Source organism: Paenibacillus sp. EKM10P (assembly GCF_011800655.1).
Classification (GTDB): domain Bacteria; phylum Bacillota; class Bacilli; order Paenibacillales; family Paenibacillaceae; genus Paenibacillus; species Paenibacillus polymyxa.
The window spans coordinates 857991-915661 of sequence record NZ_JAALET010000002.1 but is presented as its reverse complement, the minus strand read 5'-3'; the positions used below and the strand labels follow the sequence as shown (position 1 = coordinate 915661).

Annotated in this window: 24 protein-coding genes and 1 pseudogene (2 of these 25 cut by a window edge); 19 read left to right on the top strand and 6 right to left on the bottom strand. The window is 45.9% G+C overall.

The genetic code is table 11. The features are described from left to right. From HFE01_RS09515 to HFE01_RS09465, 11 genes are all read left to right on the top strand, one after another. On the top strand, positions 1-8620 hold part of the coding region annotated (locus tag HFE01_RS09515) for an SDR family NAD(P)-dependent oxidoreductase (protein WP_167442858.1) (this coding region is incomplete at its 5' end). The annotated region extends 5262 nt beyond the left edge of the window; 8620 of 13882 annotated nt are visible. A gap of 50 nt (positions 8621-8670) precedes the next feature. Further along, positions 8671-22074 carry an SDR family NAD(P)-dependent oxidoreductase gene (locus HFE01_RS09510; protein WP_167437951.1) on the top strand — a complete coding sequence of 4468 codons (13404 nt, stop codon included), beginning with the start codon at positions 8671-8673 and terminating at the stop codon, positions 22072-22074. Between the two features lie 31 nt (positions 22075-22105). Then, positions 22106-31036, top strand: a complete 8931-nt coding sequence (locus tag HFE01_RS09505) for a hybrid non-ribosomal peptide synthetase/type I polyketide synthase (RefSeq protein WP_107733334.1) — start codon at positions 22106-22108, stop codon at positions 31034-31036. Between the two features lie 59 nt (positions 31037-31095). Then, entirely contained in the window at positions 31096-31971 is an 876-nt protein-coding gene (locus HFE01_RS09500; RefSeq protein WP_016822429.1) for an SDR family NAD(P)-dependent oxidoreductase, read from the top strand. 62 nt (positions 31972-32033) lie between these two features. After that, positions 32034-32987: an acyltransferase domain-containing protein gene (locus HFE01_RS09495; protein WP_102999183.1), complete on the top strand. Its 954-nt coding sequence runs from the start codon at positions 32034-32036 to the stop codon at positions 32985-32987. A 31-nt stretch (positions 32988-33018) separates the two neighbouring features. Then, positions 33019-35373 carry an ACP S-malonyltransferase gene (gene fabD / locus HFE01_RS09490; RefSeq protein ID WP_167438154.1) on the top strand — a complete coding sequence of 785 codons (2355 nt, stop codon included), beginning with the start codon at positions 33019-33021 and terminating at the stop codon, positions 35371-35373. 165 nt (positions 35374-35538) lie between these two features. Further along, a complete protein-coding gene (gene aspS, locus HFE01_RS09485) occupies positions 35539-37308 on the top strand; it encodes an aspartate--tRNA ligase (RefSeq protein ID WP_107733336.1) in 1770 nt (589 codons plus the stop codon). A 225-nt stretch (positions 37309-37533) separates the two neighbouring features. After that, positions 37534-38196, top strand: coding sequence for an S-layer homology domain-containing protein (locus HFE01_RS09480; protein ID WP_102999180.1), 663 nt, complete (start codon positions 37534-37536; stop codon positions 38194-38196). 259 nt (positions 38197-38455) lie between these two features. Then, a complete protein-coding gene (locus HFE01_RS09475) occupies positions 38456-39124 on the top strand; it encodes a uracil-DNA glycosylase (protein WP_102999179.1) in 669 nt (222 codons plus the stop codon). A 16-nt stretch (positions 39125-39140) separates the two neighbouring features. Beyond that, positions 39141-39563, top strand: coding sequence for a YolD-like family protein (locus HFE01_RS09470; protein WP_102999178.1), 423 nt, complete (start codon positions 39141-39143; stop codon positions 39561-39563). Positions 39564-39683: 120 nt separating this feature from the next. After that, a complete protein-coding gene (locus HFE01_RS09465) occupies positions 39684-41570 on the top strand; it encodes an Ig-like domain-containing protein (RefSeq protein ID WP_102999177.1) in 1887 nt (628 codons plus the stop codon). A 77-nt stretch (positions 41571-41647) separates the two neighbouring features. On the opposite strand, the gene HFE01_RS09460 is transcribed toward HFE01_RS09465, so the two are convergent. Then, positions 41648-41950, bottom strand: a complete 303-nt coding sequence (locus tag HFE01_RS09460; protein WP_013371923.1) for a hypothetical protein — start codon at positions 41948-41950, stop codon at positions 41648-41650. Positions 41951-42335: 385 nt separating this feature from the next. Next, positions 42336-42530 carry a hypothetical protein gene (locus HFE01_RS09455; RefSeq protein WP_016822421.1) on the bottom strand — a complete coding sequence of 65 codons (195 nt, stop codon included), beginning with the start codon at positions 42528-42530 and terminating at the stop codon, positions 42336-42338. A gap of 141 nt (positions 42531-42671) precedes the next feature. Here HFE01_RS09455 and HFE01_RS09450 point away from each other — a divergent pair, with 141 nt between their 5' ends. Further along, entirely contained in the window at positions 42672-43109 is a 438-nt protein-coding gene (locus tag HFE01_RS09450; protein WP_102999176.1) for a NucA/NucB deoxyribonuclease domain-containing protein, read from the top strand. Here the strand turns inward: HFE01_RS09450 and HFE01_RS09445 are convergent. Further along, the gene (locus HFE01_RS09445; protein WP_016822419.1) at positions 43102-43278 is read right to left on the bottom strand and encodes a hypothetical protein; all 177 of its coding nucleotides are present in this window, start codon (positions 43276-43278) and stop codon (positions 43102-43104) included. The genes HFE01_RS09450 and HFE01_RS09445 overlap by 8 nt on opposite strands. A 114-nt stretch (positions 43279-43392) precedes the next feature. Here HFE01_RS09445 and HFE01_RS09440 point away from each other — a divergent pair. The 7 genes and pseudogenes from HFE01_RS09440 (at position 43393) to HFE01_RS09410 (ending at position 53870) form a co-directional block, all read left to right on the top strand. Further along, positions 43393-45214, top strand: a pseudogene (locus HFE01_RS09440) (sensor histidine kinase). Further along, positions 45189-46814, top strand: coding sequence for a response regulator transcription factor (locus HFE01_RS09435; protein WP_167437952.1), 1626 nt, complete (start codon positions 45189-45191; stop codon positions 46812-46814). Before HFE01_RS09440 ends, HFE01_RS09435 begins: the two are co-directional and overlap by 26 nt. A gap of 120 nt (positions 46815-46934) precedes the next feature. Then, the gene (locus HFE01_RS09430) at positions 46935-48617 is read left to right on the top strand and encodes a type 2 periplasmic-binding domain-containing protein (RefSeq protein ID WP_107733338.1); all 1683 of its coding nucleotides are present in this window, start codon (positions 46935-46937) and stop codon (positions 48615-48617) included. Between the two features lie 189 nt (positions 48618-48806). Beyond that, positions 48807-49697 (top strand): ABC transporter permease, encoded by an 891-nt coding sequence (locus HFE01_RS09425; RefSeq protein WP_040103380.1) that lies wholly within the window; start codon positions 48807-48809, stop codon positions 49695-49697. 27 nt (positions 49698-49724) lie between these two features. Further along, a complete protein-coding gene (locus HFE01_RS09420) occupies positions 49725-50603 on the top strand; it encodes a carbohydrate ABC transporter permease (protein ID WP_016822415.1) in 879 nt (292 codons plus the stop codon). Between the two features lie 28 nt (positions 50604-50631). After that, on the top strand, positions 50632-52719 hold the full coding sequence (locus tag HFE01_RS09415; RefSeq protein ID WP_107733339.1) for a beta-galactosidase: 2088 nt from the start codon (positions 50632-50634) through the stop codon (positions 52717-52719). Positions 52720-52817: 98 nt separating this feature from the next. Continuing rightward, positions 52818-53870 (top strand): glycoside hydrolase family 53 protein, encoded by a 1053-nt coding sequence (locus HFE01_RS09410; RefSeq protein ID WP_107733340.1) that lies wholly within the window; start codon positions 52818-52820, stop codon positions 53868-53870. Positions 53871-53963: 93 nt separating this feature from the next. Here HFE01_RS09410 and HFE01_RS09405 read toward each other — a convergent pair whose 3' ends face one another. The 3 genes from HFE01_RS09405 to HFE01_RS09395 form a co-directional block, all read right to left on the bottom strand. Next, on the bottom strand, positions 53964-55727 hold the full coding sequence (locus HFE01_RS09405) for a methyl-accepting chemotaxis protein (protein WP_090889973.1): 1764 nt from the start codon (positions 55725-55727) through the stop codon (positions 53964-53966). Positions 55728-56051: 324 nt separating this feature from the next. Continuing rightward, positions 56052-57011 (bottom strand): AEC family transporter, encoded by a 960-nt coding sequence (locus HFE01_RS09400; RefSeq protein ID WP_016822411.1) that lies wholly within the window; start codon positions 57009-57011, stop codon positions 56052-56054. Positions 57012-57111: 100 nt separating this feature from the next. Beyond that, a protein-coding gene (locus HFE01_RS09395; protein WP_025365228.1) for an NAD-dependent malic enzyme crosses the window boundary here: on the bottom strand, positions 57112-57671 show its end. Its footprint extends 1159 nt past the window's final position; 560 of the gene's 1719 nt are visible here — the last part of the coding sequence; its start codon lies beyond the right edge, outside the window — the gene reads right to left on this strand; it ends in the stop codon at positions 57112-57114.

Here is a 57671-nt window from a genome sequence, read left to right as displayed (position 1 = left end):
GCTAATACAAAGAATTTTTAGAGAAAAAAATCATGGCAAGGTGTTAATCCAGATTGTTACTAACGACCAGGAGGAACAGCAGCTTGTATCAGGGCTCTCAGGTCTTTTAAAAACCTCCAGAATAGAACATCCAAAACTGGTGGGGCAGTTGATAGAACTTGAACAGGATGAGGCCCCGAGTACAATCATAGATATTTTAAAAGAAAACAGCTGGAGTCCTGGAGACATCCAGATCCGGTATGGGAAAGGTAAACGGTGGATTTTCAGCTGGAACGAGATTCCATTTTCTCCGGAAACGGCGGACATTCCGTGGAAGGAGAACGGAGTATATCTCATTACCGGTGGTGCCGGTGGCTTGGGACTTATTTTTGCCAAAGAGATAGCGAATAAAGTCCATAATGTCGTGTTAATTTTAACGGGGCGTTCAGCACTGGATGAGGGCAAGCGGGCAGAGATAAAGAAATTGGAGTCATTAGGAGCACGAATAGCATATAAGCAGGCCGATGTGACCCGGGAGCAGGTTGTGGCTGATTTAATTCGGGGAATTGAGGCAGAATTCGGGAGCCTGAATGGCATTATTCACAGTGCAGGAGTAATTCGTGACAACCGCATACTCCAAAAAAATAGCGGGGAAATGCTGGAGGTTCTCGCTCCCAAAGTTTTAGGAGTAGTGAACTTGGATCAGGCGAGCAAGCACTTGCCTCTTGACTTCTTCATTCTGTTTTCGTCGGTTGCCGGAGGGCTGGGCAATCAGGGACAGGCAGACTATTCTACCGCTAATGCGTTTATGGATGCTTATGCCAGATACCGGAGCACATTGACAGGATCACAGCAACGCCAGGGGCAAACGCTATCCATCAATTGGCCACTATGGAAAGAAGGCGGGATGCATATTGATGAGGAGACAGAGAAGCTGGTAAAGCAGCACACAGGCATGGGCAGTATTTCAACTTCTTCTGGTATTCAGGCTTTGTACTGCGCCATGCTTACGGGTGCTGATCAGGTTATGGTGCTGGAAGGCAATCTCGAGAAAATGAAAAGAGCAATAGGCTTAGATATTCCGGAAACCGGACAGTTTGAAAAGGCGACGGGTGCTTCAGCAATTATTTCAGCCATTTCCACGACTGACGGAAATGCCGCGCCGGACCTGCAGGACAAGGTGCAAATCGCCATGATGCAGGCGGTATCGAAATTGCTGAAAGTCAAGCTTGAAGATATTGATGCCTATGTAGAACTGAGTGAGTATGGCTTCGATTCGATCTTGCTCACGCAATTTGCCAACAACATCAATCACTTGTATCGGCTTGAGCTGACTCCTGCCGTATTCTTTGAATACACTACACTTCATGACTTCTGCAGGTATTTAGTGGACGAATATGCCACCTTGCTTGGTGAGCAGTTTGTCGTCCAGACCCGGACTGAGCCTGCCGTGCAGAATGAAGAGGATGATAGGGAAGACAGCATCCGCAGTAGACGCCAGCGTTCCCGATTTGCAAACGAGAATGTGCTAGCTATGCCGCAACAGACCCAGGCTGGTTCTGAACCTATTGCAATCGTAGGCATAAGCGGTGTCTTTCCCATGGCCCGGGATGTAGATGAGTTTTGGAAAAATCTTGAGGAAGGCAGGGATTGTATCACTGAAATACCTGAAGATCGCTGGGATTGGAAGGCGTATTACGGTGACCCTGCGGAAGAGACCAATAAAACAAACATCAAGTGGGGCGGGTTTATTGACGGGATCTATGAGTTTGACCCTTTATTTTTTGGAATTTCACCGAGGGAAGCTGCACTCATGGACCCGCAGCAGCGTCTGTTAATGACCTATATTTGGAAGGCGATTGAAGATGCAGGCATTCAGGCAGCGAGACTGTCGGGAAGTCGTACAGGTATCTTTGCAGGAACTGCGAACAGCGGCTACAGCGGAATGATCTATCAGGGAGATGTGGGTGTGGAGGCGTATTCCTCTAGCGGAATGGCGCCATCGGTGGGACCGAATCGTATGAGCTATTTCCTTAATATTCATGGTCCGAGCGAGCCTGTCGAAACTGCCTGCTCCAGTTCGCTGGTGGCCATTCACCGGGCCGTAAAGGCTATAGAAGATGGAAGCTGCGAAATGGCCATTGCAGGTGGTGTCAATGCAATTATCACACCTGAGCTTCATATCAGCTTCAATAAAGCAGGGATGCTGTGTGAGGATGGCCGGTGCAAAACCTTCTCTGATCAAGCCAACGGTTATGTGCGTGGTGAAGGGGCAGGCATGGTTTTCCTGAAAAAGCTGAAGGACGCAGAAAAGGCTGGAGACCATATTTACGGCGTAATCCGAGGCACAGCTGTCAATCATGGTGGCCGGGCTAATTCCCTGACAGCACCTAATCCGAGGGCACAGGCGGATTTACTGGTAAATGCATATACAAAGGCTGGTATCGACCCAAGAACAGTCTCTTACATTGAGGCCCATGGGACAGGCACCGAGTTGGGTGATCCTATTGAAATCAACGGACTGAAAGCAGCCTTTAAAGAGCTATATGAGAGTACAAAGGGACCCGGGATCAAAGAGCCCCATTGTGGCCTAGGTTCGGTGAAGACCAATGTTGGACATCTGGAGCTGGCTGCCGGAATCGCTGGTGTCATCAAAGTTCTGCTTCAGTTGAAGCATAAAAAGCTTGTTAAAAGCCTTCATTGCGATGCCATTAATCCCTATATCAAACTTGAAGACAGTCCTTTCTATATCGTCCAGGAGACGAGTGAATGGAAGCAGCAGCAAGATGCTTCTGGGCACAATATTCCTCGGAGAGCAGGTGTCAGCTCTTTTGGATTCGGCGGCGTCAATGCTCATTTGATCATCGAGGAATATGTTCCGGAAAATCAGGAGAAAGATCCGGTAACCTTCGCAACCGAAAAGCCGGCTATTGTCGTACTGTCAGCCAAGACTGAAGGACAGCTGCAAGACCAGGCACGGCAATTGCTGGCTGCAATCCGGGAGCGCCAGTTCACAGACGGCAGTCTGGGAGATATAGCATATACCCTGCAGATGGGGCGCGAAGCGATGGAAGAACGTTTGGCCTTCACTGCGGTGTCTCTCTCTGAGTTAGAGGAGAAGCTAAAGGGATTTGTGGAAGGGCGAGAAGGCATCCCTAGCTTATATGTAGGGCAGGCAAAACGCTATAGAGAACAGGAAACAAGAGCGGGCGCGGCCGAGACGATTGAGTCGCTGGCTAGTGAAAGCGACTACGCCCAAATCGCACATCTTTGGGTAAAAGGCGCGGTTTTTGACTGGGACGTGCTGTACGAAAAGCATAAGCCAAACCGTATCAGCCTGCCGACCTATCCTTTTGCCAAAGAACGATATTGCGTAACCGATACCAATAACCTGAGGGGTGCCAACGATGTTGTGCTGAAGCAGGAGACGTCAGCTATCATTCATCCTTTACTTCAGCGAAATACGTCCGATATTTATGGACTTCAGTTCAGCTCCACATTTACGGGAAGAGAATTTTTCCTCGCTGACCATGTGATCAAGGGACAGAAGCTTTTGCCTGGAGTGGCCTTCCTTGAAATGGCGCGAGCGGCAGTAGAGCAAGTCGCTACATCTTCGGAAGAAAGTCGGATTTGTGTTCGTTTAAAAGATGTATTATGGCTCCGGCCTGTGGTAGCTGGGGAGCGGCCGATTGCTATAAATATCGGGCTTTATCCGCAAGATGGCGGAGAAATTGCCTATGAAATCTACAGCAAGTCTGAAACAGTGGATACAGAGTTAGTTGTGCATAGCGAAGGCAGCGCAGCAATTGCTCCGTTGGCTGAGATTCCTGCCATAGATATTGAGGGTCTGCTGGAGCAGTGCAATCTGGGAACCTATTCATCCCAGCAGTGTTATGAGGCGTTTGCAGCCATGCAGGTTTCCTATGGGCTAGGGCATCAAGGAATTGAAAAGATCTACACTGGCGTGGATCAGGTACTTGCCAAATTGTCCTTGCCTTCTTCTATTTACCAGACCATGGGACAGTTTGTGATGCATCCTAGCTTGATGGATTCCGCTTTGCAGGCGTCCATAGGCCTGATGATGGACACATACAGCGCTGCCATGTCTGACGGAAAAGTTTCAATAAAGCCGGCTTTACCGTTCGCATTGGAAGAGCTTGAGGTGTTTAGTGGCTGCACATCAGAGATGTGGGCTTGGGTCCGTAATCGTGAAGGCAGCAGACAGGATGGTCCAGTGCAAAAGCTGGATATTGATTTGTGCGATATGCAGGGGAATGTTTGTATAAGCATGAAGGGCTTGACATCGCGAATTGCAGAAGGAGGAACAGGGGGCTCAGATGAATTGACGATATCTGAGACTTTGATGCTTGAGCCTGTATGGGAGGAACAAGCCCTTGTCTCGGGAGGAACAGCACCTGAATATCGGCAGCATTTGGTCATTTTATGTGAACCAGCACATATTTCCGGGGAAATGATTGAATCACAGATGAACGGGGTGCATTGTCTTATCCTGCAATCCGAAGAGGAAAGCATGGATGCACGCTTTAGAACTTATGCAGCACAGGTGTTTGAGCAAATTCAACAGGTGCTCAAAACCCAATCCAAACACAAAACATTGGTTCAGCTTGTCATTCCGGTACAGGATTACAGACAGGTATTCTCCGGACTTTACGGACTCTTGCAAACAGCGCAGCTTGAGAATCCCGTACTGGTGGGCCAACTGATCGAAGTGGATGTGGAGGAAAATGCAGCAGATATTATAAATATCCTGCAAGAAAATAGCCGCAACTTCATGAGTACACATATCCGCTACCAGTGGGGCAGACGATATGCTGCCGCATGGACGGAAATCAAATCCTCGCAGGAAGTGGACCGTATTCCTTGGAAGGACAAAGGGGTTTATTTGATTACTGGCGGAACCGGCAGCCTCGGTTTGATTCTGGCTGAAGAAATGGCACGACAGGCTAAAGATGTCGCGTTAATTCTCGTCGGACGATCTATACTCCGTGGTCACACCAAAGCAAGGATTGAGGAAATAGAGGCTCTAGGAGCAAGAGTCGTATTTCGGCAGGCCGATGTCGACGATAACAGAGCGGTTGAGGATTTGGTTCGGGATATTCGGGAAGAGTTTGGGAAACTGGACGGAATTATTCACGCTGCAGGAGTAACCAGCGATAATTTTATGATTAAAAAAACAGAAGAGGAATTGCAGAAAGTATTGGCGCCAAAGGTTACAGGGTTAACGAATCTGGATCAGGCCTGCAAGGATATTCCGCTGGACTTTTTCATTCTGTTTTCATCTGTTGCAGGCAGTCTTGGGAATATAGGACAGGCTGACTATGCTGCTGCCAATGCCTTTATGGATGCCTATGCCAGATATCGCAATACACTTGTAGAACAGAAGCAACGCTATGGGCAGACGCTTTCAATCAACTGGCCGCTCTGGAAGGAAGGCGGAATGCGTATTGATAGTGAAATGGAACAAATCATGGAGGAAATGGGGATGTTCGCTATGGGGACCGACACAGGAATGCGGGCTTTATACCAGAGTCTGGCTTCTGGAAAAGATCAAGTCATGGTATTGGAAGGGCATGCCAGCCAGCTTAGAGAAACGCTCCTGCAGCAGCCATCCCTGAATCAGGTTGAAGATGCCTCCTCTATGATCATGGAGAGCAGAAAGGAGCCTGAAATCGGTCAAGACCTGCTTGCCGACAAAGCGGCAAATTATTTAAAGCAATTGCTTGCTACATCCATCAGACTGCCGGCAAGGCAGATTGAAGCCGATGCCCCTATGGAGAAGTATGGAATTGACTCTATTATGATCAGACAGCTGACACGTGAATTGGAGAAAACATTCGGCACATTACCCAAAACGTTGTTTTTTGAATACCAGAGTATCCGGGAGCTGACCCAATATTTTCTTGAAGTTCACCAGAAGCAGCTGATTCAACTGCTTGGAATGGAGGAAGAGGTCAACGCCGTCCAAGCGTTTACGTCTTCCACTGTGAAAGAGAACCCGGAAAGGCCGCTTTCCAGCAGCCGAAGACAAGCTCGTGAAATGCCGGCTCAGGCAAAATTGCTGGATCAGAAAAAACTCCAACCGCAGCCGAAAGCAGCAGGTGGTACGGGGGATATTGCCATTATCGGCTTGTCGGGCATGTATCCTGAGGCCGAGAATGTTGAGGAATTCTGGAACAATCTGCGTAATGGAAAGGACTGCATTACGGAAATTCCCAAAGAGCGCTGGGATCACAGCATATACTTTGACGAGGAAGGGAGCAAGTCTGGAAAAGCTTACAGCAAGTGGGGAGGCTTTATCAAAGGCGTGGATCAATTTGATCCGAAGTTTTTCAATATCTCTCCTAGAGAAGCAGAGATTATTGATCCACAGGAGCGCTTGTTTCTGAAATGCGTCTATGAAACGATCGAGGATGCAGGTTATACACGGGAAGGGCTTGGACTGGAAAGGAATGTAGGCGTTTTTGTCGGCGTTATGTACGAAGAATATCAGCTTTACGGGGCGCAGGAGCAGGCTAGAGGCAAAATGATTGCCGTTCCGGGGAATCCGGCCTCCATTGCAAACCGTGTTTCTTATTTCTGTAATTTCCACGGACCAAGCATGGCTGTGGATACGATGTGCTCATCCTCATTGACGACCATACATCTTGCCTGCCAGAGCTTACAGCAAGACGAGTGTGAGCTTGCCGTTGCTGGCGGTGTCAATGTCTCCATTCATCCGAACAAATACCTGATGCTTGGGCAGGGAAGATTCGTATCAAGCAAGGGACGATGCGAAAGCTTCGGAGAAGGCGGAGATGGGTATGTGCCGGGTGAAGGCGTAGGGGCCGTGTTGCTCAAACCGCTGACCAAAGCAATAGCAGACGGCGATCACATATACGGGGTCATCAAGGGAACCGCTGTGAATCACGGCGGGAAGACCAATGGCTTTTCAGTTCCAAATCCTAAGGCGCAGGCTAGTGTAATTGGAAGGGTCTTTAAGAAAGCTGGTATAAACCCCAGAACAATCAGTTACATTGAAGCACACGGCACCGGGACATCTTTAGGTGATCCCATTGAAATCGCTGGATTGCAAAAGGTTTTCCAGGAATACACGGAAGACACCCAGTTCTGCGCCATTGGTTCGGCAAAATCCAATATAGGGCATTGCGAGAGTGCAGCAGGGATTGCAGGAGTGACTAAGGTGCTCCTGCAGCTCAAATACGGACAGATCGCACCTTCGCTGCATTCAAGCACACTCAACCCGAATATCGACTTTAGCAATAGTCCTTTTTTAGTTCAGCAGGAGCTTGAAGAGTGGAAAAGACCGGTCGTCACGATAAATGGGAAGACCGTTGAATACCCGAGAATGGCAGGTATTTCCTCTTTCGGCGCCGGAGGCTCCAACGCCCATGTGCTTATTGAGGAATACATCCCTGAGGTACAGGAGACTAGACAAGCTCCTATGATATTGCAAAACCCGGCCATAGTCGTGCTGTCAGCCAAAAATCAGGAGCGATTGTACGAGCAGGTGCAAAGATTGCTTTCTGCACTCAGAACACCGGAATACGCGGAGGCCAGTTTGGAGGATATAGCATTTACCCTTCAGGTGGGACGGGAAGCTATGGAGGAACGGTTAGCAGTCATAGCTAAGTCTACGACGGAGCTTGAAGGAAAGCTGGAGTGCTTCCTAGCGGGGAATGAGGAAATCGACGGACTCTATTCGGGTCAGGCAAAGAAAAATAAAGATATTCTGACGGTTCTTGAAGCAGACGAGGACATGGAACAATTGGTGGATATCTGGATAAGCAAGGGCAAGTATTCAAAGCTGGCAGAGCTGTGGGTTCAGGGACTACTATTCGATTGGAACAGGCTTTACGGAAAGGTTAGACCTCATCGGATGAGTCTGCCAACCTATCCATTTGCCAAGGAAAGCTATTGGATCTCTACGTTTGGAAGCCAGTCCAAGGAAGTCAAGACGGAGCTCCCTGTAGTTGATATTCCAGCACAAAAGCAAGAGCCCGTTGTTTTCAGCCCTCCTACTGCCAACGCTAATGTGCAGGTACAGACATTGGCAAAGGTACCTGAAAAGCCGCAGGGTATTTTGCTGAGCTCAGTCTCTGATATCGAGAAGGTAGCCGACGCACCCAAAAAGGCAGCTAAGCCTGCAGAATTGAAGCCTGCTCCCCCGCAGCCTAAACCTATCAATTCTACACTGCAGCCCGCTGTCAGGGATGAGGCCAAGCGACCTGCTAACGGACCTACGGCTGTACGGGTGGATGCATTGGAGAAGGAACTAATTAAAAGTCTCGCTAAATCCTTGAGTATGGATGAAAAGGATATTGGCCGGGACGATAAATTTATCGATATGGGACTGGATTCTATTATAGGCGTAGAGTGGGTACAGGACGTGAATAAACGGTTTGGAACGGCTATTTCAGCAACCAGAGTATATGACTATCCTAACATCAAAGAATTTTCCAAATATTTAGCAAAGGAATTAAGCAAATCGGCGGGAGCCTCAAACCAAGTACCTGTAGAGTCAACTTCTACGCAGCCCATGCAAGCGTTGATCCAGAAGGTGCTGCAAGGTGAATTAAATGTTGAGCAGGCCGATCAGTTGTTCAAGCAATTACACTCGTAAATTGCCGACACGATATTCGTCCTATTTCATACGGCTAGGAGGGCATTTTTATGGATCCAAAAGATATTTTTCGTGCGGTACAAACAGGAGAAATAAATTCTGAAGATGCCGAAGCACGATTGCGCCAATTGATGGGCGGGCTTTCGGATGAATCTTTGGATGAATCATTGGAAGTCCGATCACAGGAATCAACTATAGAGGAATTGTCTCTTTCGCTACAGCCATTGGACAGCTTTCACGGACCGGAGAAGGAGAGCAACGGCGAAACGGAAGTGCCGCCTGTGGTTCAATTGCAGGAATTTGAGCATGGCATTGTCCTGTTAACAATGAAGGATACCGTGCACAAAAATACATTTTCCGATGAACTGATTGTGGGCCTGAACCAGGCGTTCGCTACGGTGCAGGCTAACGAGAATTATAAAGTTGTGATTCTGACGGGATATGACACCTATTTTGCCACAGGGGGTACGCAGGAGGGATTGCTGGCCATTCATGAGGGAAAGGCGAAATATAGCGATACCAATGTTTACAAGATTGCACTGGATTGCAAGCTGCCAGTCATTGCTGCTATGCAGGGACATGGAATTGGCGCAGGCTGGTGCATGGGGATGTTTTGCGATTTTATCGTGATGAGTAGAGAAAGCATCTACACCACTAATTTTATGAAATACGGCTTTACTCCCGGTGCGGGCTCAACCCTCATTTTTCCTGAAAAATTCGGAGTTAGCATGGCGCAGGAAATTTTATTCACTGGTACTAGATATAGCGGTTCAGAGCTGGAGTCCAAAGGGACTCCTTTTCCTGTTCTGCCGAGAAATGAAGTGGTGCCGTACGCAATGCAGCTGGCAAGGAAACTGTCCGAGTCGCCAAGAGAGTCATTGATTGAGCTGAAAAACCATATGGCTCAGCCGATTAGAGAAAAGCTGGCGGCTACGATTGAGAAAGAAATAAAAATGCAGGACAAAACGTTTGTGAATCAGCAAGAGGTCAAGGAACGGATTCAGACGGCCTACGGACAACTTCCGAATAGCGATGGTACGCACAAACTGCTCAAGCAGGCGGATATGAAAAAATCTGTGCCCAGTATGCCGCATGGTCAGGAGAAGGATTCTATCGCAATTATTGGCATGGCGGGTCAGTTCCCCAAATCCAAGACATTGACTGAGTTCTGGGATAACCTGGCTCAGGGCAGGGATTGTATATCGGAAATTCCTTCAACACGCTGGTCCATTGATGAATATTATGATACTGATCCCAAGGCTGAGGGGAAAACCTATAGCAAGTGGATGGGTGTGCTAGAGGATATAGATCGATTTGACCCGTTGTTCTTTAATATTTCTCCTGCGGAAGCAGAGATGATGGACCCTCAACAGCGTTTATTTCTGGAAAGTAGCTGGAAATGCATTGAAGATGCTGGATTGAATCCAGCCTCACTGTCGGGGAGCCGTTGCGGTGTTTTTGTAGGTTGTGCAGCTAGTGATTATGGAAGGTCCATGAGCGGACAGGGATTGAATGCGCAGGTTCTTATGGGAGGATCACCTTCAATTTTATCGGCCCGGATTTCGTATTTGCTGAATTTGAAGGGCCCTTCTCTGGCGATTGATACCGCATGCTCTTCCTCTCTGGTAGCTATAGCTGAAGCTTGCAACAGCCTTGTTTTAGAAACAAGCGATCTTGCTTTGGCGGGCGGAGTAATGATCATGGCAGGGCCAGGGATGCATGTCATGACCAGCAAAGCAGGAATGCTGTCCAAGGATGGACGATGCTTTACTTTTGACGCCCGTGCAAACGGGTTTGTCCCTGGAGAAGGGGTTGGCGTTATTTTATTAAAACGGCTCTCTGATGCAATCAGGGACAAGGACTCCATCTATGGGGTTATCCGGGGATGGGGAATGAACCAGGATGGGAAAACCAACGGCATTACTGCTCCAAGTGTAAATTCACAGATTTCGCTTGAAAGTGAGGTTTACCAGCGGTTCAATATTAATCCTGAAACGATCTCTATGGTAGAGGCCCATGGGACAGGTACCAAACTGGGCGATCCGATCGAAGTGGAAGGGCTTACCGAAGCTTTCCGATCCTATACGAACAAAAAGGGCTATTGCGCGCTGGGATCGCTGAAAAGCAATATGGGACATATGCTAACAGCGGCCGGAGTAGCTGGCATAATGAAAGTGCTTCTCGCCATGAAACATCGGCAATTGCCGCCAACCATCAATTTTGAATCCCTAAATGAACATATTTCTTTGGAGGAAAGCCCGTTTTACATTAACACTGGGCTACAAAAGTGGGAGTCCAAACCGGGGATACCTCGACGTGCAAGCGTCAGTGCTTTCGGGTTTAGCGGTACTAATGCGCATATGGTTATTGAAGAATATGTGCCTGTAACCTCTGAGGTGCAGCTGAACCCAGTCGATCAAGACAACCCAGTGCTATTTGTACTTTCTGCCAAAAGCGAACAAGCCCTGAAATCCTATGCCGCCGACATGATGGAATTTGTTAAATTGCACGAAAGCACTAAACTGTCAGACCTGACTTATACCCTGCAAGTGGGCAGAGAGGCTATGAACTGGCGCCTCGCGTTTTTGACAGATTCAAGAGAAAATCTGATCCATGAGCTGGAACATTTTGTGAATGGCAACTCGTCGGACAAGGTGTTAACTGGACAAGTGGACGATGCTAGAGACGATATTGAACTTTTTGATTCTGACGAAGATACTGGAACCCTCGTTCGGACCTGGCTTCAGAATAAAAGAATTGATAAAGTAGCCAAATTATGGACTAATGGCGCAACTATTGAATGGGATGCACTTTATGGGGCAATCAAGCCCCAGCGAATCAGTCTGCCGACCTATCCTTTCGAGAGGGAACACTATTGGTTGTCTGAGACAGACATGGGCCAGGAGAATATAAACCCGGCTATGACCGCCCAAATTCACCCTTTGCTGCATCAAAATACTTCCGATCTCTCCGGGCAGCGCTACGACTCCACCTTTACAGGCCGGGAATTTTTCCTAGCAGATCACCGAGTCATGGGCCAACCGACATTACCTGGGGTGGCTTACCTTGAAATGGTGCGAGCGGCCGTCGAAGAAGCAGCAGGGGATGTCATGGAGGGTGAGACCCGTATTCAACTGAGAAATGTAGTATGGGCTCAGCCCATCGTTGTAGCTAACAAACCGATCAGGGTACACACCAGCCTATATCCTCAGGACGATGGAGCGATTGCGTTTGAAATATACAGCGGCGTGGAAGAAAACGCCGAAGATATTATACACAGCCAGGGGATAGCTGTGTTGGAGAGAAGCGGTGAGCCGCAGTACCTGGACCTGAATGTTTTACAGGCCGAATGTATTCACAGTTCACTATCTTCAAGCCAATGCTATGAAGCTTTCAGAGCTATGGGAATAGACTATGGCCCGGGACACCAGGGGATCGAGACCATCTTACGGGGAAAGGATTTCGTGCTGGCAAAGCTGTCCCTTCCATCCAATGTACCTCATACCCAAAGTGAATTTGTATTGCATCCGGCTTTGATGGATTCAGCCTTGCAGGCCACAATCGGCTTGGTGATGGATCGGGAGGAACATGTGTCTGAAGGCAACCTCTCGGTACCCTTTGCCTTGCAGGAACTGAAAATATTCGAAAAATGCACTTCTGTGATGTGGGCACGGATTTCCAGACAAGCGAGTGAGGAGACACTAAATGGATTGAGCATAGTACATATCGATCTCTGCGACGAGAGCGGAAAGATTTGTGTGCAGCTCAAAGGGCTCTCATCCAGAGAACTGGAAAAAGGAGCAGGGCAAGCAGATTTCGTCGAGAATGTGGGCACACTCATGCTGGAGCCGGTCTGGGAGGAGGCAGTCCTTGCAGGAGAGAACGCGTTCAACGATATACGGCATATTGTGATTCTGTGCGAATTTGAAGGTATTTCCAGAAAGGATATTGCAGCTCGTATGGATGGTACTCGCTGCATTGTTTTACAGTCATCGAGTAATGACTTGGATGCGCGGTTTGAAGACTACACTATTCAGATATTTGAAGAATTGCAAAATATAATGCTGGATATACACAAACCAAAAACTTTGCTGCAAATTGCAGTCCCTGCCCGAAATGACCAACAGGTTTATTCCGGGTTCTTTGCCATGCTGCAAACCGCCCAAAAAGAAAACCCGAATGTCATGGGTCAACTGCTAGAGCTTGATGCCAAGGATGGCCCTGAGGGGATTATTGCAAAATTACAAGAGAACCGTTACGGCCAGTACGGCGAACGAATACGATATCATGGCGACAAGCGACAGGCTTTAAAGTGGCAAGAAATTGAAACCTTGCATGAAGATGCAGCCCAGCCATGGAAAGATGGAGGGACCTATCTCATCACTGGCGGTCTAGGCGGCCTGGGACTGATTTTTGCCAGAGACATCCTGTGCAATGTGAAAAACTCCACCGTCGTACTGGTAGGACGATCACCTCTGTCAGCGGATAAACAGACCTTGTTAAGCGAATTGGAAGCGCTGGAAGGTCATATAGAGTACAGACAGGTGGACGTGGGTCAAAAGGAAGCGGTCACCGAGTTAATTCATGGCATCGTCGAGCAATATGGCGGTCTTAACGGTATTTTACACACAGCAGGAGTGATACGGGACAACTTCATCATCAAAAAGACGATAGAAGAAGTTAGAGAAGTGCTGACTCCCAAAGTCTCAGGGTTGATCCATCTGGATCAGGCCAGCAGCTCCCTGCCTCTGGATTTCTTTATCCTGTTTTCTTCCGGCGCCGGAAGTGTTGGCAATGTAGGTCAGGTTGACTACTCTGCTGCCAATGGCTTTATGGATGCTTATGCTTCTTATCGAAATGCTTTGGCGGCACGCAAGCAGCGCCAGGGGCACACGCTGTCGATCAACTGGCCGTTGTGGAAGGACGGTGGGATGCATGTCGATGGGGAAACGGAAAAGGCAATGCAAGGTCTGGGCATGATTGCCATGGAAACAGAGAGTGGAATAAAGGCTTTGTATCAAAGCTTATCTTCCGGTAAAAGCCAGGTCATGGTTATCGAAGGGTATCCTCAAACGATTAAGACGGCCATTCTGGGACAGCCTTCAGGAACAGAGATTTCAGGCCGTTCCAGAATGGAAGATGGGGAAGCCTCGATTATCGGCGAAGAATGGCTAAGAGAAAAAGCTGAAGACTATTTGAAAACATTGCTTTCGGCTGTAATCAAGCTGCCAGCTGAAAGTATAAATGTAAATGCGCCTATGGACAGGTATGGGATTGATTCCATATTGGTCATGCAGCTCACAAATGAATTGGAAAAAACGTTTGGCTCACTGCCGAAGACATTATTTTTTGAATATCATAATCTTCGCTCATTAACTGGATATTTTCTTGAATCGCACCACGGCCGGCTGGTAGACGTTTTAAAAGCGCAGGAGAAGAATGCGGCTCCTCATAAAGTGGCGAACGAACCTGCAAAAGCAGCAATAGAGCCTTTGACTTCGATCGCTGCGAGTCGCAGACGTACATGGCCTTTCCCGACAGGTACGCAGCCCCATCAGGAAGAGAAGGGCTTGGACATTGCCATTATAGGGATATCGGGAAGATATCCGGGGGCAGCAGGTATCCAGGAGTTCTGGAAAAATCTAAGGGATGGGAAGGACTCCATCACTGAGATTCCCAAGGAGCGTTGGGACCACAGCCTGTACTTTAATGAAACTAAAGGGAAGCCCGGGAAAACCTACAGCAAGTGGGGAGGATTCATCGATGGGGTGGACTGGTTTGACCCGTTGTTTTTCAACATTTCGCCAAGAGAAGCGGAAACGATGGACCCTCAAGAGCGCCTTTTCCTGGAATGTGTGTATGAAACCATAGAGGATGCGGGCTATACGCGCGAAACTCTTGGTGCAGACCGGGGACTTGGCGGCATGGAAGGCAATGTTGGCGTTTATGTCGGAGTAATGTATCACGAATATCAGCTTTATGGAGCCCAGGAACAAGCCAAAGGGAATATGCTCGGGCTTCTCGGGAATGCTTCGGCGGTTGCCAACCGTGTATCGTATTTTTGTAATTTTCATGGACCAAGTATCGCTGTGGATACGATGTGCTCTTCGTCACTGACAGCAATCCATATGGCCTGTCACGGACTGCAGCATGGAGAATGTGAACTGGCGGTTGCAGGGGGAGTCAACGTTTCCGTCCATCCTAACAAATATCTATTACTAGGACAGGGAAGCTTTGCATCAAGCAATGGGCGGTGTGAAAGCTTCGGACAGGGTGACGGATATGTGCCAGGAGAAGGAGTCGGGGCTTTGCTGCTCAAGCCGCTGGCCAAAGCTATAGCAGATGGAGACCGGATATATGGCGTCATAAAAGGTACTGCAGTGAATCACGGAGGAAAAACCAATGGATATACCGTACCCAACCCTAACGCACAGGCTAGCGTGATTGGGCAGGCTATTCAGGAGGCGGGAATCAACCCTAGAACCATTAGCTATATAGAGGCGCATGGGACAGGAACTCCTCTGGGTGATCCGATTGAAATTGCAGGCTTACAAAAGGTGTTCCGGGAATATACCAGAGACAAGCAGTTCTGTTCAATTGGGTCTGCCAAGTCTAATATCGGACATTGTGAGAGCGCAGCCGGTATTGCTGCGGTGACAAAGGTGCTGTTGCAGTTGAAATATAAACAATTGGTGCCTTCACTGCATTCAAGCAAGTTAAATACCAACATCGATTTTAGTGATAGTCCTTTTAAAGTACAGCAGACATTAGAGGAATGGAAAAGACCTGTCGTATCCATGGATGGTGAAATCAAGGAATATCCAAGGTTGGCAGGAGTCTCGGCCTTCGGGGCAGGTGGGTCTAACGCGCATGTGGTAATTGAAGAGTACATTCCAGCAGAGACTGGTCAGCTGCAAGCTGCTCCTGCGTCTCTTCATCCTGCCATGATTGTGCTATCGGCCAAGAACAGGGAAAGGCTGAACGAGCAGGCGCAAAGATTGCTATCTGCCATTAGAGAGCTGAATGACCCGCGTATAGGTCTCGCAGATATCGCCTACACGCTGCAGATCGGACGAGAAGCGATGGAAGAACGGCTTGCGATCATCGCCACATCCATCCAAGAGCTGGATTGGAAATTGGAAAGCTTCCTGCTGGAAAAGGAAGGTATAGAAGAACTGTATAGAGGACAGGTAAAGCGCAACAAAGGAGTATTGGTCACTCAGGAAATCGATGAGGATATGGCTAAAATGGTGGGTGCATGGGTGAGCAAAGGTAAATATGGAAAGCTCGCCGAGCTTTGGGTGACAGGACTGCTGTTGGACTGGAATAGGCTTTATGGGGAAAAGAAGCCTCGCAGGATTAGTTTGCCAACCTATCCTTTTGCCAGAGAAAGCTATTGGGTGCCCGTAAACCAGGTAAAGAACGATGGTATGACAGCCGCTCTGAGTCAGTCTACATTTTTGTCGCCTTTACTGCACCACAACACTTCAAACTTCTTGAAGCAGCGGTTCAGCTCAACGTTTACAGGCGAGGAATTTTTCCTCAGGGATCATACGGTAAAAGGCCAACGGATTCTACCAGGCGTCGCTTATCTTGAGATGGTGCGGGCGGCTGTGGAACGCTCTATAGGAGATGAGGACAACTGCACAACAGGAATCCGGTTGAAAAATGTAAACTGGATTCGGCCAATTGTGGTCGAAGATCAGCCATTCCCAGTACACACAGGCCTATTTTTGGAAGACGCGGGAAAAATCAGCTTTGAGGTATATAGTAAGCAAGCAGGAAGCGATATCGGACATACCGTGCACAGCCAGGGCAATGCGGTGCAGTTTAACGTGGAACAAAAGCCAGTGCTTAACCTAGAGGCATTACAGGCAGAATTTGATCTACACGGATTTGAGGGGGAGCGTTGCTACGATATCTTCCAAAAAATTGGCATGGATTACGGCCCAGCCTTCAGGTGCGTGGAGAAAGTGTATACACGTCCGGGAAAGATGCTGGCCAAGCTGGCATTGCCCTCCGTGCTCTCCGATTCGGCTGACAGCTTTGTTCTTCACCCTAGCCTAATGGATGCGGCCTTGCATGCATCCATTGGATTAATCATGGGTCAAGATGGAGAGCTGCCGGACAGCACAGGACCCAATACGCCTTCTATGCCATTCGCCCTTCAAGAGATCGAAATCCATGGGGCATGCACCCAGAATATGTGGTCGTTGATTCAATACAGCGAGGGCAGCAAGAGAGAGGACAAGGTACAGAAGCTCAATATCGACTTATGTGATGAGGAAGGGAACGTTTGTGTCAGAATAACGGGATTATCCACCCGAGCGCTGGACGGAGATATCCGCACTGAGCATGCACAAGGCGTAGTTGCAGGAGATCATGCCTCCGATCCGCTTGTAGGAGCCGTTATGCTCATCCCCAAATGGGACCCGGTTACGCTTAAAAAGGATACAGTTTACCCATCGTCGATAGACCGAATGGTCATTGCAGGTGGTACGGACAAAGATAGACAGGCCATCCGGGAATATTATCCGAAGGCGCATTTTTTGGAGCTGCAGGCGCAGGATTCCATAGAAACGGTTGCCTCAAAGGTTGAAGAATATGGAGCCGTTGACCATATACTGTGGATTGCACCTACGATTTCTGTCGAATCGGTCACTGCTGAATCCTTGATTGAGGAACAGGAGCCCGGAGTCTTGCTCTTCTTTAGAATGGTCAAGGCGCTGCTCCTGCTGGGGTATGGGACGAAAAAGCTAGGCTGGACCACCATAACCACCCAGGCTCAGTCGATCGATCAGGACGATACAGTCCACCCGGCCCACGCAAGTTTGCATGGGTTGGTAGGCACGATGGCCAAAGAATATCCGAACTGGAAGGTTCGTATCATAGACCTGCAATCCGACTATGACTGGCCGTTATCCGAACTATTTACGTTGCCTTCAGACCGTCAGGGTCGGATGTGGGTTTTCAGAGGCGGGCAGTGGTATCGCCAGCAGTTGATTCCGTTTAAACAGACTCCAGGCTCAAAAGGACAAACGCTGTACAAAACCGGAGGCGTCTATGTGGTTATCGGTGGTGCAGGCAACATCGGAGTGGCGTGGAGCAAGTATATGGCTTCGACCTATCAGGCCCAGATGGTGTGGATAGGCAGAAGGCCAAAGGACGCGTCCATCCAGGCTAAATTGGACGAATTTAAAGGCCACGGACCTGTTCCATACTATATTACGGCAGATGCAGCAGATGAAAGGTCGCTGCAGGGGGCATATGAGGAGATAAAGCAGCGGTACTCCAAGATCAACGGCGTAGTCCACTCTGCCATTGCCTTTTTGGAGAAGGGGTTGGAAGATTTGACGGAGGAAGGGCTCCGGTCCGGGCTTTCAGCAAAGGTCAATGTCAGTGTGCGTATGGCTCAGGTTTTTCAAAATGAACCGCTGGATTTCGTGTTGTTTTTCTCTTCTATTATTGCCTATGTAAAAAATCCGGGACAAAGCAGCTATGCTGCCGGATGTACCTTTAAGGATGCGTTTGCGCAGCGGCTTTCACAGGAATGGCATTGCCCGGTGAAAGTCATGAACTGGGGATACTGGGGGAACGACGCAAACAATACCTCCCAAGACAGGCAGCAAGAAGTCGATAATTACTCAAAACTAGCGCAGATCGGCGTCGGACTTATTGAGCCTCACGAGGGGATGGAGGCACTTGAGACGTTGCTTGCCTCACCGCTGGGTCAAATGGGACTGATGAAAACAACAAAACATTTGGAGTTGGAAGGGACTAATCCGGCAGAAGCCATCAATCTATACCCGCACAACACGGATCCCGATCTTCGGGATATACAAGAAAGTATGGCTGCAGTGATCAAATCAAAAGCCCAGTTTGCCGAGGAATATGCGGCAGAGGATGCTGGCAGCCTGCAGGAAAGGGAATTGGAGCATCTCCTAGGCAAGCTGTTGCAGGAGCAGCTTTGGTCCATGGGGTTGTCAGGGACAGATCGTCAGTCTGTTGACGAGTTCAAACATAAGCATGGACTGTCAGAGTTATACGGCAAATGGCTAGGTGAGAGTGTAAAGATTTTGGCACGGCTGAATGATGAACTTACAGATGGAAATGCTTCCAGCCCGGCTTACCGAGAGGATGTCTGGCAGGAATGGGGAGAGCACAAGCATACATGGCAAAAATATCCGCAGATGCGGGCGAGGGTACATTTGGCTGAGACAACGCTGCGGGCCTTGCCTGAAATTATTACCGGCCAATGTCCTGCAACGGAAATCATGTTCCCCAATTCCTCGATGGAATTAGTGGAAGGGATTTATAAAGACAGTCTGGTAGCTGACTATTTTAATGAAGTTCTTTCCGATACGATCGCCGCCTATGTTCAGCAGAGAATTATGAGCAACTCTGCTGCAGAAATCAGAATTCTCGAAATCGGAGCAGGCACCGGAGGAACCAGCAACACCGTATTCCTCAAATTACGGCCATACCGCAAACACATTCAGGAATATTGTTATACCGATATTTCGAAGGCCTTTTTGATGCATGCGGAGAAAGAGTACGGGCCAGACAATCCGTATCTTAGTTATCGAATATTTAATGTGGAAGAACCTATTGCTGGACAAGGTATTGATGCAGGTAAATATGATATTGTCATTGCTGCCAATGTACTTCATACGGCCAAAGATATTCGCCAGGCATTGCGTAATGCGAAAGCGGTTTTGAAAAGCAACGGCCTGCTTCTATTAAATGAACTCATGGGCAGCAGCGTGTTTACCCACCTTACCTTCGGATTGCTGGATGGCTGGTGGGCTTATGAGGATTCGGAATTGCGTATTCCCGGCTGCCCTGGACTTTATCCTCACGTATGGAAAAGCGTATTGGCCAAAGAAGGCTTTCACACAGCGTTTTTCCCGGCGCAGGAGGCGCATGATTGGGGCCAGCAGATCGTTGCAGCCCAAAGCGATGGCTTGGTTCGGCAAAAGCGACAGCCAAAGCAGAAATCCCTATCGGTAGAGAATAGAACCGTTGAAGCAGGATCAATAAAACAATCAGCTCAGCCCAAAAGAGAGGCAGTACAGGCGGAATCAGCGGAATCAGATAATGTACTGCGCAGCAAAAGTACGGCCTACTTTAAAAATTTACTTGGCGAAACTCTAAAAATGGAACCGGGAAGCATCGACTCTACGGTTGCCCTGGAAGAGTACGGGATCGACTCGATATTGGTTGTGCAAATCACCAATGTTTTGCGTGAAGTGATCGAGGATTTTGCCAGCACCCTGTTTTTTGAGTACAACACCATAGATGATCTGGTAGCGTACCTGCTTCAAACGCAAAAGGATTCGTTGAAGAAGCTGGTAGGTATGAAGGAGACAGAGATGAGCGAAGAAACTTCCAGAGTGGAAGAAGTCCCTGCTCCACAGGTAGTCGATATTGCCCCGATGAGGTTTGCACAGGAAGGACGCTTTCTTAAGCCGTCTGCCAGTAAAGGTGAGAAGCCGCAGGAGCACTCCTCTAATATCAGAGATATTGCGATTGTGGGCTTGTCCGGGCGCTATCCAGGAGCTCGTAATGTAGAGGAATATTGGAACAACCTAAAAGAGGGTAAAAACTGCATCACTGAAATTCCGAAAGATCGTTGGGATTGGAAGACTTACTTTGACGAAGAAAAAGGAAAACGGGGTACCATCTATACGAAATCAGGCGGCTTTATCGAGGGAATCGATTTATTTGATCCACTATTTTTCAAGATTTCTCCTGCAGAAGCCGAAACTATGGACCCGCAGGAACGGCTCTTTCTGGAAGCTGCATACGCAAGTATAGAGGATGCCGGATATACCCCTGCCAATCTTTGTGAGAGTCGTAAAGTGGGCGTATTCGCAGGCGTGATGAATGGAAATTACGGTTTGGGACCTCAATACAATTCCATTTCCAATCGGATATCCTATCATTTGGATTTCCAAGGTCCAAGTATGACCATCGATACCGCTTGTTCCTCTTCATTGACGGCTATCCATCTAGCTTTGGAAAGTCTGTATAGCGGTATCAGCGAGTGCGCTATTGTCGGAGGGGTCAATTTGATCGTAGACCCAATCCACTATATCAAGCTGTCAGCGATGACGATGCTTTCGAAAACTGGCGAATGTAAGTCGTTTGGAGACCAAGCGGATGGATTCGTTGATGGGGAAGGCGTCGGCGCTATCGTGTTAAAGCCGCTGGAGAAGGCTATTGCAGACGGTGACCATATTTATGGTGTCATCAAAGGGAGCATGCTCAATGCTTCAGGTAAAACCAGTGGTTATACCGTGCCTAGCCCTCAAGCTCAATCTCAACTGATTGAGGATGCGCTACGGCGTTCGAATGTTGATGCAAGAACCATCAGTTATATTGAAGCCCATGGAACCGGCACGGCTTTGGGAGACCCTATTGAAATTGCCGGATTGACCAGGGCTTTTGAGAAATTCACACAAGACAAGCAGTTCTGCGCCATAGGTTCGGTCAAATCCAATATTGGTCACACCGAGAGCGCAGCAGGCATTGCAGGAGTAACTAAAATATTGCTGCAACTTAAGCATCGCCAGTTAGTACCGTCCTTACATTCTAGGAATTTGAATCCTGAAATTCATTTCAGCAATACTCCTTTTGTCGTCCAGCAGAATCTAGAAGAATGGAAGAGACCGGTAATTACAACCGATGGAATCACTCAGGAGTGTCCGAGACGGGCTGGAATATCGTCTTTCGGTGCAGGTGGGGCCAACGCTCATATCGTGATTGAAGAGTATATTCCCGAGGTTCAGGAGCCATCAGGAATAGAACCTGCTTCTAAGGGACCTGCGATGATCGTGCTATCAGCCAAGAGTGAGAAGCAGCTTAAGGAAAAAGGACGACAGCTGCTGGAGGCTCTTCAGGGTCAGCTATCCTCGGCCAGCATATTGGATATTGCCTATACGCTCCAGGTGGGACGCGAACCGATGGAGGAGCGTCTAGCCATGCTCGTGGATTCGATCACAGATCTTGAGGAGAAATTAAAGGAATTTGTGGACGGACGCCACAGCATGCTCAACCTGTATAGAGGTCAAGTAAAACGCAACAAAGAAGCGTTGTCCATTTTTACGGGGGACGAAGACCTGCAACAACTGATTGAACATTGGATTTCCAAAAGGAAATATACAAAGCTTCTGGAGCTGTGGGCCAAAGGGATAAATTTGGATTGGAAAAAAATTTATACGGGGAAGGTACCTCACCGTATCAGCCTGCCAACCTACCCATTTGCAAAAGAGCATTATTGGACTTCGGATAGCAAGGATCAATTAAAAGCCCACGCATTACTGTCGCAAAATGAAAGCAATGTAGATTTTGATGATCAATTGTGCGGCAGACTCTTGGATGAAATGATGAACGACGCCATGTCTGTTGATGAGGCCGCCAATGAAATCTTCAATATATTCATACGTAAATGAGAAGTTTCTACATGCTGGGAGGCAATCGAAGATGAAGGACTTTTTTCAAACTATTCTGGGCGAGGTAAAAAGCGGACGGATGCAGAAAGAGGAGGCTCTCCTCAGAATACGCCAAATTCAAGCTCAAATGGCTTCAGATGGAACTCTGCACAGCAGAGCAGGGAACACGGAGGGGGCTCTAGCGGATACAGGAGTCCTTATGCTTGAGCCTTCATGGAAAGAGCAAGCTGCGCTCCAAAAAGCGGCTCTCCCTGAATTTAGCCAGCATCTGGTGGTGCTTTGCGAACCGGATCAGATCTCAGAGCGAAGTATTGAAGCGCTCATGAAAGGAACCCGATGCATCAAGCTCCATGCCGGTCAAACCGGCATGGATGAACGCTTTCAAGGCTATGCCCTTCAACTGCTTGCGGAAGTACAAATGCTCCTCAAAGAGAACTTGAGGGGCAGCGTGCTGGTACAGATTGCTGCTTCCTCACAAAGCGGGCAGCAGCTCTCTGCTGGGCTTTTGGGATTGCTGCAAACAGCCGAAAAAGAAAATCCAAAAATCGTAGGGCAATTTGTTGAATTGGAAGCTACAGGGTTGGAAGAGATTGTTGAGAAATTGAAAGAGAACAGCCAACACCCCAAGGACAAAAGGATAAGGTACGAGAACGGTAAACGTCTGGTTCTCAGCTGGAATGAAATGAAAACCCCTGAAACTCCGGGAAGAGTACCCTGGAAGGATCAGGGGATTTATTTGATTACGGGCGGTGCAGGAGGTTTAGGGCTTGTTTTGGCGAGAGATATCGCCCGGCGAGTTCGAGAAGCTACGCTAGTCCTTGTAGGACGCTCCATGCTTGACGAAAGCAAGCAGGCCATAGTGGAGGAGTTGAAGGCGCTGGGAGCCCGCGTAGAGTACAAACGAGCGGACGTATCCCGAAAGGAAGAGGTCTCGCAACTGGTCCTAAAGATCCGAGAGGAGTATGGGGGGCTTGATGGTATCCTCCATAGTGCAGGAGTGATACAGGATCGTTTTATGATTCATAAGACGCAGGAAGAGTTCGAGGAAGTGATGGCGCCCAAAGTAGCCGGGGTGGTCAACCTGGATCAGGCGACGAAGGAGCTAGATCTTGATTTCTTCATTTTCTTCTCTTCCATCGCAGGGATTATGGGCAATCCTGGTCAGGCCGACTATGCCGCAGCAAATGCGTTTATGGATGCCTATGCCTTTTATCGAAACAGCCTCGTCTCTTGCAAGGAGCGCAAAGGGCAGACGCTGTCTGTCAATTGGCCTCTCTGGAAGGATGGAGGCATGCATGCAGATGCTGAAACGGAGAGGGTTTGGCAAAGTATTGGCATGGTGGCCATGCAAACTTCAAACGGTGTTAAGGCTTTATATGATAGCCTGGCCTCTGGCCAGAAGCAGGTGCTGGTGATAGAGGGGGATTTGTCCAGATTGCGGAAGCATCTATTGGAGCCTCAGCCACAGGAGAACGTGTACGTTGAAGAGACAGCTTCTTCACCGATAAATCCTGAGCTGCTTCTGGAAAAAACCTTGCACCAGCTTAAAGTGTTGTTTGGAGAAGTGACTAAGCTGAGCGTTGAAAAGATTGATGTCAGTGAGCCTTTGGAGAGCTACGGTATAGACTCCATCATGATTACAAGGCTCAATCAAAAGCTTCAGGGAGTTTTTGGTGAAATCTCGATGACCCTGTTTTTTGAATATCAGACGTTGGAAGCGGTAGCGAAATATTTTATTGCTGACTACTATGAGGAATGCGTACGGTGGACAGGACTTGGCAGACGGCTGGAGCCGGAAGAAAACTTCGTCCCTGCATCCTTGCATGTTAATAGCGAATTATCATTGCCGACTCTGCCAAAGGAAGAAAACCAACGTATCAGCAGCGCAGCTATAGACACAGGCAGTGCGAAACACGAGCAAATAGCCATTATTGGCATGAGCGGACGATTTCCACAAGCAAAAAATATGGAAGAATACTGGAGCAATTTACAACAGGGCAAAGATTGTATTACAGAGGTCCCTGCGGATCGCTGGAAGAGAGAAGGATTTTACTCTCCTGACATCAAGGAAGCTGTGGAGAAGGGCAAAAGCTATAGCAAATCTGGAGGATTTGTGGAGGATTTTGCAGATTTTGATCCTCTTTTCTTCAATATATCGCCCCGGGAAGCGATGAGTATGGACCCTCAGGAACGGATATTCCTGGAAGAATGCTGGAAGGCCTTCGAGGATGCTGGATATAGCAGAGATCAGCTTGCAGTGCAATACAATGGGCGAATCGGCGTCTTTGCAGGCATTACCGCAACAGGCTTCAATTTATACGGCCCCAAGCTGTGGGAGCAAGGCAAACCGATCTTTCCTCGCACATCCTTCAGTTCGGTAGCCAATCGAATATCGTATCTCTTAAATTTGAAGGGGCCGAGCTTTTCGGTCGATACCATGTGCTCTTCGTCATTAACTGCAATCCATGAGGCTTGTGAGCATATTCATAACGGAGAATGCGAGATTGCCATTGCAGGTGGAGTCAACTTATATCTTCATCCTTCCAACTATGTTTTTCTAAGCACAATGCGAATGCTATCGCCAGAGGGACGTTGCAAGAGTTTTGGCGAAGGGGGGGATGGATTTGTCCCTGGTGAAGGTGCGGGCGTTGTGCTGCTCAAACCTTTATCTCGGGCCATTGCTGACAAGGATCACATTTATGCGGTTATTCGGGCTACTAGTATCAATCATGGTGGAAAAACGAACGGATATACCGTTCCTAATCCGGTAGCACAAGGAGAATTGATCCGAGAGGCTTTGGATAAAGCAGGCGTCAATGCTCGAACAGTCAGTTATATTGAAGCCCACGGAACAGGGACAGAGCTTGGTGATCCTATTGAAATTACCGGACTTACCCAGGCTTTCAAGAAGGATACACAGGATACAGGGTTCTGTGCGATTGGCTCGGTAAAATCAAATATAGGCCATTTGGAGGCGGCCGCAGGGATTGCGGGTGTCGCTAAAATTATACTGCAAATGAAAAACCAGAAAATTGCCCCAAGTCTGCATGCCAAAGTATTGAATCCCAATATAAATTTTGCCAAGACGCCATTTGCAGTTCAGCAGGGACTTGCTGAATGGAAACGTCCGATTCTGGAGGAAAACGGCGAGCAACGGGAATACCCGAGAATTGCAGGAATATCTTCCTTCGGAGCCGGAGGATCTAATGCCCATATCGTTCTTGAAGAATACATTCCAGCAGAACAGGCTGCCTCTACTCCGCAAAGGCCAGTTGTCATCGTATTGTCGGCCAAAAGTAATGAAGCATTGAAAGAGCAGGCTGTTCAATTGACTGCTGCAATGGATAAAAATGACTTCTCGGATAATGACCTGATAAATGTGGCTTACACCTTGCAGATAGGGCGTGAGGCGATGGAAGAGCGCCTTGCTGTGGTCGTTCAGTCAGTGGAGGAACTTAGAAACAAGCTGCAGGAATTTATTGGGGGAAGGCAGAATATTGTACAGCTTTATCGGGGACAGGCTAAACGAGATAAGGAGAGTTTAGATGTCGTTAAGCAGGAAGAAGCGCTGGATGAATCCTCTGATGCCTGGAATCTAGCAGAGAAATACGGCAGGCTTTCGGAATTGTGGGTCAAGGGTGTGCACATTGACTGGAACAGACTTTACAGTGATGTCCAGCCTTTCCGCATCAGTTTGCCCACGTATCCCTTTGCTAGGGAACGCTACTGGATATCAGTAGATGAAGAAAAGCCCGCTGGCGTCACTCCGGCATATCTGCACCCCTTACTGCATCACAATACTTCCGTTCTTTCTGAGCAAAGATTCAGCTCAATCTTCAACGGTCAGGAGTTTTATCTGAATAACTCCGTCGTTGATGGAAGACTTGTCCTGTCGGATGGAGCATGTCTTGAAATGGCGCGGGCAGCGGTTGAACAATCGTTAACAGTTCAGGAGAAGGGTCAGGCAGGCATCACACTCACAGACATGGTATGGACACATGCTCCTGTCATAGGAGATCAGCCGGAAATACATATAGGACTCTTTCCGGGAGATCAAGGTGGAGTTGGCTTCAAAATTTACAGCACACGAACCGAAGCAGGAGATCCTGTCTTACACAGCGAGGGAAGTGCCGAGCTGGAGGCTTTAAATAGAACGGAAACATTAGATATTCAGGCTTTGCAGATGGAGTGCATTGATCATATTTTACCTAGGGGAGACGATGAAGCACTGCGCACGACTGGAGCCAACTACGATTCGGAATTCCAGTCCGCTGAGCAAGTTTATATAGGTCAGGGTTTGGTGTTGGCCAAGCTATCACTGCCTTCCGGTATTGCGAATACTGGGGGCCTATTTGTTATGCATCCCTTCATGACAAGTGCTGCCCTGCAATTGCCGTTATACCTGCTTTCGAATAATGAAAATGTTATGCAGTTCAATGGCATTGATTCTCGGAAAAAAATACTGCCGACTGCGATAGATAAGCTTCAAATATTTCAGGAATGTCCGAGCAAAATGTGGGCGTTAGTACGGCATGGAAGAGGAAATCAGATTAATCATAAGATGCACAAGTATGATATTGATTTGTGCGACGAGGCAGGCAGAATCTGTGTGCGCATAAAAGGGGTCTCCTATAAGGAAGCGGAAACTTGTGAGCAACCGCTCGGTGCAATGATGCTACAGCCATTCTGGAAAGAACAGGCGGCTAATGAGGAAACCATAGCAACCGACTACGAACGGCATGTGGTCATACTTTGTGAGACAGATGCCATAGCTGCGGTACATGTCGAGGCCTCCTTGACAGGCGTGGAATGCATCACCCTACAGGCCCGCATGGAAGAGGTCGACCGACGCTTTGAAACATATGCCGTTCAGGTTTTTGAGAAAATACAAGGCATCCTAATTGACAAGCCTAAAGGCAAAGTGCTGGTACAAATGGTAACGATGTCTGGAAATGAGAAGCTACTTTTCTCCGGGCTGTGCGGCATACTCAAAACGGCTCATAAGGAAAATCCAAAGTTCTATGGGCAACTGATTGAAGTAGGGGAAACGGAAAAAAATGAAGGACTCATTGAAATATTAAGGTCGAGCAGTCAGCGTCCAGAGGACAGCCGCATCCGTTTTGTAGAAGGTAAACGTTGGATTCCTGCCTGGAACAAGGTTGAAATGCCAGCGACACCACAAATTCCATGGAAAGATCATGGGGTTTACCTGCTTACTGGAGGTGCCAAGGGCCTGGGTCTAATTTTTGCCAAAGAAATTGCGCGCCAGACCAGGGAAGCAACCTTGATTCTGACTGGGCGGTCCCTGCTGACCGAGGACAAGCTGGCCCAATTGGAAGAATTGAAGGCTTTTGGCGCCAAGGTGGAATACAGACAGGTGGATGTCACGCAGAAGGCAGCGGTGGTTGGCCTGATTGAGGACATCCAAATGGCATACGGCGGAATTAACGGCATTCTGCACAGTGCTGGAATCAACAAAGATAACTATATTATCAAAAAGACGAGCGCAGAATTCAGGGAAGTTCTGGCACCGAAGGTGGTCGGACTAGCCAATTTGGATCAGGCCAGTAAGGACATGCCCCTAGATTTCTTTATTCTTTTCTCATCAGCTGCCGGAGTGGGCGGAAATGCGGGTCAGTCTGACTATGCCACCGCGAATGCGTTCATGGATGCCTATGCTTGGTATCGTAATACTTTGGTATCCTCCTGGGAGCGTATGGGCAAAACGCTGTCGATCAATTGGCCGTTATGGAAAGACGGCGGAATGCGACCTGACCAGGAGACGGAAAAAGCTTTGCAGAATGTAGGCATGTATGCGATGAGGACAGAGACTGGTATTCGTGCGTTGTATCAAAGTATAGCCTGCATATCGAATCAAGCGATGGTGGTAGAAGGAGACATTGAACTGATCAGCAGAATGATGATTATGGAAGGACAGCTTGAAGACAGCGGAGAAGCAGCCCGAGATCAGAGACTCGGATCAGAAGACAACATCGCTCCTTTCTCAGAAAATAAGACAGTGTCCGTCCAAGATGAACATCTGCTGCGTGAAAAGACGGCCCATTACTTGAAGACTTTGTTGTCTTCGTCAATCGAACTGCCTGCATATCGAATTGAAGAGGATGCGCCGTTGGAAAATTACGGGGTGGATTCTATCAAGTCCATGGAACTGACTGACCAGTTGGAGAAAACGTTCGATCAGGTGTCGAAGACGATATTTTTTGAATATCCGAATATCCGGAGCTTAACCGAGTATTTTCTGGAATCTCATCGAGACGAATTAATCGCTCTGTTTGGTCTGGAGCAGGCAGTAACTGTAGGTGTAAAAGCCACCACCGCTACGACAGCAATGGATACAGAACTTCGACCAGGAGAAGAACAGTTGCGTGATCAGGTGACAAGTTATCTAAAAGGCTTGCTTTCTTCGTCTACCGGACTGCCGGAACAGCGCATTGAAGAGGATAAAAACCTGGAGAACTATGGAGTTGACTCCATAAAGTCTATGGAAATAACCGATCAGCTGGAAGAAACGTTTGGATCGCTGTCCAGAACCTTACTGTTTGAATATCCGAATATCCGAAGCTTAACCGAATATTTTCTAGAATCTCACCGAGACGAATTAAGCACTTTGTTTGGTCTGGATCAGGTAGCGACTGTAAGTGCAATAGCTGACACGGCTTCCGTAGCCAATGAGACAAAATCCCTGGTTGGAGAAGAGCGGTTGCGTGATCAGATAACAGGTTATCTAAAGGGCTTACTTTCCTCATCCACTGGACTGCCGGAACAGCGCATTGAAGAGGATAAAAACTTAGAAAACTATGGGGTTGACTCCATAAAGTCTATGGAAATAACCGATCAGTTGGAAGAAACGTTTGGATCACTGTCCAGAACCTTACTGTTTGAATATCCGAATATCCAGAGTTTAACGGATTACTTCTTGGAATCTCATCGGGACGAATTGAACGCTTTGTTTGGTGCTGAGCAAGAGCTAGTCGCGGCAGCTAGCACGAAATCCATCGGCATCGTAGAACATGCAAAAGCGCCCTCTCCTTTATTTCGGCACTCACCTATTTCGTCAGTGCGAGTAGAGCCTAAGGAGGAGGCAAAAGAAACGGAAACAAAAATAGAAACAAAAATAGAAACAAAAACAGAAACAGGAGCGATGGACATTGCTGTCATCGGGATGTCTGGAAAATATCCTGGAGCGGAAAATATTCAAGAATTCTGGAGAAATCTCCAAGAGGGCAAGGACTGCATTACCGAAGTTCCCAAAGATCGCTGGGATCACGATCTTTACTTTGATAAAGAAAGAAATAAACCGGGAAAAACCTACTGCAAGTGGGGGGGCTTCCTAAACAGAATAAATCCGTTGGATTCTTCTTTCTTTCACCTCACTCCTTATGAGGTGAGTTTGATGGACCCTATGGAACAGCTTTTCCTGGAAATGATATGGAGCCTGCTGGAAAGTGCGGGATATACGCGAGAGATGCTACAGAAAAAACACCAATCCAAGGTTGGGGTCTACGTTGGTGCTACGTATCATAAATACTGCACCTGTGATACAAATACGGATGCCCCTCGGATCACATCCTTTGGTTCTGTTGCCGTCGCCAACCCCATGTCGCATTATTTCAATTTCCAGGGACCGAGCATATCCATTGATACGATGAGCTCTTCCTCTGCTGTGGCTGTCCATATGGCATGTGAAAGCCTGATCAGAGGTGAGTGTCAAATCGCAGTAGCTGGCGGTGGGAATCTGTTGACAAGCCCCAAAAAGTATATTGAATCCAGCCAGAACCAATTGATCGGAAGCCATGAAGAAAGTCGAAGCTTTGCGGATGGAGACGGATATCTTCCTGCTGAAGGTGTTGGGGCAGTTCTCTTAAAGCCGCTTCATAAGGCAGAGGAGGATGGAGACTGCATTTTAGCAGTCATCAAATCTACGGCCACTAATCATGGAGGACACAGCAATGGGTACACGGTCCCCAATCCCAATGCACAGGCACAACTTGTTGAAGAGAACTTTTTGAAAGCTGGCATTCATCCTCGGACAGTCAGCTATGTAGAGGCAGCAGCCAATGGATCTACATTGGGAGACCCAATTGAGCTAGTCGCCTTGAAAAAATCTTTCCAGAAATTTACGGATGAGCAGCACTTTTGTGCCATGGGTTCGGTTAAATCCAATATAGGCCATGCAGAAGCGGCCTCAGGGATATCGCAGCTTACCAAGACCATATTGCAATTGTGGCATCGAAAGCTGGTTCCCACCATTAAAGCGGAAAAGCTGAATCCTAATCTTACGTTCAGCAATACTCCATTTTATTTGCAGCGGGAGCTTCAGGAATGGAAGCGGCCTGTAATAGAGCTGGAGGGAGAAGAGCGGGAATTTCCGCTACGGGCAACAGTAAGCTCCTTCGGTGCTGGGGGATCGAATGTTCATTTTATTCTGGAAGAATACATCCCTTCGCCAAAAGAAGCTGTCCAGTTGCAAGGGGCAGATCAGACAGAAGTAGTGATTCTCTCAGACATAAACTGGGAGCGACTAAATGCGCTTGCGAGTCAATTACTTGAATATGTAGAGCAGCAGCACGAGCTTTCCTTACATGATATTGCTTTCACCCTTCAGACAGGCCGTGAAGCGATGAAGTGCCGGGCGGCAATCGTAGCGAGCTCACGGGAGGAATTGCGAACTGGTCTTAGAGAGCTTATCGAGTCAGTCGGCCAGGGCAACGAGCCGGAGAGAGCATCTATTCCAGTATTTATCGGAGAAGGCGGAGAAGATTCAAATACAAGTGCACTTCTGTCAGGAAAAGTAGGCGAGAAAGTTTCTCAAATACTTCTAGAGGAGAGAAATCTGGAAAATATTGCGATGTATTGGACCCAGGGAGGCAGGATTACGTGGGAGGCGCTCCATGAGGGACACACTGTTCGTAGAATTCCCTTACCGACTTCTCCTTTCTGAGCACACATTGGGGAACAAAACCCTGTCTAACGAAAAATACGAATATTCCGGAGGTAAACATGAGGGAGTTTAAAGATAAGGTAGCTGTGATTACGGGAGCTGCCAGCGGAATTGGCCGAGCTATTGCAGACCGATGTGTCAATGAAGGGATGAAGGTTGTTCTGGCGGATATTGAGGAGGGGGCTCTTCTAAGGACTGAACGAGAATTGCAAGAAATGGGCGCAGCTACACTATCTGTTGTGACCGATATTTCCAAAGAAGCTGATATTCGTTTATTAGCGCAAAAAACAGTTCAGACCTTTGGTGCTGTGCATCTTTTGTTCAATAATGCAGGTGTGGATGCCGGCACAGGCCGCTTATTATGGGAGAATACTGTGGCAGATTGGCAGTGGGTAATTAACGTAAACATTTGGGGAATTCTGTTTGCTACCGAAATTTTTGTTCCTATTATGGTGAAACAAAAAACTCCATGCCATATTGTAAATACAGCATCGATTGCTGGTCTGCTGTCCGGTCCTGGAAATGGAATATACAGCGCGTCAAAGCATGCCGTTTTAAGCCTGTCTGAAACGCTATACCAAGAGCTAAGATTGATCGGTTCTAATGTGGGAGTGTCGGTTGTGTGTCCGGGATTCGTCCGTACTCAAATTATGGACGCAGAGCGAAACCGCCCGACAGAGCTGCGTAAGCCAGATGGGAGTGGAAATCTTCCGCCCGAAAGACAAGTCATTACCGAATTGGCTCGCAAGGCTGTCCAAAATGGCATACTTCCAGAGGATGTGGCCCATCAAATTTTTGAGGGCATCCGAAAGGGGCAGCTATATATCATCACAGAACCGAAATTCAAACCTGCAATCAGGCAGCATATGGAGAATGTCCTTAATGAAAGTAATCCTACGGCATCCCAAATGCAATTAGTGCGCAATTTGTTATGAACTGTGAATGATAGAGGAACTGCTTAGGCGAGTCTGATCAATACGTTGTGGGGGTTACTCGGATGGACAGATCAGTGGTTTTTATGTTTTCAGGTCAAGGTTCGCAATACTACGGTATGGGAAAGGAATTATATATGTCCAACCCGGTTTTCCGAACATGGATGACCAGGTTGGATGAGATTCATATGGATGTTACAGGCAGGTCTGTATTAAAAACGCTGTACGATGACACGCGTCGCAGGGGAGAAGAGTTTGACAACCTGCTATATACTCATCCTGCCATTTTTATGGTTGAATATGCGCTCACACAGGTGTTATTGGTAAAGGGAATTTACCCTGATTATGTTTTAGGCTCTAGCCTGGGTGAGTCTGTTTCTGTTGCTGTGGCTGACTGTATGAGCTATGAGGACACACTTCAATGCATTATCAAGCAAGCACAGCTGGTGGAGACGTACTGTCCGAAAGGGGGCATGATGGCCGTCATTGGCGATCCCGGTCTGTATGATGAAGTACCCATATTGAATACCAACTCAGAGCTGGCATCCATCAACTTTGACTCGCATTTTGTTATTTCAGGCAGCTGCGAGGGTCTGTCAGAGATTGAACACTATTTGAAGGCAAATGAGATGATCTGTCAAAGACTGCCAGTACACTATGCTTTTCATGCTTCCTTAATGGACCCAATCGCATTGGAATATACGGAATTTTTAAAGCTCATGACCATAAGAAGCCCTAAAATAAATATGGTTTCATCTATGTACGGCGGGAAGACGACATGGCTTGACAACCGTTTTCTTTGGGATGTTACTAGAAAGCCTATGCAATTTCAGAGCGCTCTAAAGTGTCTGGGAGACAGGGACGGGGTTGTCTATATTGATCTCGGTCCCTCGGGCACGCTTGCTAATTTTGTACAGTATAATTTTGGCCCCAAGAAAAAGGCAAGCGTCTGTTCTATTCTCTCCCCTTTTCAACAGGACATAAAAAATTTGGATCGTCTGTTCGAAATATTTGCCTAATATGCATCCATTACTAACAAGGAGGAAATCAATGATCGCATATCTGTTCCCTGGACAAGGAGCTCAAGTAAAAGGTATGGGCGAAGGACTGTTTGATGAATTTCCAGAATTGGTTGCCAAAGCGGATGCAGTTCTTGGTTATTCTATTCAGAAGCTGTGCCTTGAAGACCCTGCCAACCAGCTTGGGCAAACGGATTTTACCCAGCCAGCCCTATTCGTCGTAAACGCTTTAAGCTATCTGAAAAAAATAAGAGAGACCGGAAGAAAACCCGATTATGTTGCAGGACATAGCTTGGGTGAATATAATGCTTTATTTGCCGCGGAAGCGTTTGATTTTGAAACCGGCTTGAAGCTGGTCCAAAAAAGAGGAGAGCTGATGGCTCGGGCTACTGGTGGCGGAATGGCGGCAGTTTTAGGCTTGAAAGAAGAAGTGTTTCGGGAAGTAATGGAGAAAAATAAATTAATAGAGCTCGATGTTGCCAACTATAATTCGCCCAGCCAGATTGTCATTTCAGGGCCAAAGGAACTGATTGAGCAGGCGAAACCGATTTTTGAAGATGCAGGAGCCAGAAATTATGTGGTTTTGAATGTAAGTGGAGCATTTCACTCCAGGTATATGGAAAATGCCAAACAGAAATTTGAGGCCTATGCGGCGCCATTTGAATTCTCGAACATCAAAATACCCGTTATTTCCAATGTCCATGCCAGACCCTACAAGCAGCAGGACTTAAGAAGCACGCTGATCAACCAGATTGTAAGCCCGGTCAAGTGGTCGGAGAGTATACGGTATCTGATGGGTAAAAGTGTAACCCAGTTTATCCAAATCGGGCCTGGAAATGTTGTGGCAGGATTGGTTAATGCCATACAACGAGAAGCCGAGCCATTGATCGTGACAGAGGTTGAAGACCGAAACGAACAGATACAGAAGAGGATGTCGAAGGAGACGTTGAGAAATGATGAATCGATATTCGAAAAGCGACAGGCTCCCAGAACAAAATCCGGTCATGACGTACTGGAATCCAGCAAACGATTTACGGCAGAGTCTCTTGGGCATAGCGAATTTAAACAAGATTACGGAATTAAGTATGCGTATCTTATAGGCTCTATGTACAAGGGAATCTCCTCAAAAGAGATGGTCGTAACAGCAGGAAAGGCAGGAATGATGGCATTTTTTGGAGCTGGGGGAGTGAAGATGGATGCTCTGGAGGAAACCATAAAGTATATTCAGAAGCAATTAAACCATGGCGAAGCCTATGGAATGAATCTGATTCATGTGCCGGACCACCCAGACATAGAAAATAACATCGTTGATTTGTACATAAAATACGGTGTTAGAAATATTGAAGCCTCTGCGTTTATGAGTATCACACCTTCTTTGGTTAGGTACAGGCTGAAGGGGCTGAGACGGAATGCACAGGGAAATGTTACGCCACAGAACAGAATTATTGCGAAAGTATCCAGGCCAGAGGTTGTTGAAGCCTTCCTGAGTCCTGCGCCTCAGAATATTATCAATAAGCTGCTGGCGGAAAATAGGATCAGCCGGGAAGAAGCGATGATGGGGATGGAAATTCCCATGGTAGATGATTTGTGCGTCGAGGCTGACTCAGGTGGGCATACTGACCATGCAGTTGCTTATGTATTGGTCCCGCTGATGCTTCAGATGAGGGATGAAGCGATTCGAAAGTATAAATACAATAAAAGTATAAGGGTAGGGGCGGCCGGGGGAATAGGGACCCCACAAGCTGCAGCGGCGGCGTTTATACTGGGTGCTGATTTTATCATGACGGGTTCAATCAATCAGTGCACAGTTGAAGCAGGGACGAGTGATGAAGTAAAAGATTTGCTTCAGCAGTTAAACATTCAGGATACGGACTACGCTCCAGCAGGGGATATGTTTGAAATGGGCGCAAAAGTTCAGGTTATGAAAAAAGGAGTGTTTTTCCCAGCCAGGGCGAATAAATTATATGATCTTTACCGTAATTATAATTCCATAGATGAAATTGATAGAGAAACAAAACAATATATTGAAGAAAAATATTTTAAGAAGAGTATTGAACAAGTCTACGAAGATATTAAAGCTTATTACCCGCCTGAAATCATTGAAAAAGCTGAAAGAATCCCGAAACGGAAGATGGCCTTGATATTTAGATGGTACTTTACTTATTCTACTCGACTTGCCATTAATGGCGACAAAAACAATAGGGTCGATTATCAAGTACACTGCGGGCCAGCCCTCGGCGCTTTTAATCAATGGGTTAAGGGGACAGATCTTGAGAATTGGAAGAATAGACATGTTGACGATATAGGACAAAAAATAATGGTTGAGACTGCAGAGCACCTGAATGAAAGATTTACAGCATTAACTGCTAGTCTCCTTACAGTCTAGTTGAAATCAAGTAATGGCGGGAAGCTAATAATAAAGTTAGCATGTTCTAACCGAATAAGCCCATGGCGGGATTCATACAAAATTGAATGACAATACCTGCAACAGACCATGGGTTACATCATTGAAACCATTTAGATATTAGGGTAAAAGAAAGAGGGTGTTTTCGTGCATAGATATAGAACTCATAACTGTGGAGAGCTGAATCAGACGCATGTCGGGGAAATCGTGAGAATTGCAGGCTGGGTTAAAAATATTCGTAACCTCGGTGGGATTGTTTTTATTGACCTTAGGGATCATTATGGGGTTACGCAAATCGTTGTCTCTGATCCTAATGAATTAAAGGATTTCGTATCCAAGATCAGCAGGGAATCAACCATTTCTGTCGTAGGAACTGTATGTCACAGGTCCGCAAGCACGATCAGTCCCCAAATGAAAACCGGATATATTGAAGTCGTTGCCAAGGAGATAGAAGTGTTAGGGAAGGTCATGAACCCATTGCCTTTTGAAGTATCTTCAGCACATGAAGCCCGGGAAGATTTAAGATTAAAGTATCGTTTCCTGGATCTGCGCAATGAAAATCTACATGATAATATTGTACTTCGCTCTAAAGTCATTCAAAGTATCCGAAAAAAGATGATTGATTTGGATTTTTTAGAGATTCAGACACCGATTCTGACAAGTTCATCTCCAGAGGGCGCCAGAGACTATTTAGTTCCTAGTAGAGTGCATCCAGGTCAATTTTATGCCTTGCCTCAGGCACCTCAACAATTCAAACAACTATTAATGGTCTCCGGCTTTGATAAATATTTTCAAATTGCTCCGTGCTTTAGAGATGAGGATGCAAGAGCAGACAGATCACCCGGTGAGTTTTATCAGCTGGATTTGGAAATGGCTTTTGCTACACAGGAAGATGTTTTTAATGTAGTTGAAAATATGCTGTATGAAGTTTTTTCTGAATTTACACATTTTAAAATTTCAAAGCCTTTTAGTAGAATTCCCTATCAAGAAGCCATGCTCAAATATGGGAGCGATAAACCTGATTTAAGAAATCCATTAATTATCCATGATGTTACAGAGCTTTTTACAGAGAGTGATTTTAAAGTGTTTAAAAATAAAACGATACGAGTTATTGCTACTCCTGGTTGTGAAGCACAGCCAAGAAGCTTTTACGACGATATCGTGAACTTTGCTATGGAGGCTGGAGCGAAAGGTCTTTCATGGATTAAGTTTAATGATGATATGTCTCTCAGCGGCTCGATTGCAAAGTTTATACCGGAGAAGGTAAAGAACGAACTGATCAATGTAACGCAAGCTGGTCCGGGATATGCACTGTTTTTTGCTGCCGATGAGCTTAAAAATGTCGAAAAAATAGCTGGCGCTGTCCGAAACCAATTAGGCAAAAGGCTGGATTTATTGGAAAAGGATACGTTTAGGTTTTGCTGGATCGTTGATTTCCCCATGTTTGAATTGGACCCTGATACTCAAAAAATAGAGTTTAGCCATAATCCGTTTTCAATGCCGCAAGGCGGTATGGAGGCGCTGCTAAATATGAACCCTCTGGATATCCTGGCGTACCAATATGATATTGTATGTAATGGAATTGAATTGTCCTCGGGGGCTGTCCGTAACCACGATACAGAGATTATGGTAAAAGCCTTTGAGATTGCAGGTTATACATATGAAGAGATCAAGAGTAAATTTCCTGCACTCTTTAATGCTTTTCAATTTGGGGCACCCCCTCACGCAGGTATAGCACCTGGAATTGATAGGATTGTAATGATCCTTGCAAATGAATCGAATATTCGAGAGGTTATTGCTTTTCCAATGAACAGTAAAGCACAGGATGTATTAATGGGAGCCCCTTCAGAGGTTACTGACAAACAATTGAGAGATGTTCATATAAAATTGGCAAATGCCAAGCCACAAACAGAATGAACGGATTCAACAAGATACTGCAAGCAAAGCTGAATCCAGCACGCAATTAAATCCGATTGAGTGAGCTAAAAACTCTCCCTGCTAGAAGCAGAGGAGAGTTTTTTTATGTAGCTTAGATTGTTCAATTTAGGTTAGTAGCAACTGCTGCAACCTTTCTATCGTGAACCACGTCAAGAAGTTGTTAACGGCCAAGCGGCCTAATTCAACTACAAGGTGGAACTTAACATGAGCATGAGAAATAGTGCAATCGCAGCCCTTACGACTATAGCTCTGCTGTCCTTCTCGATTGGAGGTCATTTGTCTGCGGCAGACAGTCAATTCAAGGATTTGGGCCATGTAAATGGCAAAGAAAAAATCATATCCCTTAAAGAGCGGGGGTTACTTAAAGGTGCCTCTGACACGCAGTTTCTCCCCTCATCTAAAGTAACCGCTGCCCAAGGCATTCAGTTGATCTCGGGCGGACTTCAGCTTAGTTTGGCCGCCATTGATTTGAACCAGGCGCCGCAGGCGAGTGGACTGTTTACCCAGGTTAGGGATACCGCCTGGTACGCCGAAGCTTTTATTAACGCGTATTATAACGGTGTAGACATTCCAAAAGAAATCAATCCTGCCAAAGCACTAACCAAAGAAGAGTTCACTCACATGTTGATTCAGGGCATGGAAAAAGCAGGTGCTCTTCCCATGATTAAAATCGCACCTGCAAATATTGCGGATGACAGCGAGCTGGAGCCTTCTTACCAAGGCAGCATTCAACGCTCGCTAGTGTACAAGGTCAATGCCCTGGATGGGAAAGGAAATTTCCATCCCAAAAGTGCGATTACACGTGCCGAAGCTGCTGTTATGTTATACAATGCATTGGAATACCTGAATGCTCATCCAAAGTCGTAACCAATACAGCAATAAAGAGCTTTACTTCTGAGGAATTTAAGCATTCAGTTACTTGACATCAATACCGTGAATGCTATAATAAGGAAATCGAATTTAGACCCCGCGGTAGTTGACTATCGTAAGAATACTTTTCTGGTCCTTCGGCATAGAAACACAAGTAACGAATAAATAAGCTGGCTCCGGATGAGGGGTCAGCTTTATTTGTTTGTACAAAAGTTAACAGCTTTCACAGATTTACATATTGAGAGGAGACAGCAGTATGTTTGGGAATGACTGGGATGATGTACTACGGGAAGAGGTCAAAAAGCCTTACTTTGATGAATTAAGGTATACGTTAGCTCGAGAGTACAAGTTACATAAGGTATATCCTCCAAAGGAAGATTTGTTTTCAGCACTCAAATTAACGCCATATCATCTGACCAAAGCGGTTATATTAGGGCAGGACCCATATCATGGAGAGGGACAAGCTCACGGCTTGAGCTTTTCGGTTAGACCCGGTGTGCGTACACCGCCGTCTCTACAAAATATATACAAGGAGCTGCGCGATGATGTCGGCACTCCCATTCCGAATCAGGGATACCTCGTTCCTTGGGCGGAGCAAGGTGTGCTGCTGCTGAACAACGTGTTGACCGTGCGCGAAGGACAACCGCAATCTCATCAGGGAATAGGTTGGGAACGTTTCACGGATGCTGTCATTGAAGCGATTAATGAACGTGAACAGCCGGCAGTGTTCATTTTGTGGGGGAGCCATGCTCAGAAAAAAGCAAGCTTCGTGAATACCAGCAAACATTTGGTGCTGAAATCTGCTCATCCGAGTCCATTGGCGGCTCATAGAGGTTTTTTTGGCAGCAAGCCTTTTTCACGTACCAATGCATTTTTGCAAGAGCATGGAATGGAACCGATTCGGTGGGAGATTCCTAACCGCTAGCACGGGAGGTGAGGACATGCGTCAATGGAAGGGACGTCAGGTCATTTTATATCACGGCAACAACGGTCATACCCAGAAGGTGCGCGGCACACTTGAAAAATGGGATGATGTACGAAAATGCGTTATTTTGGGCCCGAAAATGCTGGCTATTCCTTTTGAAAATATTACGCATATTACCATGCTTCCTCCGGGACGTGAGCGTAAAAGCCGCCAGCCAGCGAGGCTGAACGCTTTCGGTTATGTAATGAATGTTCCGTTACAGTTTGATAATGCCATTCATTTTCAGTCGGCGGTGACGATTTGGAGAGATGATCAACTGATTGCTTATAATGTAAAGCTGGTTAGTCACTCGGCAGACCATGTGACTCTTGAGGATGGACAAACCTTATCCAAGGCAGAGCATTTATTTGTAGTGAGGTCACTGCGTGGCGAACTTTAACTGTTATAATTCACCTTTTTTTGATGAAGGGTTCAATTTAGTTAGCTGCTTACCGATAAAAGATAATGGGATTGTTAATAATATCCTGTTTTATAGAATGAAACCAAGGGAGAGAAACGAATGGAGCGTATGAAACGTATGAGCAAACGGAGTACCTTCTTACTTGCTTTGCTGATGTTTGTATTCGCAGCATGGCCAGCAGGTTTGATCCGGGCTGAGGAGAAAACGACCTCCACAGTACAGTGGGACAGTCAAAATCCAACCACAATCAATCTGGGTGGAAGCCCCGCTCAATTAAAAGTGTGGTCTGTGACGGAGACTGGTAAAACGGATGTAACCAAAGAAGCTGAATGGATCTCCGGGGACTCAAGTATTTTAAAGGTAGAAAAGGGACTCATTACCCCAGTGTCCAAAGGGCAGATTAAGATTGTTGCCACATATGGTCAGAAAACGGTAAGTACGACGATTACGGTAAAATCACCTTACAGCAAGCTGCAATTCAATCCGACGGGTCCACTGAATCTGACTATTGGCGGAGAATCGAAGCAACTGACTGCTCAAGGTGTGCTTAGCGGAGGTGGCACGGAAAATGTGTCCGGCGTGGAATGGACATCCACGAATGAAGCTGTTGCTACCGTAGAAAATGGACTTGTACGTCCTCTTGCCAAAGGCGTGACTTATATAAAAGCCGCCAAAGATGGACTGAATGCACAATTGATCGTGTATGTTCGTTCTTCATCCCAGGCACTGGTACTGAGTGAGACTGGCTCCAAATCGGTCTATATGGGTAGCTCCCCCATTCAGGTTACTGCAACCGATGTGAACCTGACTGGCGGCAAAACAGATGTGACCAACACAGCAGAATGGACTTCCTCTAATTCGCTGGTTGCCACTGTAGAGCAAGGGAAAATCACACCGATGGATGTAGGGAATTCGACGATTACAGCTTCCTATCATGGTTTGAGTAAGACTCTGAAGATTAATGTACTTCCAACTGTCGAAAAACTGGTCTCAAGCAAAGCCAGTCTGGCTCTTGAAACTGGCAGCAAAACATCTCTTCCGAGTATATCTGCTTATTTGGTCAATGGAGCCAAAAAAGCAGTTCAATCCGATGTAAAATGGAGCTTAAGCAGTGAGAGTGCAGTCAAAATTGCAAATGGTAAACTGGTAGCAGTAAACCCAGGTAGTGCAACATTGACAGCGACAGTAGGTGCGCTAAAGCTGGATATTCCAGTGACCGTACAATATAAGGTTCTTAAGCTGACGGCTTCTGAGAAAAAATATGTATTGGTTGCAGGCCAAGAAACGAGTATTCCGACTGTAAAAGCACACATGGCTGGTGGCGGAGTACTGGATGTGACCAACCAGGTAAGCTGGGTAGCTACAACAGCCGCAGTTACAGTGGGAAATGGCAAAGTAAAAGCGGTGAGTGGTGGAAACTCGGGAATCAAGGCAATGTATATGAATAAATACGTGAAAGTGCCTGTCATTGTGGAGGGAGCCATTTCTACATTGACACCAAGTTTTTCGAATGCAGAGATGAATTTGAAGGGAAGTAAGTCCATCAAAGTCGTCGGCAATTATACAGATGGTAAAAAAGTTACCCTGAGCAGTAAAGTGAAATGGACAACATCGAATGCTTCTGTAGTGGTCGTAAAAGGGTCTTCCATTAAAGCTGTTGGAATTGGAACAGCAACCATTACGGGTACGTACCAGGATAAGTCGTTTAACGTGGAGATTAAGGTTACACCTAAGTTGCTTAAGCTGGTATTGAGCAATAAAAACCTGAAGCTGCCTAAGGGCTCATCTCAAGTGCTTAGCGTGAGTGCAGTTTATGATTCAGGCGCGACTGCGAATGTGACCAATTCAGCGGTGTGGACATCCTCCAAACCGTCGATCGTACAGGTTACAGCTGGTCAGGTGAAGGCCTTGGATAGCGGAAGCTCCAGTATTAAAGTAGTCTATGGTGGTAAGAAGGTAACGACGTCTGCCAAAGTGTTAAAATAGTCTACGTACATTGCCAAATCTGGCGTATACCAAACAAATAAACCCCCGGTCCAAAGACCGGGGGTTTTATTTTCAGCTTATTCTACGCCGTCCTGATAATGATTTTTCCAGTGCTTATCGCCTTTGTGCGCGAAATCTTCAACTGTTTTCTCCAGAGTAGCTACTAGTTGGGCTTTAATCTCAGCGATTGTGTCACGAAATAATCTTTCTTCCGTACCGTTGATTTTTTCACCATATAAAGCTTGAGCAGCTACAAATTGACGATGTTGTTCTACAAAACTGTCAATCGAATGCAATGCATGCTCCACGTATTGTGAAATGCTATGATGCTCGTTAGGCAGTTGTAATTTTAATTCCTTAACTCTGTTTAATAATGCCATGATGATCACCTCGTGCGTTTTGTTATGTCAATAATTATACATCATTTTCGGAAAAATTTCATTAAATTTCGGTTAAATTGTGACTTTTATTATGTCATGATTGCATTTTCAATGGTGATCAGTCCTAATCTCGGAATTTTGTGCTTTTTTCTTGGTATCGTGATTTCAAAATTTAAAATATATGATACGAAGACAATGTAAGAGCAAGCTGCGACAGCTGTCTTTCTGACATGCTATAATGGGGAAAAAGCCCAGTCGGAAAGGTTGTCAGTATGGTATGAAGCTTTTTAAAGGTTTATTTTGGGGAATTCTGATTAGTCTTCTCCTGTGGTGCGCCTTGTTTGGGCTTGTCCGCTGGATGACTCATTAAGTCGTTCTCTGTATCTTATACAATAACTCTTGCGACTGTATCCACGTCATTAACGGAAATCGTATATACGTGTTCATCATCGTAGAGCTTGAATTGCTGAGTTTCTTGGTCAGATAGGAGCTTAGGCCAGCCAATTACGGTATTTCCATTCAGTAACCGGATTACAACAGCTTGCATTTGGCTCACGGCCAGTTTGATCTCATCGTTCATTCGTACAACCTCCTCTCTATACTATTTGTCGTCGGATATTTAACCTTTTTTTATAGTCGGTAAGGGGTTACAAAAAATAAAATCTGGGGATTACCTTAGCTGAAGGTCATTTACTGGAATAGCTTGAAAGGAAGAGGGAAATTGAAGAAAAAGTTGCTAAGTTTTATAGCCTTAGTGTTGCTAGCTGTGGGAGCGTACTGGTTTGAAGGAGACAATCTTTTTACGAAAATAACAGGAGAGAACCCGCCTTCATCAGCTCAGGTAACGCTGCAATTTCCGTCAGGTCGTTATCCTGAAACGGCGCAGCATATTAAGGAAGCCATTCAAGCGGGAAAATCACCAGTATGCACAATTGACCGGGAAGGAGCCGAGCAAAATCGTAAGCATTCACTTGCGGGTGTTCCTACTCGTAAAGGGTTTGATCGTGATGAATGGCCGATGGCTATGTGCTCAGAAGGGGGCAAGGGTGCAAATATCAAATACATAGCTCCTAAGGATAATCGTGGGGCAGGATCATGGGTCAGTCACCAGCTAGATCAGTACGAGGATGGGACTCGTGTAAAATTCGTTATTAAATAGTTTTTGATTTAGTGTTTTTACCTTTTAGCTCCTTAGATGTTTCCTGTTTGGCTTTAATCAGCGCCAAAAAATCAAAAAAATCACCTAGTGTATTGAAGCCGGCACCTAATATGGCCAGGTCTTCAGCAGATAGTTGATCTAACCATTCCATTTGCTTAGCGTCAAACATATTATCACCGCCAACCCTTAATAATGTATAGTATGTAGTGGCGGCAACGAAGGTCAGGGCTCTGGCATACCTTTTAAGTATGCCTGTTTTTTGTGCAGAGGATGTGTAAAACTCATGTTTAAATTTAATTTTTATACTAAAATCGTTTCCATCGTTATCGTATTGCTGATACCTGTGCTGCTTCTGTATGTCTACTCTAATCAGACAACGACAGGCGTATTACGTGAAGAACTGAATCAATCCAATTATAACCAGCTGACTTTTTTTCAAAACCAGGTGAATACGAATATTGAAATGATTTCCTCCTGGCCGCATCTGCTGATTCATGATCCTGATGTAGCCAGTTTCCAAGCAATTTTTTTAAAGGATAAGACTCTCAACCTGGATGGAATTAACCTTGTCAAGCGGATTCAAACCAAGCTTGGGCTTCAGGAAAGCTCTTCGAACTGGAGAACAGGGCTGAGTATATATTCTCCTTCGCTTGGACGAGTTGTATCGGAGAATGGAGCCAGTTATTATGATCAGAAGAAATTAAGCCAATCGATTACAAACGGCTGGCAGGTATCTAAAAAAAGAGTGTACGGTAAGGATCAATTTATATTTTCATTGTATACCTTATCCCCGTTTTCCTCACTAGCCAATCCAGAAACCGCTAACACGATTATTAAAGTGGAATTCGATAGCAGCAACATTCAGGACATGCTTGACCGCTTTAAAGGCGACGGACGAAAGGAGCCTTTTTATTATAAAAAAGGTGTAGGCGTGATTTACAATCGCTCTGCAAACGAAGAATTGTCAAGCCAGCTGATTGCGAAACTGGAGAAATTGGGATTACATGAAGTTGATAATTTGACCGTGAAAATTGGAGAAGAGAGTTACCTTGTTCACGCCGTTCTTTCGCAAACAACAGGTTGGTATTTGATTGACTACATGCCCTTGTCCGATATGATGTCTCCGATTTATTCATCTAACCGACTATTTTATATAACCGTTGTTGGCTCGCTACTGGTGGGGATCATTGGTGCTTATCTTCTTCACTCACAGGTACAAGTTCCGATTCTCCAGCTTGTGCGGGCGTTTCGGAGATTAAAGGATGGAGACTATGCTGTTCGTTTGAGTCCTAAGGGTAGTCATGAATTTGCATTTCTGTCACGTCAATTCAACCTGATGGTCGAACAGATTCAAGAGCTGTTTGAGAAGGTTTACGTTGAGAAGCTGCATGTAAAGGAAGCTCGTCTAAAGCAGCTCCAGTCTCAAATCAATCCCCATTTTTTTTATAATTGTTTTTCCTTTATTACGAGTATGGCAAAGCTGCGCAATCATGAGGCGGTCGTGGCTATGGCTCATAATTTGTCCAAATATTATCGCTATACGACAAGACAGGAAAGAGATTTGGTTCCTTTATCGGATGAAGTCGAGTTTGTGCAATATTATTTGAAAATTCAGCAGATGCGTATGCCACGGTTAACGTTCACTATTGACATTTCTTCACAGGCTCATAGTCTGCTGGTTCCACCGCTTGTATTGCAACCCCTGGTGGAAAATGCAGTGCTGCACGGAATAGAACCTCAGGCGGAGGAGGGGATCATCCGTATTATGACTGAGTGCATCGGCTCATCCATGTACTTGATTGTAGACGATAACGGACTCGGTTTGAGTGAAGAGGATATAACATCCCTCACTTTAGCACTTGAGAAGCCTGTAGAGGAGAAAAGTGGCTATGGTTTATGGAATGTGCATCAACGAATGCGATTACATTTTGGTGAAAACGCCGGGCTGGAATTCTCGTTGTCTCCGTTGGGAGGATTAAGAGTGATTTTAAAATGGCCACTGTCAATTGAAGAAGGGCAGGAAGACAGGTTGATCCATTCTTCATCAAATTCAAGAAATAGTTAAATTGGAGGATACTGATGGTTCAGATATTACTAGTCGATGATGAGAGTTATGTTACTGAAAGCCTGGCGGCTACCATACCGTGGGAGTCATTGGGAATTGAGAGGGTACATCAAGCAGCTTCAGCCTTGGCAGCAGTAGATGTGCTGGAAGCGCATGATATTGATATTCTGGTTACGGACATTCGTATGCCTGGCATGACGGGATTAGAGCTGATTGTTGAAGTAAACGAACGTTGGCCGCACATCCGAAGTTTATTACTGACAGGCTATGCTGATTTTGAATACGCTAAAAAAGCGCTCCAGCTTAAGGCTTTTGATTACATATTAAAGCCGGTAGATGATGATGAGTTTATCAAATGTGTGTCAGCTGCTATGGATTCGCTAAAGGAAGAATGGGAAGCATTCGACAAGGTTCATCAATTACAATACAGTCGCAGGAACGATTTCGGTGTGCTGCGCACTCATTTGATGCACGATTTGTTACTCGGGCGTGATTTGACTGTACAGAAAATAACGGACAAAATGTCCGAATATGAAATCAAGCTACGTACAGAACATCCTGCCAGTATGCTGCTTATTCAGTTGGGCAAGCATTTTTCTGATATGGATTATCACTCAGTGTCCTTAATTGAGTATGCGATTGGAAATATTGCAGAAGAAGTGTTTGCTCCTGATTTTCATGTTTGGCATTGCAAAGCGCCACATGATTGCCTAATCGTGTTAATTGAAGGGAATTGGGATTTATTTGCTGAAAGGACTGTGGATGAACAGAATCATTTTTTGCGTGCAGCGATTGAGACCTTTCGAAAAAATGTGAGCAATTACTTGAAAGGTGAAATTTACGTCACATTAACGAATTGGTTTCATTTCCCGGATGAGCTGCCTAAGCTATATCAGACAGCAATCAGATCCTTATATTGGAACCAACAGGAGGAAACGAATCCACTGCTATTCATAGAAGAGCAGACAGAACAGTCACATAGCTCAGTGAAGTCGCTGGAAGGGCTTTATACGCACCCTACGCTTACTCATCTGCTAGAGTCCAGGCAATGGGAAGAGGCCGAAGCAAAATTAAGCCGTGTATTTGGCAAAATGGAAGAGGCAGGTTATACACGCGAGCATTTGTATGAACTGTTTATTTCGGTAACGAGCGCCTTTATGTATACAGCTCACAAACAAGGACGCTTCATTACACAAATGGACCAGGTAGGCTTCGATCCGTTACATGCGCAGAAATTGGTTCATTCGTTTCCCCACCTCAAAGAGTGGATATTTTCCATGATGAACAAGCTTAAAGCCGAGTGGTCCGCAAGCGAGCAAAGCGCCAAAAGCTATGTGGTCAAGCAGGTTCAGGAGTTGATCGCTCAAGATAAAGGACAGGAGCTGTCTGTTAAGACGATTGCCGATCAGGTCTATCTTCATCCCGTCTATTTGTCCAAAATCTATAAAGCCGAAACTGGGGAAGGCCTGGGAGATTATATTATCCGAATGAGAATGGAACGGGCTCTTTATTTGCTCAAATATTCCAACAAAAAAATATATGAAATAACAACTGAACTCGGTTATCAGAATCCCCAATATTTCAGCAAGATGTTCAAAAAACATTATGGAATGACTCCGCATGAATTTCGGGACCAGTAAAGACGAATGAGTAAAGATCAGTTGGGAAAGGTGCAGAAATATTTATTTTGTGACATAGGCTGCTAAGAAAAGCCCTCTTATAATAAAAGAGTAGAAAATGATTTTTAGAGGGGGAACAAGATGCGAGTTCATTCGAAGAAAAAGCTATTGTCGTTGCTCGCCGCAACTATGGTATTAGGGGTTGGCCTTGTGGGCTGCTCAGGTGCAGGAAATGATGGGAATGCGGACAGTACAGCTAAAACTGAAAACGTATACAAAGAAAAATACAACCCAGAAGTTACAATATCCACGGTATGGGGTGTAGATCCCGCCTTAAAATTTAAAAATGGCGAATCTATCGAAAATAACGTTGCGACGAAATGGGCCAAAGAGAAATTTGGTATTAATATAAAATCACTCTGGTCTGTCACGGATACCAACGGTGCGTTTGCTACCAAGCTGCGGTTGGCGATGTCCTCTGGTCAGGAGATGCCTGATGTCGTTGTACTGGGAACGGAGAATGAGCAGCTGGCCCAGGATATGATCGACTCCGGTATGTTCGCTGAAGTTGGCCCGTTGTTTGATAAATATGCTTCGGATTCTTGGAAGCAGGCCATGAGTCAGGATACGAATGTATGGAATCAGTATAGCCGGGATGGTAAAAAAATGGGTATCCCTGTGCTTGATTTCGCCTATAACCATGATTATGTATTGTGGGTACGACAAGATTGGTTGGATAAGCTGGGGATGAAGGCTCCTGAGACGATGGATGATCTGGAAAAAGTGATGGATGCCTTTAAAAATAAAAATCCGGACGGATTAGCTCCGGACAAAGTGACCCCGCTCAGCATCGGTTTCAAAACATCTATGAACACTTGGATGGGTGACCCATCCTGGATTTTCGGGGCTTATGGCACACTACCCCAGCAGTGGAACAAAAGTGCAAACGGCAGCTTGGAATATGGCTCTGTCCAGCCTGGCATGAAGCCGGGTCTGCAAAAACTGAGCGAGTGGCTCAAAAAAGGATATATCCCTCAGGAAGCAGCATTATGGGATGAAAATAAAACGACAGAACCTACAGTTGCAGGGACAGCCGGGATGATTCCTGGGCCATATTGGATGAGCGGCTGGCCGCTTCAAGATACGGTTAAAAATGCGCCGAGTGCTGTATGGAAGCCGATCAAGATTCCAGCTGGACCTGACAACAAAGCTATGCGCCATGGAACGCAGTACACCAATGGTGTCGTACTCATCAACAAACAAATGCAGCATCCTGAAGCCTTCTTCACATATCAAAATTACTTGTTTGATCATTATGCAAATGCCAAACCGGACGGTGATTTGTCGAATGGGCTGTTTAAGGGCTACGATTATGATTTAGATGCCAATGGAAAGCTGGTGTCTATTGATAAAATACCGGGTGGTTATGTAAACACTATTCGTTATTTGTTGGTTCGTGATGGTGCACGTATCCCTGATGCCCAAATGAAGGCTTTGTTAAGCTTGGCTGACGGTGCAGAACCGAAAACCAGACTGGAGAAAGATGTGATGGTGAATTACGGGAAAGACACTCCTGCAGCGGCCAAAGTGCTTATGGAACAGAAAGATATCTCCATGAAGGATCAGTTCACGGGACCAACTACGCCAACGATGAAGGCTAAAAAGGATTATCTGGATAAGATTGAAAGCCAGACGTTCAATGAAATTATTTATGGCAAACAGCCGATTTCCGCTTTTGATACCTTTGTACAGACGTGGAAAGCCGCTGGTGGCGAACAAATTACAAAGGAAGTAAACGAATGGTATAAGAGCGTCGAAAAGTAAAAGTTGTCGATGGTGTAAAACAGATTGAAAAAGGCTGTCCCAAGGTGGACAGCCTTTTTACTTCAGCTTCATATGGATTAAATAAAAATGATTGCTTTTGTGCCATGTATGTTGGTTTTTTGAACTGTTGGGACTGCGAAAACGCTTTTATAATTGAGGTATACCATGAGAGTTACAGGAGGAACTGCAATGAGAAGTCTGCAACGTACGTGGCCATTTCATATCATGCTGCTGCCAGCCATCATTTTCTTAATTGTATTCAGCTACATTCCAATGGGCGGCATCGTGATGGCCTTTCAAAATTACAAACCTTGGCTAGGCATAACTGGTTCTGAATGGGTTGGACTGGATAATTTCCGCTTTTTGTTCCAACGGGAGGACAGTCTTCAGGTCGTATGGAATACGCTGATTATTGCTGTGTTAAAGATGTTTTTCAATCTGCTGGTTCCGTTTGTTTTTGCTATCCTGCTGAATGAAATTCGCAAGGTCGGACTTCAGCGCTCCATTCAGACATTGGTGTATCTGCCACATTTTCTGTCCTGGGTAATCTTGGGTGGGATTCTGATTGATCTGTTGGCTACTGACGGATTTATGAACCAGATTCTTGGAAGTATAGGAATCCAGCCTATCTTCTTTCTGGGAGATAACAACTGGTTTCGTTTTACCGTCATTGTATCGGACATATGGAAAGAGTTTGGCTACAATACCATCGTATTCCTCGCTGCACTGGCGGGTATCAATCCTTCGTTGTATGAGGCTTCTGAAATGGATGGAGCGAGCCGGTGGAGACAGACGCTGCACATTACTGTACCATCATTGATTCCGATGGTGGTCGTTGTTGGGACGCTTGCCCTTGGTAATGTTCTGAATGCTGGTTTTGACCAGATTTTCAACCTTTATAATCCGCTGGTATACCAAAAAGGCGATATTATTGACACATTCGTCTACCGGACAGCATTGATCAATGGGGAGATGGGCTTTGCTACCGCCATTGGGTTGTTCAAATCCGTTATCAGTATGATTCTCATTCTGATATCTTATCGGCTTGCTTACAAATGGGCAGGTTACCGCATATTCTGATTCCACGAGGCTGAAAGAGGGAGAGTCATGTATCATAAAACAACGCCATACCGCATTTTTAATGTGTTCAACATTTGCTTGCTTGTGATATTGTCTATCATGTGTATTGTTCCACTGATTCATGTATTGGCGGTATCGTTTAGTGCTAAATCAGCAGCAGATGCTAATCTGGTTGGACTGTGGCCAGTGCAATTTTCTTTAGAAGCCTATAAGAAGACGATGAATAACCCAATTTTTCTGCACTCCATCTGGATTTCCGTCTGCCGAACTGTCTTGGGAACCGGCTTGACGCTGCTGATTACCTTTTTAGCTGCTTATCCGCTTTCGAAGGAAACCACGGTGTTCCGTAGTCGCAACATTTATTCATGGCTGTTTGTATTTAGTATGATTTTTAACGGTGGTCTGGTTCCATTTTATATGGTTATTCAAAAGATTCATCTTATGGACAGCTTCTGGGTACTTGTATTGCCAGGAGCGGTCAATACATTTCTGGTCATTCTTATGCTGAACTTTTTCAGAGGTATCCCCAAAGAGATGGAAGAGGCGGCATTGATCGACGGAGCAGGGCATTTTCGGACATTGTTTAGTATTTTCTTACCGATATCCATGCCTTCCATTGCGACGATTGCGCTGTTCAGTATGGTATTTCATTGGAACTCATGGTTTGATGGTCTGCTCTATTTGAGCAATGCAAAGGATTATCCGCTGGCGACGTTCCTGCAAACTGTAATTATACAGAAGGATATGAGCTCCATGAGCATGAGTCCGAAAGAGATGGAATTACTGTCTCAGACGACGGTTAATGCAGCACAAATTTTCATTGGTGCAGCGCCTATTCTTATTGTATATCCATTTTTACAAAAGTATTTTGTTAAAGGTATGACGTTAGGTTCCGTCAAAGAGTAACAGAACTAATACAAGGAGATGATTTACAGTGACATATCCAAACATAACCAAGTACCCTCCCATTAGTGAGCGAGTTCCGCGTATGCTGCATGGAGCAGACTATAACCCGGAACAATGGCAGCAATATCCCGAGGTGTTAGCGGAGGATATCCGCTTGATGAAACTAGCCAAATGTAACGTGATGTCTGTCGGCATTTTCTCATGGGTATCCTTGGAGCCTGAGGAAGGTGTGTTTACGTTTGAATGGCTGGATCGTATTCTGGATTCGTTTGCTGAGAACGGAATCTATGCGTTTTTGGCCACTCCGAGCGGAGCAAGACCAGCCTGGATGTCACAAAAATATCCCGAGGTGCTGCGTGTAGGGGTTAACCGTGTCCGTAACTTGCACGGGTTTCGACATAACCACTGTTATACGTCGCCTGTATACCGGGAAAAAGTACGTATCATGAATACGGAGCTGGCTGAGCGATATGCTAATCATCCTGCTGTTATTGGCTGGCACATTTCCAATGAATTTGGTGGAGACTGTCACTGTGATTATTGTCAGGAGGCGTTTCGCACTTGGGTGCAGGATAAATATGGTACGCTGGATCAGCTTAATCATTCATGGTGGACAACATTTTGGAGTCATACAGTTACAGATTGGAGCCAAGTCGAATCTCCAGCACCTCATGGTGAAACGCAGGTTCATGCCATGAATTTGGACTGGAGACGATTTGTAACCGAACAGACCGCAGATTTTATCAAGCATGAGATTGTGCCGCTTAAGGCTGCAAATCCGGACATTCCAGTCACAACCAATTTAATGGAGTTTTTCGAAGGATTGAATTACTGGAAGTTTGCTGATCTGCTCGATGTTATATCCTGGGATAGTTATCCGACCTGGCATGACCGTGAAGGAGATGATAGCCGGCAGGCTGCAAGAGTGGCAATGATGCACGATATTATTCGCTCCATTAAAGGTGGGAAGCCTTGGATGCTCATGGAAAGTACGCCAAGTTTGACAAACTGGCAAGACGTTAGCAAGCTGAAGCGACCGGGCATGCATCTGCTATCGTCTTTACAGGCTGTGGCGCACGGCTCAGACACTGTTCAATATTTTCAGTGGCGGAAAAGCCGCGGTTCGAGTGAAAAGCTGCATGGTGCAGTCGTCGATCATGTAGGACACGAGCATACTCGGGTATTCGGGGATGTGACAGATGTCGGTCATGCGCTGGAAAAACTGGAAGAGGTGATCGGTACATCCGTACCGGCTGAGGCCGCAGTCATTTTTGATTGGGAGAACCGTTGGGGAATCAACGATTCACAGGGGCCGCGGAACAAAGGCGTGAAATATGAGGAGACAGCTGAAGCACATTATTTGGCATTGTGGGAGCAGGGAGTGCCAGTAGATGTCATTCATATGGATGCAGATTTCTCCAAATATAAACTTTTGGTCGCTCCGATGTTGTATATGGTCCGCAGCGGTGTAGGGGAGCGCATACAGAAGTTTGTTGAAAACGGGGGCACATTCGTAGCAACCTATTGGTCCGGCATTGTGGATGAACATGATTTGTGCTTCCTTGGAGGCTTTCCAGGACCGCTTCGTAAGACGCTGGGAATCTGGTCGGAAGAGATTGATGGATTGCATGATCATGATCGTAACTACATTATACCGATTGAAGGCAATGAGTTGGATCTACGGGAGGAGTATGAAGCTGTAGAATTGTGCGATCTCATTCATACGGAGGGTGCAGAGGTACTGGCTAAGTACGGGACAGACTTTTATGCAGGACGTCCAGCTTTGACGGTGAACCGTTTGGGACAGGGAAAAGCTTATTACATCGCATCACGCAACACCGGACTATTCCATAGTCATTTTTACAAGAGTTTAATTGATGAGGCAGGTCTCAGTAAAGCACTCGATGTGCAGTTGCCACATGGAGTGAACACAGCGATTCGTACCGATGGAGTTCATGATTATATTTTTGTAATGAATTTTACGCATGAGCCGCAAGAGATTACACTGGATGGACGAACTTATACGGATATGCTTGAAAATCTTGTGATAGCAGACAGCAGCGTTCAATTGGGTGCCTATGCTGTTAAGGTTCTAAAGACAGAGCGCAATAATTAGAACACGTTATACATGTGATCGCCGCTGATTCCCGAGTGAGGGAGCAGGTGGATTGGCCAGAGGCAATGTGAGTATACAATTTAGATAGGGGATGACTTATGAAAACAGGTAAACGTACTATGGTATTTGCGATGTTGATCTTGTTATCCAGCTTTTTGTACCCATTGGGCTCTATGGGAGTGGGTGCGGCTTCGGCCGCCCCTGCTTTCGCCAAAGGAGCAGATATAAGCTGGGTCGCAGGGATGGAAGCCCAAGGTATGACCTGGAAGGATAAAAAAGGGGTTCGCCGGGATGTGCTGCAAATTTTACGGGACGATTATCAGATCAATTCGGTTCGTATTCGAGTGTGGGTAAATCCTGACATGAAGGATTATGCAAGCGGATACATGAATGCCGAGAAGGCAGCAGAGCTTGCGCAGCGAGCTCAAAAGTTAGGCATGAGCGTTATGCTGACCCTGCATTATAGCGATTCATGGGCTGACCCAGGACAGCAGAATAAGCCTTACGCATGGCGCAATTTTACATTTACACAACTTATGGATGCGGTCTGGTCCCATACCGTCTATGTTATGAACACGATGAAGAGCAAGGGTGTGACACCGGTTTGGGTGCAAATCGGCAATGAAACGAACAATGGCATGCTCTGGGATGACGGCAAAGCCTCAGTGAATATGAAAAACTATGCGTGGCTCGTCAATACAGGGAATAACGCTGTTAAATCCGTAAGCAGCAGCACCAAGACGATCGTACATTTAGCTAACGGGGATAACAGTTCTGTTTTGAACTGGAACATTGGTGGACTGATTGATAATGGAGCTCAGTTTGACCTTATTGGACTGTCTTTATATCCGTCTTCCTCTGATTGGCAGGGTAAGGTGGATCAGACGATTACCAATGCCAATAGCCTCATTGCGAAATATGGTAAAGGCATTGTTATCAGTGAAATCGGCATGGAATATAATGAACCTGCTGCTTCCAAGGCGTTTATTTCTGCAATCAAAACGAAGGTTCGGAGTATCGGAGGCGGTAAAGGCGTGGGCGTATTTTATTGGGAGCCAGCTGCAACCCCAGGTTATAATCAAGGCTATAACAAAGGTGCTTGGCAGGCTGACGGTAAGCCAACCTCAGCGTTGGAAGGCTTTTTAAACTAAAGAACGATGTAAGAGCATATCAAAGAACCTCTAATGCGCATTCTATGCAGATTAGAGGTTCTTTGTTTTATGATGATTGGGTAGTTATAATGTTTAGACTTCCCGGTTTACCTTGAAGAATGAAATAAGCTCTTCCAGCTCCCCGGACATCAATGTAAGCTTGTCCGAAGCTTGGACAATCGAAGCCATAGACTCTGTCTGTTCCCCAATGGTTTGTTCAATTTGTTTGCTGCTGTTGACTGTTTTGCTAACTGTGGAAGACAACTCGTCCGAGGTAGCTGACATTTCCTGCGTGCTGGCCGAGATTTGCTCAGTTGCACTGGATACCTCCTGGATTTGTGACGACACTTTGTTGGACGCTTCTAAAATTTCAGAGAACATTTCGCCTGTCTGCTTCGTAACTTCCAGTCCGACGTGAACTTCTTTTGTACCCAGGCTAATGCCTTTTACAGTTTGTTCAATCTCTTTTTGAATTTCTTCAATAAGCTCTGCAATTTGTTTGGCGGATTCTTGAGACTGTTCAGCCAAATTACGCACTTCTCCAGCTACTACTGCAAAACCTTTGCCTTCTTCGCCGACTCTGGCAGCTTCAATCGAAGCGTTGAGGGCAAGCAGATTCGTTTGGCTGGCAATACCGGTAATGATGCTTACAATATTACTGATTTCGTTAGAACGGTTCTGCAATGCATTAACGGAATCAACTGTACTTTCCATTGTAGTGGAGATAGAGTCCATCTGAGTGGATAGCTTTTGAGCTACCTGATTGCCTTCAACGGAGCGCTTTTCCATGGAATAAGCTTGATCCGCAACAGAAGAGGAGCTTTCAGCGATGGTTTGGATCACTGTAGACATTTCATTCATAGCCCTGGAGCTTTCAAGTGCTGCGTGATCCTGAGCTTCAAGCCCCTGGGTTATTTCCCGGATATTGTTGTTAATGACGTTTGTATTCGTACTGTTTTTCTCGCTGATGCTTAACAATTCCTGGGCTGATCCCGTTACTTCTTGCGTCGTATCCTGTACTTTCACCATTGTATCGTTAAGGCGCTTGATCATAGAATTAAATTTTTGATTGATAATACCAAGGTCGTCTAGTCCTGTCTTAATTTTCACATTCAGATTACCCTCGCTGACTTCTTCAATTCCCTTCATCAAGGAACGAATTGGGGAGAGCGTGCGTTTTACCAGCAAGTATTGAATCGTCAAGAAGATAGCAAGAAACAGAATGAGCAGTGAAACACCATATACAAGCAGCTTATGAAGACCCGTAGGTACAGAGCTCGCATCTACGTCAAAGTAAATTGCACTTGTGACTTTACCACTTGCATCTGTAATCGGGTAAACAATCGTAGTCCATGTGCCATATTCGTCCGTATAAAAGCTGCTCAATGCTGATTCATTGGATTGAAGCACTTTATTTACGGCTTCTGCATTTTCGTCAGGCAGAGTGTACATATCCCCAATGTTCATCTTCGAGTCTTGGAAAGCTTGCACCAAATTAGTGGGAACGCCAATAATGGAGGTTTGATTTCCTTCTTTTAGTTCTGTCCCAAATATGTAAGCTTGGGCGACATTAGGATAAAATGTGTGAATAGAATCTAGAAATTTACGTAATTCCTGTTGAACAGAACCGTTATAATCTTTTTCGCTTAATGCTTGTTGTACTTTTGTTTTGTCAACATCTTCTGCCCATTTTTTGGTCAGCACTTTAACCTGATCTTGCAGCTGCGTGGTGAGAATGTTCTTTTGAAGTATATAGCTAGATGTGATAAGAATAGCACCTATTAATACGATGTTAAGAAAAGATATTAATAGATTTTTACCAAAAAAGGACATAGTGCTCCACTTCAAGTTTTTCACAAGTTTCTTCTCCTTTAAATTTTAATTTAATGCTACAGTACAGCTATCCCTTATATATTTCGTCAATTTCCTTTATAAATGTTAGCGAATTATTACAATTGGGATATACTTACTGGTTTCACTAAAAACAAAAGCGGCAACCCACATGCAATAAATGTAGGTCGCCGCTTGCTAGCAAGACAGGATAGCTGGTTTCAACTCAAATACAACTAAATTACTTTATTGTTTGAACAATATTTAAAAAATAAGATAAATGCGGGCGAACGAATGCCCTTAATCATTATATATAACAGTCTTTCGCTGAACGTTGAAAGCTTTCTGTCATTATACAAGTAGTGAAATGAGCAGAGGGAGCGAAATAAGCGATAATACTGAGCTTATAACAAATGCAGATGCCGCTTCTGTTTCCAGTGATTCATAGCGGGTCGCGATCATAGCGGCTACAGCAGAGCCGGGAAATGCGACAAGCAGTACGGCTTTGGTTACATCCTCAGGGGACAGTCCGATCAGAACAGCAATACCGAGCATAACCATAGGCATTACGATCGCTTTCAGCACAGCGATACTAAGTGCTTTTGGACTGAACGTAATCTTTTTAATCCCAATAGTTACCCCAATAGCAAATAGAGCCGTACCCGCAGTAATATTGCCGATTTGGTCAAACATAGATTGCAAAAGTTTTGGAGCTTGGAATCCGCATAAAGTCAATACAACACCAATCAAGGGTACGCAAGCCAGCGGTTCACTGAGTCCATGAAGGACAGATTTTATAGTGACTTTAAATAAATTGCCTTTTGTGTCGTCAGATTGTGTTGATTTGCGCTGGCCGACCGTTCCCAAAATACTTGCAAGTGGATCAAGAATCGCATTAACAACGATGCCGGTAATCGCAATAGGAATGGCGACTGCCGCACTTCCGAACAAGCTTCCCAAAACGGGAATCCCCATGAATGCAAAAGAGGGCTGTGTCGAATTCAATGCGAACATGGAGGATTCTGTCAGGCCTTTTTTTGCAATCAAGCGATATAAGATGAGCAATACAATATAAAAGCCAATCACCCCAAGCAGCAAAGCAACAAGAAAGGGCCACTTTTGGATTAACGTCTCTCGTGGTGTCGTCGTAATACCAATAAACAAGTGTGCAGGTAAAGCAAATTTGGTTACCAGTGTATTTAGTCCCTTAGAAGAAGCTGGGTTAAAGGCCTTAAAAAAACCTGCAAAATAACCAATTAAAATGACAAAGAAAATAGGAATTAAAATAATAAAGATATGACCTGTAGCCATGATGTCGCCTCCAATAAAGATGTCCGCCAAAAATGGCGGACATCAGTTAAATAATCACTTTGCTTACAGCAAGTATAAATTTTGATGTTGTTCGCTATTTTTAAACCAGAACGGCTTCCTGTCCATACTGTTTGATGGGTTTATATTTGCATTCCCACATGGATTCCCGAACCGCTTGTACGATATCATCCGGCTGATGACGCGCTACTCCATCTTGTACGGCTGCCTTGGCGACGGCCACTGCTACAGCTTCAGATACTTCTCGCAGTTCGTTGATTTTTGGCAGCAGGGAAGCACCAGGCTGTGACAAATCAACCATTTGAGCTACTGCATGGGCAGCTGCTGCAAACATGCTATCTGTTATAATTTTGGATTTTACTACGATTGCTCCAAGACCAAGACCCGGGAATACAAAAGCATTGTTGGATTGCCCAATTTCAAACGTAATATTGTTGTAGATTACTGGCTCAAAAGGGCTTCCTGTTGCAATAAGCGCTTTTCCTTCAGTCCAGTGGATCAGGTCTTCAGGAGTTGCCTCCGCCAGAGGAGTCGGATTGGACATTGGCATAATAATAGGACGTTCTGTATGCTTAGCCATCTCTTTCACGATTTCCTCACTAAATGCTCCAGCAACACCGGAAGTTCCGATCATAATCGTCG

What these genes read in the sequence shown, in the direction of transcription:
- HFE01_RS09500 (WP_016822429.1), top strand. Translation starts at nt 31,096, where the DNA reads ATGAGGGAGTTTAAAGATAAGGTAGCTGTGATTACGGGAGCTGCCAGC.
- HFE01_RS09420 (WP_016822415.1), top strand. Translation starts at nt 49,725, where the DNA reads ATGTATCATAAAACAACGCCATACCGCATTTTTAATGTGTTCAACATT.
- HFE01_RS09400 (WP_016822411.1), bottom strand. Translation starts at nt 57,011, where the DNA reads ATGGCTACAGGTCATATCTTTATTATTTTAATTCCTATTTTCTTTGTC.
- HFE01_RS09445 (WP_016822419.1), bottom strand. Translation starts at nt 43,278, where the DNA reads ATGTTTGACGCTAAGCAAATGGAATGGTTAGATCAACTATCTGCTGAA.
- HFE01_RS09475 (WP_102999179.1), top strand. Translation starts at nt 38,456, where the DNA reads ATGTTTGGGAATGACTGGGATGATGTACTACGGGAAGAGGTCAAAAAG.
- HFE01_RS09495 (WP_102999183.1), top strand. Translation starts at nt 32,034, where the DNA reads ATGGACAGATCAGTGGTTTTTATGTTTTCAGGTCAAGGTTCGCAATAC.
- HFE01_RS09435 (WP_167437952.1), top strand. Translation starts at nt 45,189, where the DNA reads ATGGTTCAGATATTACTAGTCGATGATGAGAGTTATGTTACTGAAAGC.
- HFE01_RS09470 (WP_102999178.1), top strand. Translation starts at nt 39,141, where the DNA reads ATGCGTCAATGGAAGGGACGTCAGGTCATTTTATATCACGGCAACAAC.
- HFE01_RS09455 (WP_016822421.1), bottom strand. Translation starts at nt 42,530, where the DNA reads ATGAACGATGAGATCAAACTGGCCGTGAGCCAAATGCAAGCTGTTGTA.
- HFE01_RS09430 (WP_107733338.1), top strand. Translation starts at nt 46,935, where the DNA reads ATGCGAGTTCATTCGAAGAAAAAGCTATTGTCGTTGCTCGCCGCAACT.
- HFE01_RS09480 (WP_102999180.1), top strand. Translation starts at nt 37,534, where the DNA reads ATGAGCATGAGAAATAGTGCAATCGCAGCCCTTACGACTATAGCTCTG.
- HFE01_RS09460 (WP_013371923.1), bottom strand. Translation starts at nt 41,950, where the DNA reads ATGGCATTATTAAACAGAGTTAAGGAATTAAAATTACAACTGCCTAAC.
- HFE01_RS09505 (WP_107733334.1), top strand. Translation starts at nt 22,106, where the DNA reads ATGAAGGACTTTTTTCAAACTATTCTGGGCGAGGTAAAAAGCGGACGG.
- fabD (WP_167438154.1), top strand. Translation starts at nt 33,019, where the DNA reads ATGATCGCATATCTGTTCCCTGGACAAGGAGCTCAAGTAAAAGGTATG.
- HFE01_RS09410 (WP_107733340.1), top strand. Translation starts at nt 52,818, where the DNA reads ATGAAAACAGGTAAACGTACTATGGTATTTGCGATGTTGATCTTGTTA.
- HFE01_RS09510 (WP_167437951.1), top strand. Translation starts at nt 8,671, where the DNA reads ATGGATCCAAAAGATATTTTTCGTGCGGTACAAACAGGAGAAATAAAT.
- HFE01_RS09425 (WP_040103380.1), top strand. Translation starts at nt 48,807, where the DNA reads ATGAGAAGTCTGCAACGTACGTGGCCATTTCATATCATGCTGCTGCCA.
- HFE01_RS09465 (WP_102999177.1), top strand. Translation starts at nt 39,684, where the DNA reads ATGGAGCGTATGAAACGTATGAGCAAACGGAGTACCTTCTTACTTGCT.